We start from the raw sequence: 57,671 nt of genomic DNA, 5'->3' as shown, positions 1-57,671 counted from the left end.
GGAGCCGGAGCTCGTCGAGGTCAGGGGTCGCGCGGGATCAGGCGCCGCGGTACGCCTGCTTGTAGACGCGCTCGGTGCCGTCGGGCGCGGTGACCTCGATGGTCGCCGTGCCGGCCTTGATGGGCTTGAAGACGGTCACGGTCTTCACCGTGAACGACTGGCCGGGCTTGACCGTCTTCTTCGTCTTGCTGCCGTACGCCGTCGTGATCTCGATCGAGACCGTCTCGTCGCCGTTGTTCACCGCCGACACCGTCAGCGTCCGCACGACGGCGAGGCGCTTGGTGGAGGCGGTGGTCGCGACGTCGATGACCGTGACGGGCTCGGGCTCCGGGTCCGTCCGGGTCTCGGGCAGGTCGAGGCCGACGACGACCGGGTCGTGGTCGCTGGAGCGGTACGCCGAGGTGTCGTAGAAGATCGTCGCGTTGTAGTCGTAGCGGCTGTACTCCAGTGCCACGGACTCGCCGCTGTTGATGTTCCAGGTGTCGACACCGGTGACCGTCCTGTCGGCCGCGGGCGAGGCGAAGACGTGGTCGAGCGAGCCGACCGCGCCGTCGAACGAGTACGAGTACTTGCCGTCCTTCGCGCCCTGGTCGATGTAGCCGGCGTCGGTGATCACCTTCACCGGGTCCTCCTTCGAGTAGGCGTTGAAGTCGCCCAGCAGGTAGACGAGCTCGGTGGCCTTCTCGGTGCGGAGGCGGTCGGCGAAGGCGACGAGTGCGGTCGCCTGCTTCACGCGCGAGGCGTTCGAGGCGCCCTGGCCGTCGCCCTGGTCGGCGTCGGCGCCGGATCCGGAGCCCTTCGACTTGAAGTGGTTCACGATCGCGACGAACTCGCTGGCGCTGTCGCCGAGAAGGCGGAACTCCTGGGCGAGGGGCTTGCGGGCGTTCGAGAAGTTCACCGTGTCGTTGAGCACGACGGACTCGCCGACCGGCTCGATGACGGCCTTCTTGTAGATGAAGGCGGTGCGGATGACGTCCTCGTCCGCGAGCGCGGGGAGCGCTGCGGGGGAGGGGACGTAGGCCCAGACCTCGGAGCCGGCCGCCGTGTTCAGCGCGGCGGTCAGGAGGGCGAGGGCCTCGTCGCGCGGCTTGCCGAACTTGGCCGAGTTCTCGATCTCCTCGAGCGAGACGACGCCCGCGCCGAGGGTGTTGATCGCGGTCACGATCTTGGCCTGCTGGCGCTCGAGGTCATCGGCGTTCGCCGCTCCGCGGGCGTCGCAGCCGCTGTTGACCGTGACGGGGTCGCCGTCGCGGTCGGTGTAGAAGGTGCAGCCGGTGATCGAGTCGCCGGTGGTGGAGAAGTAGTTGAGCACGTTGAAGGACGCGATCGAGAGGTCGCCGCCGACGGCCTCGGGCTTCGCGGTCCGGGTGTTCGCGAAGGTCGCGGGCTGCACGTCGCCGGCGTTCTCGACGGTCAGCTGCGTGGTGGGCTGGAAGGCCCAGCCGCCGTTGCGGTAGTCGAGGACGACGGGGCGGGTGAAGGTCGCCGGAGCACCCACGCGGATCGGCGCGGTGGTGGTGAGGTAGGGCAGCGGGATCGCCTTGTTCGCGGCGGCGCCGAGGAAGTTGATCGAGGCGCCGTCGTCGAGGGTGATCGCGCGGGCGGCGTTGTCGGCGACGACGGCCGCGAGCTCCGGCGAGCCGGGGCGGGCGACCTCGGTCGGCGTGAGCAGCGGGGACGTGCCGGCGGCGAGGCCGACCGAGCCGAAGCTGTTCAGGTCGAAGGTGTCGGTGACCGTGTAGGCGCCCTGCGGAGCGATCAGCATGCTCTCGAGCACCTCGCGCTCGGCGGCGGTGCGGGGGAGCGCGACAGCGGCCGGGACCGGCGCTGCGGCGGCGCCGTCGAGCTTCACGACGGTCGCGGCCGAGGTCGGGGTGAGCTCGGTCAGGCCGTTGTACTCGCTCACCTCGCCGGTGATGCGCAGGTGGTCGCCGATCGCGACCGACCCGACGGAGGCGGAGGAGAAGACGAAGACGGCGTCGGAGGCCGTGCGCGAGCTCTCGCCGCCGGTGCCGGGGGTCTGGACGACGTAGCCGCTGTAGCCGCCGGACGGGTAGCGCGCGGTGACGACGCCGGAGGTGGTGACGGTGCTGCCGACGAGCGGCGACGCGTCGCCGGTGCCCTGGATCTCCGCGATGGAGACGGCCGGGATCTCGGCCGGAGGGGTCGTCGGGGGAGTGGTCGGCGGGGTCGTCGTCGGCGGCGAGGTGGGCTCGGGCTCGGATCCTCCGCCCGCGGCCTGCGGGGTCGGTGCGCCGAGCGCGAAGTCGGCCGAGTTGACGTCGGTGTCGCCGGTGGCGGTGTCCGCGCGGGCGATCGTCTGGGTGAGGGAGGGCACCGTGGCGACGGACGACTCGAAGGTGTTCGAGGTGCCGTAGCCGACGAGGTCGATCACCGCGTCCGGCTGGGCGGCGGCGCCGGTGGGCGGCGCCACGAGCGCCGAGGTCCCGTCGACGAGGAAGAGGGTGCCGCCCGCGGCGGCCATGTTGAGGCCGTTCGCGCTCTGGTCGGGCGTCGGCAGGGCCGCGCCGTTGGTGCCGTTGCTGGCGCCGGCGAGCAGGAAGTGGCCGCCGGCGGGCACCGAGCCGGTGAGCGGCACGGTCGTGGTGGGGTTCGCGGTGCCGGTCGCCGAGCGGTACTGGATCGAGAGGCCGCCGAGGGCGATCTCGGCGGCGGTGGGGTTGTAGAGCTCCACGTAGCGGTTGCTGAACGCGGCACCGGCGGAGCCTCCGCGGGCGAAGACCTCGCTGATGACGAGCTCGTCGCCCGAGGGCGCGGCCGCGGCGGAGGTCGCGACCAGCGGAGCGGCCGCCAGGGCCAGTCCGGTCAGGGCCGCCAGGCCGAGCCCGCGCCTCCGGCGGCGGTCGGGCGGGGTGGGAGAGTCGGGCATGGTGGTCCTCTCGATCGCCGCTCGGAAGAGCGGTCGCAGCGTCGTCGCCGCGCGGCGCGGCCAGCGCACCCCCGGAAGGGGCACGCATGGTCACGCTATGCAGTGCGGGTGCCCGGCCTGTGAACCGGACGTTTCATGAACGTAAACTCATCCACCGACATCGGGGCGCGCGGGTGCCGCTCGCGGCGCGTTCGCGGCTTCGCGGGCCACACTCGTCGGATGATCTCCTTCGAGCTGGCCCGTGCCCTGCGCACGGCGGGCGTGCGCTGGACGCCCCGCACCGGTGACCGCTTCCGCATCGAGCGGGAGGGCTTCGACGGCGACGTCTTCACCGTCAGCGACATGACCATCGAGGCGCACGAGTACCCGAGCGGGACCGTCCTCGGCTTCAACGGCACCACGGAATGGGCGCTCGACTCCGTCTCCCTGGAGGACTCGCTCTGGCTGCCGCGGGAGGACCAGCTGCGCGAGCTCCTCCGCGGGACCTTCCGCTCCCTCCGTCGCCTCGCCGAGCCGGAGACGCGGTTCGCCGTCGAGGTCGAGCTCGGCGGCCGGGTGCGGACCTTCGAGGACGCGGCGGCCGAGAACGCCTACGCGGAGGCGCTGCTCGCGCTGGTCAGCTCGGTCGCGGTCGACCTCGACGACGTGGACGAGCTGGACGCGGCCGACGAGCCCGACCGGGCGGCCGAGCGGGCCTGAGGCTCCGTCCGACCCCGACCCTCCGCATCCGGCGGGGCTAGGACGCCGCCTTCTCCGCCGCCGCGGTCTTCTTCGGGGTCCGCTTCTTCGCAGGCGCGTCGGCGCCCTTCTCCGGGTCGGCTCTCTTCGCCGCGGGCTTCTTCTTCGCGGCGGTCGTCGCCGGAGCCTTCGCCGCCTTCTTCGGGGCAGGCTTCGTCGCGGCCTTCTTCTCGGCAGAGGCCTCCTCCGCCGGCGCGCCCTTCGCCCCGCGGCTGCGCTCGACCGAGCGCTTCAGCGCCTCCATCAGGTCGAGCACCTCGCCGCCGCCCTCCTCCTCCTGCGCCTCGCCGAAGGTCGCGGCGGTGTCGAGGGCGTCGCCCTGCTCGATCTTGGCGTCGATCAGCGTGCGCAGCTCCTCCTGGTACGCGTCGTGGAACTTCGCGGCGTCGAAGTCCTCGGAGTAGGAGTCGACCAGGTGCGCCGACATCTCGAGCTCGCGCGCCGCGATCCGGGTGCTGCCCTCCAGCGACGGGAACTCGACCTCCCGCACCTCGTCCGCCCAGAGCAGGGTCTGCAGCATCAGGAGCTTGCCGCGCACGCGCAGCGCGGCGAGGCGGGTCTTCTGCCGCAGCGCGAACTCGACGATCGCGGTGCGGTCCGTCTGCTCGAGGGTGCGGCGCAGCAGGACGTAGGCCTTGGGGGAGGAGGAGTCGGGCTCCAGGATGTAGGCGCGGTCGAACATGATCGGGTCGACCTGCTCGCTGGGCACGAACTGCACGACGTCGATCTCGCGGTCGCGCTCCTCCGGCAGCGCCTTGAGCTCGTCCTTGGACAGGACCACGGTGCGCTCGCCGTCGTCGTAGGCCTTGTCGATGTGGTCGAAGGTGACGACCTCGCCGCAGATCTCGCACTTGCGCTGATACCGGATCCGTCCGCCGTCCTTGTCGTGGACCTGGTGCAGCGGGATGTCGTGGTCCTCGGTCGCGCTGTAGATCTTCACCGGCACGTTGACCAGGCCGAAGGTGATCGCGCCCTTCCAGATGGCTCGCATGCGCCCAGTGAACACCGTGTCCCCCGGCCGCCGGAAGTCCTGTCGGACGTGAGGGAGCCCCCGACCGTCGAAGGGACCCGCCGCAGCTCGACGGTCCGGGGTTCCCTCAGGGCGGAACGACGGAGCCGCCCGGTCGTCGCGGAGCGACGGCCGGACGGCTCCGGGGCGGTGGCGGCTAGCCGCGCTCGGCGCTCCGGCGGCGCAGCGCGGCGAGCAGGAGCCCGCCGACGCCGCCCGCGATCAGCAGTCCGCCGAGGCCCAGCGGCAGGCCGATGTCGGCGCCCGTCGAGGCCAGGGGCGGGCGGCCGCCGGGGTGCGGGGCCACGGCGGTCGGCGTGCTGCTCGGAGTGGGAGCGGCCGTCGGTGCGGTGGTGGGCGCGGTCGTCGGGGCGACGGTCGGCTGCGCGGTCGGAGCGACGGTCGGCTCGGCGGTCGGGGCCACGGTGGGCTCCGGCGTCGGGGTCGGCGTGGTCGGGTCCTTCTCGGCGTCGATCGCGGAGGTGTCCGCGGCGAACGAGGCGGTCACGAAGGCGATGGCCTTCGACGTGATGCCGAGCGCCTCCTGGTTGATGTTGTCGATGTCATCGGCGGCGGAGTGGTAGTTCGGGTCGTGCGTGATGCCGGCGGTGCCGCCGAACAGCGCGACCTCCTCCTCCGTCTTGACGTCGTCGGCGCCGGTGAAGACGCCCGAGGACGGGATGCCGACCGAGATGAAGCCGTCGTAGTCGCTGCGTCCGTCGAACGCGGTGTCGATCCAGGGCTGGTCGATCGAGTCGAAGTAGTCGGTGAACGCCTTCTCGGTCGCGATCGAGCCGGCGGGCACGTCCACGGGGGCCTCGTAGGTGGACTGGTCCGCGTCGTAGACGGAGATCACGTAGTTCGGCGAGGCGACCATGTCGAAGTTCATGTAGGTCGCGATCTTCGAGGCGTCCTCCTCCGTCAGGGAGTCGACGTAGGTGTAGGAGCCGACCAGGCCCACCTCCTCGGCGCCCCACCAGGCGAAGCGGACCGCGTTGGTCGTGTCGCCCGCGGCGGCCAGCTGCACGGCCGTCTCGAGCAGCGTCGCGGATCCGGAGCCGTTGTCGTTGATGCCGGGGCCGGCGGGCACGCTGTCGAGGTGCGCGCCGAGCATGACCACGTTGTCGTGGTCGCCGCCCGGGGTCTCCGTGACGATGTTGAAGGTCTCCACCTCGGTCGTCGTCTGGTCGATGAGGACCGAGACGCTCGCGGGGAGCGACGCCAGCAGCGCCTGACCCTCGGCCTGCGTGACGCCGACGCCGGGGACGGCGGCCTCGTCCTGTCCGCCGAACGTCCCGTTGAGGGCGTCGCTCGGCGCGTTGTCGTAGATGATGATCGCGGCGGCGCCGGCGGCACCGGCGGCGACCGACTTCTCGAGGAAGCTGCAGGAGCCGCGGCTGACGAGCGCGACCTTCCCGGTGGCGTCGAGGCCGGTCCAGGCGTCCGTGGTGCAGCCCAGCGGATCGACGGGGGCGATGAGCTCGCCGGTCACGCCGCCCTCGGGCGTCGACGGAGTGAACTCCATCGGGGTGCCGACGGCGCCGGTCCCGGTGGTCAGCGTGAACGCGTCGATCGTCTGCGTCGCGGTGGTGAAGTCCTGGCGCTGCGTCGTGTAGCCGGCGCCCGCGAGGACCTTCTCCACGTACTCGCCGCTCAGCTCGTAGCCCGGGGTGCCGATCGCGCGGGTGCCGCCGTTGGCGTCCGCGATCGACTGGAGCGCCTCCAGGTGGGTCATGATGCCGTCGACCGTGACGGTGTCGGCGAAGTCGACCGGCTCGACGGCGCTCGCCGTCGGCGCGAAGGCGAAGCCGGCGACGAGGGCGCCCGCTCCGATCATCGCGCTCGAGCCGATCAGCGAGCGGCGTCGGCGGCCGCTCGGGGTGTTCGTGGTGGTTCGCGCCACTGGGGCTCCCTCTCCTCGAGAACGGGCCGCCGCGTCGGCGGCCCCGACGCGCACCTCCCGAAGACTGGGAGGGGATCGCGTCCTCTGCGAGGGTATTCACAGGAAACGGTGCGGCCCAGTCCCCCCTGCCAGATTTCATCCGCACGAAACACGGACCGGGTCGGCGAGCGGATCAGGCCGTCGCCGGGCTCTCGGCCCACTCGCGGAGCATCGCGAGCGTCTCCTCCGGACGGTCGCGGTGGGGGCTGTGACCTGCGCCGGCCACGACCGCGTACCGGATGCGCGGATTCGCGCGCAGCACCAGGGCGGCGAGGGAGGGAGGGAGCAGCGTCTCGACCTGCGGGTCACCGGCCAGCACGAGGACCGGCGGGCGGAGGCCCGGCAGGTCCGCCAGCAGGTCCCACGGGTCGTTGTCGTCGATCGTCGCGGCGACCGCGGCCGGATCGGCGGCCCGCACCGCGGCGAGCTTCTCGGCCCGGTCCCGCTCGTCCCAGAGCGGCTGCGCGACAGCGAGCTCCTCGGCCGAGACCGCGAGACCGGCGAGCTCGCCCGCGCGGACGGCGGCCCGCTGCTCCGGGGCGAGCCGGAGCACCGGGTCCAGCAGCGCCAGGCGCCCCGCCCAGCCGGAGTCGCGGGCGGCGGCGCGCACCGCGACCGCTCCGCCGAGCGAGTGCCCGACGACGAGGTCGAACGGTCCCCGCGCGAGGGCGTCGTCGGCGTAGGCGTCGTGGCGGGCGGAGCCGCCGCGCGGCCCGTCGCCGTGTCCGCGCAGGTCGGGAGCGGAGACGCTCCAGCCCGCCGCGGTCAGCTCGCGGCTCAGCCGCCACCAGGTGCGGCCCGAACCGCCCAGGCCGTGCAGGAGCAGGACCCTGCCCGCCGTCATCGCCGGAGCCTCAGTCGAAGCGCGGGTCGCGCCCGGTGCGCTCACCGGTCGCGAGCCCGGCGATCGCGGCGAGGTCCTCGTCGTCGAGGGCGAAGCCGAAGACGTCCAGGTTCTCGCGGATCCGCTCCGGCGTCACCGACTTCGGGATCACGACGACGCCGAGCTGCACGTGCCAGCGCAGCACCGCCTGCGCCGGCGAGACGCCGTGCTTCGCGGCGACGCGGGCCAGGGCCGGCTCGTCGAGGAGGCGCCCGCGGGCCAGCGGCGACCACGCCTCGGTGACGATCCCGTGGGCGGCGTCGAAGGTGCGCAGCTCCTCCTGGGGCAGCCGCGGGTGCAGCTCGACCTGGTTGATCGCCGGCACCACTCCCGTCTCGTCGAGCAGGCGCTGCACGTGCTCCTCGGCGAAGTTCGAGACGCCGATCGAGCGGGCCCGCCCCTCGCTCTGCAGGCGCTCGAGGGCGCGGTAGGTGTCGACGTAGCGGTCGCGCGAGGGGATCGGCCAGTGCACGAGGTAGAGGTCGACGTAGTCGGTGCCGAGCAGCTCGAGGCTCCGGTCGAAGGCGGCGAGCGTCTCGTCGAAGCCGTGGTCGTCGTTCCAGACCTTGGTCGTCACGAAGACCTGCTCGCGGGGGAGGCCGCTCGCGCGGATCCCCTCGCCGACTCCGCGCTCGTTGCCGTAGAGGGTGGCGGTGTCGACGTGCCGGTAGCCGGCCTCCAGGGCGACGGCGACCGTGCGGGCCGCCTCCTCGTCGCCGATCTTGTAGACGCCGAGCCCGAGCTGGGGGATCGCGCGGCCGTCGTTGAGGGGGATCAGGGGGACGCTCATGCCTCCCATGCTGGCATGCGCCTCAGACGCTCCAGTCGAGCTCGCCGTGCGGTCCCACGTGCACGTCGTCCTCGATCAGCGCCGCGAGACCGGCCACCCCGAAGAGGAGGCGCCGCTCGGCGCGCTCCGCGTCGCTGCGCTCGTCGATGCCGCGCACGGCGAAGTGCACGTCGTGGCCCGCCTGCAGGCCCTCGACGGCGAGCCGGCCTCGGAGCGCGCGCACGGGGCGCCGGCCGATGCCGAGTCCGCGCCAGAGGGAGCCCGTCTCGAGGACCACCGCCGTCTCGGAGGCGACGACCCCGTGCTGCTCGCGGTGCGCGGTGAGCTGCCACCCGTAGCCGAGGTGGTGCAGGCGGGTCGAGTGCGGGCCGCGCCAGGCGTGCGAGGACTCCTCGCGGCGGAAGTAGACGGGACTCGGGCGGAAGGACCCCTGCCAGAGCGCGGCGGCGAGCTCGGTGCACCACTCCGGGGTCTCCGGATCGGACCAGGGGTCGAGGAGGTCGGTCCGGGCGGCGGCGCGCCGGTGCTCGCGCACCAGCTCCTCCGCGTCCTCCCGCAGTCCCATGCCGCCCCCTCGCCGTCGTGGGCCTTCACCCTAGGGTGCCCGACAGGCGCCGGACAACCGGGGTGGCGGCCTAGGAGGGCAGGGTGACCGGCTCGGTGTCGGGGAGCGGGCTGGCGTCGCGCCCGCGGAGATCCGGGTGGTACCGGCGGCCGAGCAGGGGCACCAGGAAGCCGACCAGGGCGAAGGCGGCGGCGACGACGATGGCGGCGGTCGGCCCGGCCTGGTCGATCTGCACGCCGGCGATCGCGGAGCCCAGCGCCGCGCCGATCAGCTGACCGGTGCCGACCCAGCCGTAGGCCTCCGCCGTGTCCGAGAAGCGCACGCTCGAGGCGGTGATCGCGAACAGAGCCGCGAGAGCGGGGGCGATGCCGATGCCGGCGAGGAACAGCGTGACGCACAGCCACCAGAAGTCGGTCGAGACCGCCGCCAGACCCATGCCGACCGTGACGATCAGCATCCGCCGCGCGGTCGCCCACCGGCTGATCGGGATGTGGCCGAGGGCGAGGCCGCCGACCAGGGAGCCCGCCGCGAACACGGCGAGCACGACGCCCGACTCGACTCCGCCCTCGCCGAACACCGCGACGACGCCCGCCTCGACCGCCGAGCAGGCGCCGATCAGGAGGAAGCCGACGACCGTGGCCAGCAGCACCGGGGGCTTCGTGAGCACCACGCCGAGGCGGCGCTTCGAGCGCGGGATGCGGACGCGGCCCACCTCGGGCGAGGCGATGAACCAGATCCCGCCGCCGATCAGGAACGCGCCGGCGGTCAGGATGCCCGCGACCGTCGACACCTGGATCGACACGAGCGTCGCCAGCACCGGGCCGAGCACCCAGATGATCTCCTGCGCGGAGGCGTCGAGCGAGAAGAGCGGGGTCAGCTGCGAGCTGGTGACCATCTTGGGGTAGATGGTCCGCACGGCCGGCTGCACCGGCGGCATGCTCAGGCCGGCGATGAATCCGATCACGACGAACTGCCACACCTCGAGCGGGAGCACGGCCATCGCGATGATCGCGCCCGCGCAGACCACGAGGGTGATCGTCAGCACGCGGCGCATCCCGAGCCGCCCCATCAGGCGGCTGGTCAGCGGCCCGGCGATGGCCTGCCCGATCGACATCGAGCCGAGCACCAGGCCGGCGGCGGCGTAGGAGTGGTGCACCCGCTCCACGTGCAGGAGGAACGCCAGCGAGAGCATCCCGAACGGGAAGCGCGCGGTCAGCTGCGCGAGGATGATGCGCCCCACCCCGGGGGTCTTCAGGAGATCGGTGTAGCTGCCCACCGGACGACACTAGCGCTCCGGAGGAGACTGCGGTTCGTCGAGGGAGACCGCTGCCCGAGGGTCCCTCGACGGGTCGCGGTTCCCTCGGCGGAGGGGCGCGTCAGCCGGCCAGCACCTTGCGGATCCGCTGCAGCGACACGCTCTCGGCGGTGCCGAGCGACTGCGCGAAGAAGCTCACCCGCAGCTCCTCGATCATCCAGCGGGCGCGCGCGATCCGCTCCGGGGCGTGCGCGGGCAGCGGCACGACGCCGCCTGCCGAGCGGTAGAGCTCCTGGGCCGCCTGCACCTCGTTCAGCCAGACGCGGTCGCGCCCGACGTTCTCGGCGATCTTTCCGAAGCGCTCGGTGATCCCGCCGAGGTAGCGCGGGAGGTGCCGCAGCCGCTCCACTCCGGTCGCCGAGACGAAGCCCGGGTAGACCAGGCCCGAGAGCTGCTCCCGCGCATCCGTGAGGGCGGGCAGGAGCGCCATGCTCGTCGAGGCCTTGAGCGCCTTCTCGACGCCCCGGGCGGTGGTGAGGATCGTCGTGACCGTCTTCACGGTCTCGAACATCGCGTCCATGACGCTCGCCGAGACCCGGTCGCGCACGGCGTCGAACTCGGCGCGGAGGAAGAGCATCCCGTCGGGCTTCATCCGCCAGAGGACCGCGTCGACGCAGGCGAGCAGGCAGTCGGTGAAGAGCGCGGTCGTGTTCTGGTACGGGCTCTGCGCGAGCACGAGCTTCTCGTTCGAGGTGAGGTGCTGCTGCACGTAGGCGACGGGGCTCGGCGTCGCGAGCAGGAGGAGGCGGCGGACGCCTCTCGGGTGCTCGCGCGCCTGGTCCTCGGCCGTGGCGAGCAGGCGGATCGAGACCGAGTCGCCGTCGTCGATCAGGGCGGGGTAGGCGCGGATGGTGTTCCCGCCCTGCCGAGTGTCGGTGACGCGGGGCAGCTCCGGCATGTCCCAGGTCTTCAGGCCCCGGCGCTCGAGCGCGTCGGGGACCCGGGCCTCGACCACGCGGGCGACCTCGTCGCGGACCCGGCCGCGCAGGCGCTCGGCCAGCGGGGCGAGCTCCTTGCCGGCGGCGACCGTGCGCCCCCGCTCGTCGGCGACGGCGAAGGTGACCCGCAGGTGCGAGGGGATGCGCTCGAGGTCGAAGTCCTCGGGCTGCACCACCACGCCGGCCTCGCGGCGGATCGCTCCGGCCAGGGTCGCCGCGAACGACTCCGTCGGCGGCTTCGGCACGTCGTGCGACAGGGACGCGGTGAGCTTGCGCGCCCAGTCGTTCGCGGGCACCACGTTCCGGCGCAGGTGCTTGGGCAGCGCCTTGATCATCGCGGTGACCAGCTCGGCCCGGAGCCCCGGCACCAGCCAGTCGAAGCCGAGGGGCGTCACGCGGGGCAGGAGGGCGAGCGGCACGTGCACCGTCACTCCGTCCTCCTCCGTCCCCGGCTCGAACCGGTACGAGAGGCGGAAGCGCTGGTCGGCCTGGCGCCACTGCGTGGGGAACGCGGTCTCGTCGATCTGCTCCGCGTCCTCGGGGAGGAGCGTCTCCTGCGTCATCGTCAGCAGGTCGGGCTCGTCGTGCTGGGTCGTCCGCCACCAGGAGTCGAACGAGCGCACCGAGGTGATGTCGCGGGGGAGCCGGCGGTCGTAGAAGTCGAACACGGCCTCGTCGTCGACGAGCAGGTCGCGGCGGCGCGTGCGCTCCTCCAGCCGCTCGAGCTCGGCCCGCAGGGCCCGGTTCTTGCGGTCGAAGGCGTGGCGCGACTCCCACTCGCCCTCGACGAGGGCGTGCCGGATGAACAGCTCGCGGGCGTACGAGGCGTCGATCCGCGAGAACTGGACGCGGCGGCGGGCGATGATCGGCACGCCGTAGAGCGTGACCTTCTCGTAGGCGACGGCCGCGCCCTGCGACTTCTCCCAGTGCGGCTCGCTGAACTGCCGCTTGACGAGGTCGCCCGCGATCGCCTCGGCCCAGGCCGGATCGATCGCGGCGTTCGAGCGGGCGAAGAGGCGGCTGGTCTCGACCAGCTCGGCGCTCATCACCGCGTCGGGGAGCTTCTTGGCCAGGGCACTGCCGGGGAAGATCGAGAACTTCGCGTTGCGGGCGCCGATGTACTGCACGTTCTGGCGCTCGCGGCTCTTCGCCGCGCGCTGCGCCTGCTGCGAGGTGGTGTCCTTGATGCCCAGGTGCGAGAGCAGGCCGGCCAGGAGGCTCCGGTGGATCCCGTCGGGGTCGACCTTCGGCTCGCCCAGCTCGAGCTTGAGGGGGCGCGCGAGCTGGCGCAGCTGGCGGAACACGTCCTGCCACTCGCGCACGCGCAGGTAGTTGAGGTACTCGGCCTTGCACAGGCGCCGGAAGGCGCTCGAGGAGAGCTCCTCCTGCTTCTCCTCCACGTAGTTCCAGAGGTTCAGCAGGGTGAGGAAGTCGCTGGTGGGATCGACGAAGCGCGCGTGCTGCTGGTCGGCCTGCGCGCGGCGCTCGAGAGGGCGCTCGCGGACGTCCTGGATCGTGAGGCCCGCGACGATCGCCATCACCTCGCGGCTGACGCCGTGGCGGCGCGACTCGATCACCATCCGGCCGAAGCGCGGATCGATGGGGAGCCGCGCGAGGTCGCGCCCGATGCGCGTGAGCTGCGGCGCGGCCTCCGCCCCCTTGCGCGGGACGCCGCTCGAGTGCGCGCTCGGCGGCGTGCCGCGCACCGGAGCGGCGTCTCGCGGCGCGGCGGAGGCGGCGGAGGGGGAGCCGGGGACGCGGAGGGCGCCGAGCTCCGTGAGCAGGTCGAGGCCGTCCTTGATGCCGCGGGAGTCGGGCGGAGTGAGGAACGGGAACGACGCGATGTCGCCCAGTCCGAGCGAGATCATCTGCAGGATGACCGCGGCCAGGCCCGTGCGCAGGATCTCGGGATCGGTGTACTCGGGGCGGCGGAGGTAGTCCTCCTCGGAGTAGAGGCGGATCGCGATGCCCGCGCTGGTGCGGCCCGAGCGGCCGGAGCGCTGGTTCGCGGAGGCCTGCGACACCGCCTCGATCGGCAGCCGCTGCACCTTCGAGCGCGCGCTGTAGCGCGAGATGCGGGCCGTGCCGCCGTCGATCACGTAGCGGATCCCGGGGACGGTGAGACTCGTCTCCGCCACGTTGGTCGCGAGCACGACACGACGGCGGACGCCGGGGGTGCGCCCCTTCTCGAAGACGCGGTGCTGATCGGCCGCCGACAGGCGCCCGTAGAGGGGGAGCACCTCGGTGCCCGGCAGATTCCGGCCCCGGATGGCGTCCTCGGCGTCGCGGATCTCGTTCTCGCCCGAGAGGAACACCAGGACGTCGCCCGGATCCTCGCGCGCCAGCTCGGCCAGGGCGTCGGCGATGCCGGTCATCAGGTCGCGGCTGCCGCTCGTCGCGTCGGGGACGTCGGTGTCGTCGTCCTCCTCCGGCTCCTCGGCGACCAGCGGGCGGTAGCGGATCTCGACCGGGTAGGTGCGGCCGGAGACCTCGATGATCGGCGCGGGCTCGCCGGCGGCGTCGGCGAAGTGGGCCGCGAAGCTCTGCGGGTCGATCGTCGCCGAGGTGATGATCACCTTCAGGTCGGGGCGCTGCGGCAGCAGGCGGTGCAGGTAGCCCAGGAGGAAGTCGATGTTGAGGCTGCGCTCGTGCGCCTCGTCGATGATGATCGTGTCGTACCGGCTGAGCATCCGGTCGTGGTTCATCTCATTGAGCAGGATGCCGTCGGTCATCAGCTTGATCCGCGTCGAGGCGGACGCCTTGTCGGTGAACCGGACCTGGTAGCCGACCAGCCCGCCGACCTCGTCGTCGAGCTCCTCCGCGATGCGCTCGGCGATGGTGCGCGCGGCGATGCGCCGGGGCTGCGTGTGCGCGATGCTCTCGCGACCGAGCTCCAGGCAGATCTTCGGCAGCTGGGTCGTCTTGCCCGATCCGGTCGCGCCGGCGACGATGACCACCTGGTGGTCGCGGATCGCGGCGGCGATGTCCTCGCGCCGCGCCGACACGGGGAGTTCGGGCGGGTAGCGGATGCTGAGCACGTCTGACATGAGCCCTCCATCCTACGCCGCGTGCGACAATGCCCTGTCTCGTGAATCATCGCGGGCCACCCTGCCCGGTCGGGCGCTCCGGCGCCGGTCGACCGCGGCGCACGATCCCGTGGAGCACCCCGATGAATCCGCAGTCCCTGCTGGTCGTGCTGAACATCGTGCTGCTGCTCTTCGCGATCCGGGGCGTGCTGTCGAACCCGAGGCTCTCGAAGGTCGCGAAGGTCTCCTGGGTGGCGTTCATCGTGATCGCGCCGTTCATCGGCAGCCTCGCCTACCTGGCGGTGGGCCGTCGCGGCGGGAGCGGCGGAAGCGGCACGGTCGTGCGCGGCACGGAGCGGCCGTCGGGCTGGTTCTTCGAGCGCTGAGCGGTCGGGTGGCCCTACGGCGGGGGAGACCCGCGGACGTCGGCGCTCCGCGGACCTCCTGACCCTCCGACCCGCGGCAACCCCCTCACCGCAGGCTCCGCCCGCGTCTAGCGTGGAGCGCATGGCCGATCGTCTGCGCTCCAGTGTCAGCCCCTACCTCCGCTCGCACGCGGATAATCCGGTCGACTGGTTCCCCTGGGGCGAGGAGGCGTTCGCCGAGGCGGTGCGCCGCGACGTCCCGGTGATGGTGTCCATCGGCTACTCCACCTGCCACTGGTGCCACGTGATGGCGCGGGAGTCGTTCTCGGATCCGGTGCTCGCCGCGCGGCTGAACGCGGACTTCGTCGCGGTGAAGGTCGACCGCGAGGAGCACCCGGACGTCGACACGGCCTACCTGACGGCCGCGAGCGCGTTCACCCGGCAGCTCGGCTGGCCGCTGACGGCCTTCGCCACCCCCGCCGGCGAGACCTTCTTCGCCGGCACCTACTTCCCGCCGCGCGCCGTCGGCGGCGTGCCCGCCTTCTCCGACGTCCTCGACGCGGTCTCGGAGGCGTGGCGGCTGCGGCGCGACGAGGTGCAGGCGACGGCGGGCGGCCTCGCCGCGGCCCTGCGCGAGGCGACCGCGGCGCTGCCCGCCGATGCCGCACTGCCCGGCGACGCCGAGCTCGACGGCGCCGTCCGCGCACTCGCGGACGAGGAGGACCGGGTGCACGGCGGCTTCGGCGGCGCCCCGAAGTTCCCGGTGGCCCCCGTGCTCGGGTTCCTGGCCTCGCGGCCCTCGGGAGCGGCGCTCGCCGAGCGCACGCTGCTCGCGCTGGCCGCGTCCCCTCTCCGCGACCGCGACGGGGGCTTCTTCCGCTACGCGACGCAGGCCGACTGGAGCGATCCGCACTACGAGCGGATGCTGTACGACAACGCGCAGCTGCTGGACGTCGCGGCCGTCCTGCTCGGGCACGACGGCGCCCGGGTGGAGGAGCTGACCGGGATCGCGGAGGGCGTCGCCGCGTTCCTCCTGACCACTCTCGAGCGGCCGGGCGGCGGCTTCGCATCGGCGCAGGACTCGGAGAGCATCGTCGACGGCCAGCGCTCGGAGGGCGGCTACTACCTCGCCGAGGACCGGTCCCGCCTCGCGCCTCCCGCTCTCGACGAGAAGGTCGTCACCGGCTGGAACGGCCTGGCGATCCGCGCGCTCGCCCGCGCCGGACGCGTGTTCGGACGGGAGGAGTGGATCGACGCCGCCCGGCGCGCGGCGGACGCGGTGCTGCAGCGGCACCTCGTCGACGGCCGCGTCACGGTGCGCGCCTCCCTCGACGGTGCCGTCTCCGCGGCCCGCCCGGCGCTGGAGGACCTCGGGATGCTGGCCGGCGGGCTCCTCGAGCTCGCCCTGGCGGAGGGCCGCCCGCGCTACGCGGTCGCGGCGCGCACCCTGATCGACGGCGCGCTCGACGCGGCCGACGGCCCGCTGCCGTTCGCGCTGCCCGGGGGAGGAGACCCGGCGCTGACCGCGCGGGGACTCCTGCTCGCGGCCGACCCCTCCGAGGGCGCCTACCCCTCCGGCCTGTCGGCGACTGCGGACGCGGCGCACGAGCTGTACCTGCTCACCGGATCGCAGCGCTACCGGGAGGCGGCCGAGGCGGTCGTCGCCTCGATCGCTCCGGGCGCGGTCCGCCGGCCGATGGGCTTCGGCGCCGTGCTCGGGCTCGCTTCGCGGCTGGCTCGCCCGGTGCGGCAGCTGGTCGTCGTGGGCCCCGGAGCGGCGGAGGCGGTGCAGGGCGCCCGGTCCGCCGGGATCGGCGTGCTGGTCGGCGTCTCCGACCAGGGCGCCCGGGACTGGGCGGACGCGGGTTTCGAGCTGTTCGAGGGGCGGATCTCGCGGGAGGGGCTGCCGACCGCCTACTCCTGCGAGGCCTTCGTCTGCGCCCTGCCGACGACCCGCCTCCCGGAGGAGCTGCTCACGCGGCCGTGACCACCAGCGGCGCCGCGGGGTCGGCGGCCCACTCGTTGAGCGAGCCGTCGTAGACGACCGCCGTGTGGACTCCGAGCACCGCCAGTGCGAGTGCATCGGCCGTCGCGGCGATCCCGCCTCCGCAGTAGAGGACGATCCGCTCGGCCTGGAGAGCGTCTCCGAACAGCGACCGCAGCCGCTCCGGCGGCAGGAGCGTGTTGTCGGCGCGGTCGACGAGCCGCCCGGCGGGGACGCTCCGCGAGCCCGGCAGGTGTCCGAGGCGGGGGCGGCGCCCCTCCTCCCCGGTGAACTCCTTCGGCGGGACCGCGCAGACCAGCGCCCCGGGAGCCTCGCCGCGCACGACCCTCTCGACGCCGGCCTTGTCGATCCAGAGCGGCCGCTCCTCGCGCACGCTGATGCCTCCGCTCACCGCGGGCTCGACGTGCCCCGTCTCGATCGGGCGCTCCTCCCGCCGCCAGGCCGGGAGCCCGCCGTCGAGCACCGCGACGGCGTCGTGCCCGGCCGAGCGCAGCAGCCACCACACGCGCGAGGCCCACTGGCCGACCGCGGAGTCGTACACGACGACCACCGAGTCGTCGTCGATGCCGAGCGCGGCGGTCGCGGCGGCGAAGCGCTCCGGGTCGAGCCGCGTGAAGGGCAGGGGAGCCGCCGGATCCGACAGCTGCTCGAGCAGGTCGCCGAACACGGCGCCGGGGACATGCCCCTCGAGGAGGTACTGCTCGTCGCCGCTGAGGTAGCCGGGCCGCCCGTCGAAGCCGGGCACGAGCAGCACGCTGGCGTCGACGACGACGAGGTGCTCGCGGCCGAGCTGGTCGGCGAGCCACTGGGTCGAGACGATCGGCCGGGCGAGGTACGGGGCGGAGGAGGTGCTCACCCGCCCCACGGTAGGCGCGACCGCCGACAGGCGCGCCCCCGTGCGTCACGCACGGTCACGGACGCCGCCGGGCGCTCAGCACTCGATGACGTTGACCGCGAGGCCGCCCTCGCTCGTCTCCTTGTACTTCGACGACATGTCGATGCCGGTCTGGCGCATCGTCTCGATGACCGCGTCGAGCGAGACGCGGTGGTCGCCGTCGCCGTGCAGCGCGAGGCGGGCCGCGCTCACGGCGGTGGAGGAGGCGATCGCGTTCCGCTCGATGCAGGGGATCTGCACGAGCCCGCCGACCGGGTCGCAGGTCAGTCCGAGGTGGTGCTCCATCGCGATCTCGGCCGCGTTCTCGACCTGGCGCGGACTGCCGCCGAGCACCGCGCAGAGCGCTCCGGCGGCCATCGCGCAGGCCGAGCCGACCTCGCCCTGGCAGCCCGCCTCCGCACCGGAGATCGAGGCGTTCGTCTTGCAGAGCGAGCCGATCGCGGTGGCGGTGAGGAGGAAGCGGCGCAGCCCCGCGCGGTCGGCGCCCGGGACGAAGCGGAGGTAGTAGTGCCCGACGGCGGGGATGATGCCCGCCGCTCCGTTCGTCGGAGCCGTCACGACGCGCCCGCCTGCGGCGTTCTCCTCGTTCACCGCGAGGGCGAAGGCGTGGAGCCACTCCACCGAGGTCGCGCGGGCGCGGTCGAGCGGATCCTCCTCGAAGGCCTCGAGCCGCTCGCGGAGCACCGAGGCCCGGCGGCGGACGCCCAGGCCGCCCGGCAGCACGCCGTCGGTCGCCAGGCCGTGCTCGACGCAGGCGGCCATGGCGTCCCAGATCGCGTCGAGGCGGGCGTCGATGTCGACCCCGGGGTGCAGAGCGCGCTCGTTCGCGGCGGCGATCTCGGCGATGCCGGAGCGGGTCCGATCGCAGGTCGCCAGCAGGTCGAGCCCGGAGACGAAGGGGTAGGGGTGCGGGGCCAGCGCAGCCAGCTCGGCACGCTCGCCCGCGCGCCGGATGAAGCCGCCGCCGATCGAGTAGTAGGTCTCCTCCCACACCGGCAGCGCGTCGTCGCCGACCCAGACGCTGAAGGTGAGGGCGTTCGGGTGCTCCGGCAGCCTCGTGCGCGGCTCGAAGACGACGTCGTCGCGCGTCATCGCGAGGCGCTGCTCGCCGGCCAGCAGGATCGTCCCCTCCGCGTCGAGGCGCTGCCATGCCCCGCGCACCAGCGCCGGGTCGCACGTCTCGGGGTCCAGGCCGGCGAGACCGGCGACCACCGCGTCGGGGGTGCCGTGGCCGATCCCGGTGGAGCCGAGCGAGCCGTAGAGGGTGCATCCCACCCGGCTCACGCGGCCGAGGAGCCCGGCGGCGCGGATCCGCTCGGCGAGGGCGAGGGCGGCGCGCATCGGTCCGACGGTGTGCGAGCTGGACGGGCCGATCCCCACGCTGAACAGGTCGAGGACGGAGACGTAGGCGCTCATCCACCGAGACTACGCCGGGGCCGGCGGAGTGCGCCGCCCGAGCCGCGCCCGCGACGAAGAGCCACGGAGATCCGGCGTCGACGAGGGTCTGCGGCGGGTCAGCGCAGCGTCTTGCGCGCCGAGATCTGGCCGGTGTCGAAGCCGAGCAGGTGCAGGCCGCCGTGGAAGCGGGCGTGCTCGACCTTGATGCAGCGGTCCATCACGACGGTCAGGCCCTTCGACTCGCCGTACTCGGCCGCCTCCTGGTTCCAGATCCCCAGCTGCACCCAGACCGTGGGCGCGCCGACGGCGAGGACGTCGTCGATCACGGCGGGGATGTCGCTCGCCTTGCGGAACACGTCGACGATGTCGGGCACGACCGGGAGCTCGGCGAGACTGCGGTAGACCGGCTGCCCCAGGATCTCGGTGGCGTTCGGGTTCACGAAGTAGAGCTCGTAGTCGCTCGACTGCTGCAGGTAGGTGGCGACGAAGTAGGAGGAGCGGGCCGGGTTCGGCGAGGCGCCGACGATCGCCACGGTCTTCGCGCGGCGGAGGATGTCGAGTCGCCTGCGGGCGTCGGGGCCCACCCAGGTGCGCTGCGAGCGCAGCATCTTCGCCAGCGGCGAGTTCGCCGGGACCGAGCAGCTCAGCCCGTTGGACAGCTGGACGACCGTGTCGGCGGTGTCGGTGGTGCTCATGCTCAGACCTCCACGGCCGGGGTGTGCAGGGTGGTGGTCGTGTCCTCGGGGAGCGCGGTCGGAGCGTCGGGGGTGCCGTGCTCCTCGACCGCGCGGGCGAGCGCCTGGTCGAGATCGTAGATGATGTCGTCCGCGTCCTCGATGCCGACGGAGAGGCGGACGAGTCCGGGGAGGACGCCCGCATGGAGGAGCTGGTCCTCGGTGAGCTGGGCGTGGGTGGTCGAGGCGGGGTGGATCACCAGCGTCTTCGCGTCGCCGATGTTGGCGAGGTGGCTGGCGAGGTCGACCGATTCGATGAAGGTCTGGCCGACGGCGCGGCCGCCCTTGACCACGAAGCTGAAGACCGAGCCCGGTCCCTTCGGCAGGTACTTCTGCGCGCGGTCGTGGTGCGGGTGCGCGGGCAGCCCGGCCCAGTAGACCGCCTCGATGCGGGGGTCGGCGTCGAGCCACTCGGCGACGCGGCGCGCGTTGTCGACGTGCGCCTGGATCCGGTACGGCAGCGTCTCGACGCCCTGGGCGAGCAGGAACGCGGAGTGCGGAGCGAGGACCGGCCCGATGTCGCGCAGCTGCTCCGCGCGCAGGCGCGTGAGGAAGCCGTACTCCCCGAAGTTGCCGTCCCACGACAGGTCTCCGTAGGAGGCGACCGGGTCGTGCAGCAGCGGGAACTTCTCGGGGGAGTAGTGGAAGCGCCCCGACTCGACGACGACGCCGCCGAGCGTGGTGCCGTGTCCGCCGAGGAACTTGGTGGCCGAGTGGATGACGATGTCGGCGCCCCACTCGATCGGGCGGACGAGGTAGGGCGTGGCGACCGTGGAGTCGATGATCAGCGGGATGCCGGCGGCGTGCGCGACCGCGGCGAGGCCCTCGATGTCGGCGATCTCGCCGGAGGGGTTCGCGATCGTCTCGGCGTAGAGCACCTTGGTCTTCTCGGTGATCGCCGCCGCGTAGTCGGCCGGGTCGCTCGAGCGGACGAAGGTGGTGTCCACTCCGAAACGGCGGAGCGTGACGTCGAGCTGGGTGATCGATCCGCCGTAGAGGTTGGCGGAGGACACCACGTGGTCGCCCGCGCCGACGAGCGCCGCGAAGGTGATGAACTGCGCCGAGAGCCCGGAGGCCGTGGCGACGGCGCCGAGGCCGCCCTCGAGGCTCGCGACGCGCTCCTCGAAGGAGGCGACCGTGGGGTTCGACAGGCGCGAGTAGACGTTGCCGTACTTCTGCAGCGCGAAGCGGGCCGCGGCGTCGGAGGTGTCGTCGAAGACGAAGGCGCTGGTCTGGTAGATCGGCAGAGCGCGGGCGCCCGTCACCGCGTCGGGGATGTTGCCCGCGTGGATCGCACGCGTCTTGAAGCCGTACTCACGATCTGCCATGCGATCGACGCTAGCGGGAGCCGCCGACACCGCCGCGCCGGAGCGACGCATCGCGTAACAGAGCGGTCCCGCAGTGCAGAGCGACCGTGCGCGACAGAGCGGTCGAGCGGATCGGAGCGCCGATCAGAGCGCCAGCTGCACCGCGGCCAGTCCCATCGCCGCGATCGCCGCCCACGACACCAGGGCGACGAGGAGAGCACGCCACCCCGTCGTCACGAGCGCGCGCACCCGGACGGCGCTGCCGAGCGCGAAGAGGGCCGCGGCGAGGAGCCAGGTCTGCGCGGTGTCGGCGGCGGCGAGCAGTCCCTCCGGCAGGGGGAGGAGCGTGCGCAGCAGCACCGCGGCGAGGAACCCGACCACGAACAGCGGCACGATCGCCGGGCGCGTCCCGCCGGTCCCGCCTCGGCGCCTCGTGACCGCCGCCGCCACCGCGACCATCGGCGCCAGCATGACCACTCGGGTGAGCTTCACCACGACCGCCACGGCCAGCGCCGACGCTCCGGCCACCTGGGCCGTCGCCACGACCTGGCCCACGTCGTGGACCGAGGCGCCGACCCAGTGCCCGAACTGCACGTCGGAGAGCCCGAGCGGCTGCTGCAGGGCGGGGAGCACTGCGATCGCGAGCGTGCCGCAGAGCGTCACCAGCGCGACCGGCGTCGCCTGCTCCTGCTCCTTCGCCCGGGTCGCTCCGGCCATCGCGCCGATCGCCGAGGCCCCGCAGATCGAGAAGCCCGCCGCGAGCAGCAGCGGCTCCTGCCCGGGCAGCCGGAGCGCCCGGCCCAGCGCCCAGGTCAGGCCGAAGGTGGCCAGGACGATCCCGACGACGACCAGGATCGCGCCCCAGCCCAGCGCTGCGATGTCGATCAGAGAGAGCTTCAGCCCGAGCAGGACGATGCCGGCGCGCATCAGCGAGCGGGACGAGAACTTCAGGCCCGGCGCCAGCGCCCCGCTCAGCAGGGGGCGCGCCGCGGGCAGCTGCGCCACGAGGATCCCGAGCGCGACCGCCGCGGTCAGCATCGGCACTGCCGGCACCGTCGCGTGCAGCAGGGCCGCGATCACCGCCGCGACGGCGCAGGCCGCGACTCCCGGGCCCAGCCGCCGGATCATACCCACGAGGGCAGCCACATGTGGGCCTGCCAGAAGGTGAAGGACGTCTGCGCGCCGATCCAGAGCGGCAGGAAGTAGGCCGTCAGCGCGGCCGCCGCCACCGCGAAGACGAGCACCACGAGGACGCCGCGGGTGCGCCGCCTCCGCTCGTCGCCCGGACTCCCGATCACGATCCCGGCCGTCAGCGCCAGTGCCAGCATCATGTAGGGCTCGAAGACGACGCAGTAGAACTGGAACACCGTGCGGTCGAGGTAGAGCAGCCACGGCAGGTAGCCCGCGACGATCCCCATCAGCACGTAGCCGGCGCGCCACTCCCGGTACCGCGCGAGCCGGTAGAGGAGGTACACCAGCGCCAGGACCCCGGCGTACCAGATGAGCGGATTGGCGACCGAGGTGATCGCCTCGTCGCAGCGTGCGGCGGTGCAGCCGTCGACGCCCGTCGCCTGGTCGACGAAGTACATGCTGGTCGGTCGGAGCATGAGCAGCCAGGTGAGCGGGTTCGCCTCGTAGGGGTGCGAGGCCCGCAGGTTGATCGAGTAGTCGTACATCTGCACGTGGTAGTGCCAGAGGCTCTGCGCCCAGTCCGGCACCCACGCCAGAGCCCCGGTCCAGGCGTTGCCGGGGGCCTCCGACGCCCACTGCCGGGCCCATCCGCCGGAGGTGCGCAGCCAGCCCGTCCAGGTGACGAGGTAGGCGATCAGGGCGATCGGCACGACCAGGAGGAAGGTGACCGGACCCTGCTTGAGGATCGCGCCGCTGCCCCAGAACGGCACGCCCGCGCGGCGCCGCATCAGCGCGTCGACGACCACCGCGTACACGCCGTACGCCGCGAGGAAGTAGACGCCCGTCCACTTCACGCCCGCGGCCAGGCCGAAGAGCACGCCGGCCGCGAGCAGCCAGGGCCGCCACCACAGGACCGGCCCCCAGCTCGGCAGCGCTCCCGCCGCCACCTTCCGCGCCAGCTGCAGGTCGGCCCAGCGCCGGTCCAGCAGCACCGCCGCGACCCCGCAGAGCGCGACGAACATCAGGATCCCGTCCAGGAGCGACACCCGCGACATCACGATCGCGTGGCCGTCGAGCGCGAGCATCAGCCCCGCGAAGGAGGAGAGGAGGGTGGAGCGGAACAGGAGGCGGCCGATCACGATCACCAGCGCGACGGCGAGGATCCCCACGACGGCGGTCGCGACGCGCCAGCCGACGCTGTCGTCCGCGCCGAACACGCCCATCCCGAGCCCGATGATCCACTTGCCCAGCGGCGGATGCACCACGAAGGACGGCGCCCCCGTGAAGGTGTCCACGTCGCCGGCCGCGAAGCCGGGGTCCGGGTTCTCGGGCCAGGCGCCCTCGAACCCGAGGTTCCAGAGGGTCCAGGCGTCCTTCACGTAGAAGGTCTCGTCGAACACGAGCGAGCGCGGGTGGCCGAGGTTCCACAGCCGCAGCACCGCGGCCAGGGCGACCACCAGCAGCGGCAGTCCGAGCTCGTACAGCCGGCGGCGCGCGGGGGAGGCGACGAGCCGGGCGCGCAGGTCGTCGAACCAGGAGCCGCGCGGCACGTCCGGGAGCGGGGTGCGCTCCCGCGGTGCGGACGCCTCGGCGGGCTCCACCGGGACCGAGCGCGCCGATCCCGCCGCGTCCAGGAGCAGGTCGTCGAAGTCGCGCTGCGGTCGGTCCGTCACCCGGCCATGCTAACGGGGCGCCTCCTCCCGGGACGGCGGCGATCCGCGGCGGGAGGCCCCGGACCCGGCCTGGGAGACTGGCGGCATGATCATCCTCGCCGGCACTCCCATCGGAAACCTCGGCGACGCCTCCCGCCGGCTCGTGGAGGCGCTGGGCTCCGCCCGCCACGTCGCCGCCGAGGACACGCGCGTGACCATCCAGCTGATGCGCGCCCTGGGCGTCGAGAACCGGCCCGCCCTCTACGCCCTGCACGACCACAACGAGCGCGAGCGCGCCGCCGAGCTGGTGGAGCTGGCCCGCGAGGAGGACCTGCTCGTGCTGAGCGACGCGGGCATGCCCACGGTCTCGGACCCGGGCTACCACCTGGTCGAGGCGGCGGTGGCGGCGGGAGTCGCGGTCACCGCGCTGCCCGGTCCCTCGGCGGTGCTCATGGCGCTCGCCGTGTCCGGGCTCCCGACGGACCGCTTCAGCTTCGAGGGGTTCCTGCCCCGCCGGCACGGCGAGCGGGTCTCGACCTTCCGGGCGCTCGTCGACGAGCGGCGCACCATGGTCTTCTTCGAGTCCCCGCACCGGATCGGCGACGCGCTCGCCGACCTGGTCGAGGCGATCGGCCCGGAGCGGCGCGTCGTCGTCTGCCGCGAGCTCACCAAGATGTTCGAGGAGGTCCGGCGCGGCACGGCGGCCGAGCTGGCCGAGTGGGCGGCCGACGGCCTGCGCGGCGAGATCTGCCTGGTCGTCGAGGGAGCCCCCGCGAGGGAGGCGTCGCTCGAGGACGCGCTGGCCGACGTGCTGGCCCGCGTCGAGGCCGGATCGCGGCTCAAGGAGGCGTCGGCCGAGGTCGCCGAGATCACGGGGCTCTCGCGCCGCGCTCTCTACGAGGCGGCGCTCGCCTCCCGCCGCGGCTGAGAGCTCCCTCCCAGACGGCGCCCGCGGCCGGTCGTCCACGGCCTCCGTCACACGCCGGGAGCGGTGCCGCGCGGTGAATAGGATGGTCGCCATGTCCGACGGCGCCTCCTTCTACCTCACGACCCCGATCTTCTACGTGAACGACGTCCCGCACATCGGGCACGCGTACACCGAGGTCGCCGCCGACGTGCTCACCCGCTGGCACCGCCAGGCGGGCGACGACACCTGGCTGCTGACCGGCACCGACGAGCACGGCCAGAAGATCCTCCGCACCGCCACCGCCAACGGCACGACCCCCCAGGAGTGGGCCGACCGCCTCGTGAGGACCGCCTGGCAGCCGCTGCTCGAGACCATCGACATCGCCAACGACGACTTCATCCGCACCACGGACGCGCGGCACGAGGTCAACGTCCAGAAGTTCCTGCAGAAGCTGTACGACGAGGACGCGATCTACACCGGCGAGTACGAGGGCTACTACTGCGTGGGCTGCGAGGAGTACAAGCAGCTGTCCGACCTCGAGGAGGGCACCGGCGACTACGCCGGCCAGTACGTCTGCAAGATCCACTCGAAGCCGGTCGAGCTGCTGAAGGAGAAGAACTACTTCTTCAAGATGAGCGAGTACACCGAGCGGCTGCTCGCGCTCTACGAGGAGCGTCCCGACTTCGTCCAGCCCGAGTCGGCGCGCAACGAGGTCGTGAGCTTCGTCCGCCAGGGCCTGGCCGACCTGTCGATCTCCCGCTCCAGCTTCGACTGGGGCGTGAAGGTCCCGTGGGACGACTCGCACGTGGTCTACGTCTGGTTCGACGCGCTGCTCAACTACATCACCGCGGTCGGCTACGGTCAGGACGAGGCGGAGTTCGAGCGCCGCTGGCCCGCGACCCACATCGTCGGCAAGGACATCCTGCGCTTCCACGCGGTGATCTGGCCCGCCATGCTCATGGCCGCGGGCCTCGAGGTCCCCCGGCAGGTGTTCGGCCACGGCTGGCTGCTGGTCGGCGGCGAGAAGATGTCGAAGTCGAAGCTCACCGGCATCGCGCCCGAGCAGATCACCGACACCTTCGGCTCCGACGCCTTCCGCTACTACTTCCTCCGGGCCATCACCTTCGGCCAGGACGGCTCGTTCTCGTGGGAGGACCTGTCTGCGCGCTACCAGTCCGAGCTCGCGAACGGCTTCGGCAACCTCGCCTCGCGGGTCGTCGCGATGCTGCACCGCTACTACGACGGCGTCGTGCCCGCGCCGGGGGAGCCGACTGAGGCGGAGGAGCGCGTGCAGCGCATCGTCGCCGAGGCCGCCGCGTCGGCCGACCGGTCGATCGACGCGCTCGCGATCCACGACGCGATCACCGCCGTGTGGAGCATCGTCGAGGAGCTCAACGGCTACATCACCGAGCAGGAGCCGTGGGCGCTGGCCAAGCGCGAGGAGCGCGAGCGCCTCGGCACGGTGCTCTACACCGCGACGGAGGGGCTCCGCGCCCTGGCCGTGCTGCTCTCGCCGGTCGTGCCGCGCGCGACGGCGTCCCTCTGGGAGGCGCTCGGCGTGATGGAGTCGCTGGGCGCCCTCACCGCGCAGCCGATCCGCGAGGCGGGCCGGTGGGGAGTCCTCCCCGTCGGCACCACCGTCGGCACGCTCGCCGCGCTCTTCCCGCGCATCGAGGCTCCCGCGTCCTGACGGCCGCGCCTCGACCCGTGGACCGAGCAGCCGAGCGGCCCGGAGTCGCCGGCGGAGGATCCGCAGGGGAGTGCACGATGACCGCGATCCGAACGCGAGGGGCCGGGTGCGAACGGCCCGCCGCTCCGTGGGGGCGCAGATGACGCGCGAGGTCCTCGACGCTCTCGGGCAGGCGGCCGAGCTCACCCGGCGCCACGTCGGGCACCCCGAGCGCACCGCCGCGCTCGCCCTGCGCCTGCACCGGGTGACCACGCCGACCGAGCTCGTCTACACCCGGTTCCCGCCGACCCTCAGCCTGGTGCTGGCCGGCCGGAAGCGCTCGGTGGTCGGCGACTCCGACGAGCGGTGGGGCGCCGGCCGCTTCCTGATCACCCCCGTCGATCTGCCGGTGGTCGCGGCCGTCGTGGAGACCGGCGACCGCGGCGACTTCCTGTCGGCCAACTGGCGTCTCGACCCGCTCGTGGTGGCCGAGATCGCGGCGCTCGCCCCCCGGACGGCCCCGCGGGCTCCCGCCCCGCGGATCGGCACGGTCACGGAGGAGATGGCCGACTCGCTGCGCCGACTCTTCCGTCTGCTCGACGCCCCCGCCGATATCCCGGTGCTCGCCCCCGCGATCACGCGCGAGCTCGTGCTGCGGCTGCTGCAGACGGACCAGGCGCCCCGGCTGCTGGCCGCGTCCAGCACCGTCCGCTCGGAGGCCGTCTCCCGTGCGGTCGAGGCGATGAGCGCGTCGCTCTCGCGCGGCTGGACCCTCGGCGCGCTCGCCGCGGAGGCGGGCACCAGCGTGCCCACACTCACCCGCCGCTTCCGCGAGCTGACCGGGATGTCGCCGCTGGGCTACCTGCGGCGGCTCCGCCTCGGGGAGGCCAGGAGGCTGCTCCTGGTCCGGGGCGACACCGCCGCGCAGGCCGCGGCCGCGGTCGGCTACGCGAGCGCGTCGCACTTCGGGCGCGACTACCGCCGCGCCTACGAGACGACCCCCGCGGCCGACGCCGCGCTCCACCCCGGGCCGCTCGTCCAGATCCACTGAGCGGCGGGCGCTGTCGCGGGGACTCCGAGCGGCGCGTGCCGCGGCGTCAGACGCGGGCGCCGACGATGCCTCCGTCGACGTCGAGCGTCGTGCCGTGGACGTACGAGGCCTCGTCCGAGACGAGCCAGCGCACGGCCAGGGCGATCTCGTCCGGACGTCCGGGCCGGCCGGCGGGGGCGGACGCGGTCATCTGCTCCAGGATCGCCGCGGCGTGCTCGTTGCCGGGCGTGAGAGTCGCGCCGGGCGCGACGGCGACCACGCGCACGCCGCTCGGGCCGTACTCGGCCGCCCACGCCCGCGTGAGGTGCTCCAGCGCCGCCTTGGTCGCGGGGTAGAGCGCGGTCCCCGGCGTTCCCACCCGTCCCATCCACGAGGTGATGTTGACGACCACTCCGCTCCCGCGCTCGGCCATGGCCGGGGCGATCGCCGCGACGAGCTGGTGCGGCACGCGGATGTTCGTGGTGAGGAGGGACTCGACATCGGCGTCGCTGAGGTCGGCGGTCGGCCCCACCGGGAACACTCCGGCGTTGTTGACGAGGACGTCGATCCGCCCGTCGAGGAGGGTCAGCGCCCGCTCGGCGACGGCGCGGGTCTCCTCCGGCGTGCCCGCGAGGTCGGCGACGAGCGCGGAGGCGGTGCCCCCGTCGGCGCGGATGCCGCGGACGACGGACCCGACCCGCTCGGGGTCGCGTCCGTGCACGAGGACGTGAGCGCCGGCCCCGGCGAGCCGGCGGGCGATGGCTGCGCCGATCCCGCTCGAGGATCCGGTGACGAGGGCATGGCGCCCGGCGAGGGAGCCGGGTGCGGAGTGGGCGAGGAGCTCGGTGTCTGTCATGGCTCCAGCCTCCCGGCGGCGCGGGAGGCGGGCTGTCCCGATCCGATCGGGTGCTGACCCGATCCGATCGGGTGCTGACCCGATCCGCTCAGGGCGCCTCGGCGGCCGCTCTCGGCCCTCGTCCGCCCGGGACTCCGGCCCCCGCGAGCCCTCCCGGTAGCCTGGAGCGCATGACCGACAGCCAGCACGTCCGCTCCCGCGAGGCCTCGTCCGGCCGCGACCTGACGTACCCGCCGCTGCCCGAGGCGCTCGTCGTCCCCGTCTACGACAACCACACGCACCTCGAGATCGCCGACGGCCTCGAGCCGCTCGACCACCGCGAGCAGCTCGACCGGGCCTCCACCGTCGGGGTCCGCGGCGTCGTCCAGGTCGGCACGGACGTCGAGACGAGCCGCTGGTCGGCCGAGCAGGCGGCGAGCGAGCCGCGCATGCTGGCCGCCGTCGCGATCCACCCCAACGAGGCGCCCGAGCTGGAGCAGCGCGGCGAGCTCGACGCCGCCCTCGCCGTGATCGCCGAGCTGGCGGAGCAGCCGCGGGTGCGCGCCATCGGCGAGACAGGGCTCGACTTCTTCCGCACCGGCGAGAGCGGCCGCGCCGCGCAGTTCCGCTCCTTCGAGGAGCACATCCGCATCGCGAAGGAGCACGACCTCGCGCTGCAGATCCACGACCGCGACGCGCACCGCGAGGTCATCGAGACCCTGCGCCGCGTCGGCGCCCCCGAGCGCACCGTCTTCCACTGCTTCTCCGGGGACGCGGAGATGGCGCGGATGTGCACGGACGAGGGCTGGTACCTCTCCTTCGCCGGCACCGTGACGTTCAAGAACGCCGAGCCGCTGCGGGAGGCGCTCGTCGCGACTCCGCGGCACCTCATCCTGGTCGAGACCGACGCGCCGTACCTCACTCCGTCGCCCTTCCGCGGCCGCCCGAACGCGCCCTACCTCCTCCCGCACACCCTGCGCTCGATGGCCGCGACCCTCGAGACCGACGTCGGCCACCTCGCCGCGACGATCGCGTCGAACACGGAGGCCGTGTACGGCGAGTGGGGCGGCGAGGTCGGCTCCGAGCCGACGGAGCCGGTCGGACCCCTCGCATGAGCGGCCGCCACGCCGCCGAGCCGACGGGCGCTGCGATCCCGCGCCTGCTGGGCCCGGCCGAGATCCGCGACCTCGCGGGCCTCCTCGACGTCACGCCGACCAAGAAGCTCGGCCAGAACTTCGTGCACGACGCCAACACGGTCCGCCGCATCGTCAAGCTCGCTCGGGTGCGCCCGGGGGAGACCGTCGTCGAGATCGGCCCCGGCCTCGGATCGCTGACCCTCGGCCTGCTCGAGGCGGGCGCGCAGGTCGTGGCCGTCGAGATCGACGGGCGCCTCGCCGAGCAGCTGCCGCGCACCGTCGAGCTGATGGCGCCGGGCGCCGATCTCGCGGTCGTGCACGCCGACGCGATGAAGGTGCACGACCTGCCGGGGGATCCGGTCCGGCTCGTCGCCAACCTCCCGTACAACATCTCGGTGCCGGTGCTCCTGCACTTCCTCGAGCACTTCGCCAGCATCCGGTCCGGAGTGGTGATGGTGCAGTCCGAGGTCGGGCACCGGCTCGCCGCCGGTCCCGGCTCCAAGGTCTACGGCGGCCCGAGCGTCAAGGCGGCGTGGTTCGGCTCCTGGACGACGGGCGGCGCGGTCTCGCGTCAGATCTTCTGGCCGGTGCCGAACGTCGACAGCGTGCTCGTCGCGTTCGACCGCGGCGAGGAGCCGGGCGACGAGACCCTGCGCCGCGCCGTCTTCGCGGTCGTCGACGCGGCGTTCGCGCAGCGGAGGAAGATGCTCCGCCAGTCGCTCGCGACCCTCTTCGGCGACAGCGCCGCGGCGATCGTCGCGCTCGAGCGGGCCGGCGTCCCGCAGACCGCGCGCGGCGAGGAGCTGGACGTCGCCGCTTTCGTCCGCCTGGGCCGCGAGCTCGATCCGGCGCGGGTCCCCGTGCGCGGCGCGGCGTTGCCCGACGGGTCGCTGGCGGAGACCGACGGGGACGACGCGGACGGCGACGGGGAGCCCGCCCCGGGTGCGGACGAGGGCGCCTCCGCCACCCTGTAGCGTGGATGCATGGCCCACCGCGCGACGTCGAACCGGGTCCACGCGCGGGCGCCAGGCAAGATCAACGTGTTCCTCAAGGTCGGCGCCGTGCGCGACGACGGGTACCACGAGCTGGCCACCGCGTTCCAGTCGCTCTCCCTCTACGAGGACGTGTTCGCGGAGGAGGCGGCCGACTTCTCGGTCTCCTTCTCGGGCTCGATCGACACCTCCCGCCTGGCCGTCGACGGCTCCAACCTCGCGATCAAGGCGGCTCGGGCGCTCGCCCGGGCGACCGGCTACCGCGGCGGCGTGCACCTCGAGATCGAGAAGAACGTCCCCATCGCCGGCGGCATGGGCGGCGGCTCGGCCGACGCGGCGGCGACCCTGCTCGCCTGCGACGCGCTCTGGGGCACGGCCTGCACGAGGGAGCAGCTGCTGGGCATCGCCGCGAGCCTCGGCGCCGACGTCCCCTTCTCCTTCACCGGCGGCACCGCGATCGGAGTCGGCCGAGGCGACGAGCTGAGCCCGGCGCTCGCCAAGGGCCGCTTCGAGTGGGTGCTGGTCCTCTCGGAGGAGGGCCTGTCGACCCCCGAGGTCTACAGCGAGCTCGACCGGCACCGCGAGCGCCACCTGCACGACTTCCGCCCGATCTCGGCGACCCCCGCCATCGATCCCAACGTGCTGCAGGCCCTCCGCGCCGGCGACGCCGCCATGCTCGCCGACGCGATGCACAACGACCTGCAGGCGCCGGCGCTGCACCTGCAGCCCGGGCTCGCCCGCATCCTCGAGCTCGGCGAGGGCCGCGGAGCGCTCGGCGGCCTCGTCTCGGGGTCCGGCCCGACCGTCGCGTTCCTCGCTCCGGACGCCGATGCGGCGGCCGACCTGCAGCGCGAGCTGAGCTCCGCGCGGCTGAGCGCCGTGCGGGTGTCCGGCCCGGTCCACGGGGCTCGCCTGCTCTCGACCTAGTCGCGGAGGCGGTGCCTCCGGAGCGGGGCTCGCGAGCCTCGCGCCCGGCGCCCTCCACAGACGGTCCGCAGAGAAGTTCCGACCTCGTGGCTTAGAGTGCCGCTCATGTCCCGCCGAGCCACCCTCTTCGCGATCCTCTCCGGGATCGTGGCCGCCGTCGTCGCCCTCGCGGCCGCCGAGGTCGTCGCGGTCTTCACCGGAGCGGGCGGCAGTCCGCTGGTCGCGGTCGGCGGCTTCGTCATCGACATCGTGCCCCCGGGCGTGAAGGACACGGTCATCGCGCTCTTCGGCACCGGCGACAAGCTCGTGCTGCTGGTCTCGATCGGCCTCGCGATCGCGCTGCTGGCCGTCGGCGCGGGAGTCCTCGAGTACCGCCGCCCGCCGTTCGGCGTGCTGCTGCTGGCCGTCGTCGCGGGCGCCGGTGCGCTCGCCGCCGTCAGCCGCGAGGGCGCGTCCGGGATCGACGCGGCGCCGAGCGTCGTGGGCATGGTGGCCGGTGCCGCGGTGCTCCGCTCGGCCTCCGTCCGCCTCCGCGGCTGGCAGGAGGAGCGCGAGAGCGACTCCCCGGACCGCCGGTCGTTCCTCCGCCTGGTCGGGATCGCCGGAGTCGCCGCGGTCGCCGCCGGCATCGGCGCCCGCTTCCTCACGTCCGCCTCCGCCGCCGTTACGGCCGTGCGCGAGGCCGTGTCCCTGCCGGCTCCCGCCTCGGCCGCCGCGCCCGTCCCGGCGGGCGCCGTGCTCGACGACATCGACGGCATCAGCTCCTACGTCACTCCCAACTCCTCGTTCTACCGGATCGACACCGCGCTCTCGGTGCCGTCGGTCGAGCCCGCCGACTGGTCGCTGAAGATCACCGGCATGGTGGAGGAGGAGATCGAGATCACCTGGGACGAGCTGCTGGCACTGCCGCTCGAGGAGCATCTGGTCACCCTGTCCTGCGTGTCCAACGAGGTCGGCGGCGACCTGATCGGCACCGCCCTCTGGCTGGGCTACCCGATCCGCGAGCTGCTGGCCCGGGCCCGGCCGACCGCCGGCGCCGACATGGTGCTCTCGCGGAGCATCGACGGCTTCACCGCCTCCAGCCCGCTCGACGTGCTGCAGGACGAGGACCGCGCGAGCCTGCTCGCCGTCGGGATGAACGGCGAGCCGCTCCCGGTCGAGCACGGCTTCCCCGTCCGGATGGTCGTCCCCGGCCTGTACGGCTACGTCTCGGCGACGAAGTGGGTCGTCGAGCTGAAGGTCACGACCTTCGCGGAGGACCTGGCCTACTGGTCGACGCGCGGCTGGACCGAGCGCGGGCCGATCAAGATCGAGTCGCGGATCGATGTGCCGCGCCAGGGCCAGCCCGTCGAGGCGGGGACGGTCGCCGTGGCGGGAGTCGCCTGGGCGCCGCACACCGGCATCGCGAAGGTGGAGGTGCAGATCGACGGCGGCGCCTGGCAGGAGGCGCGCCTCGCCGAGCAGGTCACCGCGGACACCTGGATCCAGTGGGTCCTCGAGTGGGACGCGACGGTCGGCGACCACGTCGTGACCGTGCGCGCCACCGACGCGGACGGCACGGTGCAGACCACGGTCGAGCGCCCTCCCGCCCCCGACGGCGCCACGGGACTGCACCGCCGCTCGGTGTCCGTCTCGGAGCCGGCACCCGCGGGCTGAGGTCCGGGGGCCGCGACCCGGCCGCACTGTGATCGACCCGCGGCGGACCGCTCAGGCGGCACCGCCTAGGCTGGATCCCTATGGCACATCTGCTGGGCGCCGAGGCGCTGCGACTCGAGTACCCCACACGCGTGATCTTCGACGACGTCTCTCTGGGGATCGAGGAGGGCGACCGCATCGGGATCGTCGGACGCAACGGCGACGGCAAGTCGACCCTCCTGCGCCTGCTCGCGCAGCGCATCGAGCCGGACAGCGGCCGCGTCACGCACCGCCGCGGCGTCACGCTCGGGATGCTCGACCAGGCCGACACGGTCGACGAGGACCTCACCGTCGCCCAGGCCGTCGTCGGCGGGCTCCAGGAGCACGAGTGGGCGGGCGATGCGCGCACCCGAGACGTGATCGCGGGCCTGCTGCGCGACGTCCCCTGGGACGGAGTGGTCGGCTCCCTCTCGGGCGGCCAGCGGCGCCGGGTCGCCCTCGCGAAGCTGCTCGTCGGCGACTGGGACGTCGTCTTCCTCGACGAGCCCACCAACCACCTCGACGTCGAGGGCATCGCCTGGCTCGCCGAGCACCTCAAGCGCCGCTGGGCGGCGTCGTCGGGCGGGCTCGCGGTCGTCACCCACGACCGGTGGTTCCTCGACGAGATCTGCACCGCCACCTGGGAGGTGCACGACCGCCTCGTCGAGCCGTTCGAGGGCGGGTACGCGGCGTACATCCTGCAGCGCGTCGAGCGCGACCGGATGGCGTCGACCATGGAGGCCAAGCGCCAGAACCTGATGAAGAAGGAGCTCGCCTGGCTCCGGCGCGGCGCCCCCGCCCGCACGGCGAAGCCCAAGTTCCGGATCGACGCCGCGAACCAGCTGATCGAGGACGAGCCCCCGGTGCGCGACTCGGTCTCGCTCTCGCAGCTCGCCGTCTCGCGCCTGGGCAAGGACGTCGTCGACCTGCTCGACGTCACCGTCCGCTACGGCGAGCGGACCGTCCTCAACCGCATCGAGTGGCGGATCGCGCCCGGCGAGCGCACCGGCATCCTGGGCGTGAACGGTGCCGGCAAGTCGACCCTCCTGGGCCTGGTCGCGGGCAGCGTGGAGCCGACGAGCGGCCGGGTGAAGCGCGGCACCACCGTGCGCGTCGCGATCCTCGACCAGCAGCTGCGCGAGCTGACCGGGGTCCAGCACCGGCCCGTCCGGGAGATCATCGCGGAGCAGCGCACCAGCTACTCCATCGGCGGCAAGGAGATGACCCCGGGCCAGCTGCTCGAGCGGCTCGGCTTCTCGAGCGCGCAGCTCTCGACGCCGGTGAAGGATCTCTCGGGCGGTCAGCGCCGGAGGCTCCAGCTCCTGCTCATCCTGCTCAGCGAGCCCAACGTGCTGATCCTCGACGAGCCGACCAACGACCTCGACACCGACATGCTCGCGGCGATCGAGGACCTGCTCGACTCCTGGCCGGGCACCCTCCTCGTCGTCTCGCACGACCGGTACCTGCTCGAGCGCGTCACCGACCAGCAGTACGCCGTGATGGACGGCGCGTTCCGCCACCTGCCCGGCGGCGTCGAGCAGTACCTCGACCTGCGCCGCGCGCTCGAGAAGGGTGCGCCCGCGGCGGCGTCGTCGGGCTCCTCCTCCGCCGCGCCGGCGTCGAGCGGACTCGCGGGGGCCGAGCGCCGCACCGCCGAGAAGGAGGTGTCGGCGATCGACCGGCGCCTGCACAAGCTCACGCAGCTGACGAAGACCGTCCACGAGAAGATGGCGACGCACGACCAGGACGACTACGATGGCATCCTGGCGCTCAACGCCTCGCTCCGCGCCTACGAGGACGAGACGGCCGAGCTCGAGCTGCGCTGGCTGGAGCTCTCGGAGCAGCTCGAGGGCTGACGCCGCTCTCCTCCGCGGCACCGGCAGCTGTCCCGTACCGCCTGGGCGGGCCGCCGTCGCGGGCCCGTACCGACCGGCTCAGCCGAAGTCGAGGGAGAGCTTCCGGAGGAGCTGCGCCAGCCGCTCCTGCTGGGCGTGGGTGAGCGCGCCGAGCAGCTCCTGCTCCGCGTCGACCAGGCGGGTGATCGCCGCGTCGACCCGGGCGAGCCCCGACGGCGTCATCTGCACCAGCACGCCGCGCCCGTCGTTCGGGTCGTCGAGGCGCTCGACGAGGTCGCGCTCGACCAGCCGGTCGATGCGGTTGGTCATGGTCCCGCTGGTGACCATGGTCGCCTGGAGGAGCTGCTTGGGGCTCATCCGGTAGGGCGCGCCCGCGCGCCGCAGGGCCGAGAGCACGTCGAACTCCCACGTCTCGAGCTCGGACCGGCCGAAGGCGCTGCCGCGCGCGCGCTCGAGCTGCTTGGCCAGCCGGCGCATCCGCGAGAAGACCTGGAGCGGCGTGAAGTCGAGATCGGGCCGCTCCCGGACCCAGGCGTCGACGATCCCGTCGACCTCGTCATTCGCACTCACCCGTCCATTGTGGCGGCTGCGCGGCTCGGGCGACGCCGGGAGGCGGGCGGGCCCGGGAGGCGGACGGGCCGGGAGGCGGACGGCCGGGAGGCGGGGGCCTCCCGGGCCGCCGTCGCCCGCCCGAGCGGCGGCCGCCCGCGCCCGAGGCGGAGCCGGGGGCGCGGGGATGGCAGGATGGACGGCGCGCGATCGCGCGGTCCGCCATGGTGTAACGGCAGCACGGCAGCCTTTGGAGCTGTCCGGTCCAGGTTCGAATCCTGGTGGCGGAGCGGCACCAGGACGGTGCGCTCACGGAGGAGAACGCGAAGAACATGGCAGACAGCACGCTCGCCGTCGTGATCCTGGCGGCAGGCCAGGGCACCCGCATGAAGTCCCGCACCCCGAAGGTCCTGCACCGCCTCGCCGGGAGGCCGCTGCTCGGGCACGTGCTCGACACGGCCGCCTCGCTCGACGCGGCGCACGTCGTCACCGTGGTGCGCCACGAGCGCGACCGGGTCGCCGAGGCCGTCCTCGAGCACACGCCCTCCGCGCTGGTGGTGGACCAGGACGAGACGCCCGGCACCGGCCGCGCGGTCGAGCAGGGCCTCGCGGCGCTCCCGGAGTCCTTCGCCGGCACGGTCGTCGTGCTGAGCGCCGACGTCCCGCTGCTGGACGCGCCGACCCTCCGCCGCCTGGTCGACGAGCACCTCGCCGCGGCGAACGCGCTCACCATGCTCTCCTGCGTGCTCGAGGACCCGACCGGCTTCGGCCGGATCGTCCGCGGCGGCGACGGCGCCTTCGCCTCCATCGTGGAGCAGAAGGACGCCAGCCCCGACGAGCTCGACCTCACCGAGATCAACGCCGGCGTCTACGCCTTCGACGCCGCCGCGCTCCGCTCGGTCATCGGCGCGATCGGCACCGAGAACGCTCAGCGGGAGAAGTACCTCACCGACGCCGCCGCCGCGCTCAAGGCCGCCGGCCGCGCGATCGAGGCCGTCCCTGTGCAGGACCGCTGGCTCGTGGCCGGGATCAACGACCGCGCCCAGCTCGCCGACGCGGCGCTCGAGCTCAACGCGCGCATCGTGCGCCGCTGGCAGCTCGAGGGCGTCACGATCCAGGACCCGGCGACCACCTGGATCGACGTGGACGCGGTCCTCGCCCCGGACGTCGAGATCCTCCCGGGCACGCAGATCAAGGGCCCGACCGTCATCGCCACCGGCGCGGTCATCGGCCCGGACACCACGCTCGACTCCTGCGAGGTCGGCGAGGACGCGGTCGTGAAGCGCTCCGACGCGACGCTCGCCGTGATCGGCGCGAAGGCCCAGGTCGGCCCGTTCTCGTTCCTCCGCCCCGGCACCGTGCTCGGCGCCCGCGGCAAGATCGGCACCTACGTCGAGACCAAGAACGCCGTGATCGGCGAGGGATCGAAGGTCCCGCACCTCTCCTACGTCGGCGACGCGGTCATCGGCGAGGAGTCGAACATCGGCGCCGGCTCGATCTTCGCCAACTACGACGGGGTGAGCAAGGCGTCCTCCGTGGTGGGCTCGCATGTGCGTGCGGGGTCGCACAACGTCTTCGTCGCCCCCGTTAGAATCGGTGACGGAGCGTACACGGGCGCCGGCACGGTCATCCGCAAGGACATCCCCGCCGGAGCCCTCGGGATCACCGTCGCTCCGCAGCGCAACATGGCCGGGTGGGTGCAGACCCACCGTCCGGGCACCGCAGCGGCCGACGCCGCCGAGGCGGCCCTGGCGTCGGATCCCACCGGATCCGACCAGGCGCCCACCGGAGGAAGCGGAGCACAGTGACCGGCATCACCGCCAGCAACAAGAAGAGCCTGGTCCTCGTCTCGGGGAGGGCGCATCCGGCACTGGCGGAGGCGGTCGCCGCCGAGCTCGGGACCGAGCTCGTCACGACCGAGGGGCGCACCTTCGCCAACGGCGAGCTCTACGTCCGCTACGGCGAGTCGGTCCGCGGAGGCGACGTGTTCGTCCTCCAGTCGCACACGTCCCCGATCAACGAGTGGCTGATGGAGCAGCTGATCATGGTCGACGCGCTCAAGCGCGCCTCCGCCAAGCGGATCACCGTGGTCGCCCCGTTCTACCCCTACGCGCGCCAGGACAAGAAGGGCCGCGGCCGCGAGCCGATCTCGGCCCGCCTCGTCGCGGACCTCTTCAAGGCGGCGGGAGCCGACCGGATCATGTCGGTCGACCTGCACGCGGCGCAGATCCAGGGCTTCTTCGACGGCCCCGTCGACCACCTCTTCGCGATGCCGGTGCTGCTCGAGCACTTCCGCGAGAAGCTCGACCCCTCGACCCTCACCATCGTCTCGCCCGACATGGGCCGCGTCCGCGTCGCCGACATCTGGAGCGACAAGCTCGGCGTCCCGCTGGCGATCATCCACAAGCGCCGCGACCCGAAGGTCGCCAACCAGGTCTCCGTCCACGAGATCGTCGGCGAGGTGAAGGGCCGCGTCTGCCTCCTCGTCGACGACCTCATCGACACCGGGCGCACCATCGCGAAGGCGGCCGAGGCGCTGAAGAAGGCGGGCGCGATCGGCGTGGTCGTCGCGGCCACCCACGCCGTCTTCTCGGACCCGGCGGTCGAGCTCCTGAGCTCCGAGTTCATCGACTCGGTCGTCGTCACCGACACTCTGCCGCTGCCGCCGGAGAAGACCTGGGACCGCCTGACGATCCTGCCCATCGCTCCGCTGCTGGCCCGCGCCATCCACGAGGTCTTCGACGACGGCTCGGTGACGTCGATGTTCGACGGCGACGCCTAGGACCCCGCGCCCCGGGTGCGCCCTGCACGGTGCACCCGGGTCCCGCCCCGGCTCCACCGCCTAGGGTGAGGCCGTGCCCCAGCGTTCGGATGCGACCCTCGCCCTGGCGGCGGTCTTCCTGGTCTGGTCGCCGGCCGCCGCCGCAGCGGGCTGGTGGCTGCTCCTCGGGCTCGCTGTCGTTGCGGCCGCCGCGGCCCTGAGCGCCGTCGCCGATGCCGGGCGCACCGTCCACGACGGCCCCTCCTCCGAGTGGCTCGGGATCGTCGGGCGCGCCTTCGCCTCGGCCGCGCTGGCCCTGACCGCGGCCCAGTCGGTCCTCGGGGGAGCGGCCCGGCCCCTGGCCGTCCTGCTGCTCGTGGCCGTCGCGCTCTTCGGTCTGCGCGGCGGGCGCCTCCCCGCTCGCCCGGTCCTGCTCCTCGTCGGTGCGGTCGTCGTCCTGCTGGCCGCCGCCGCCGTGATCGTGCTGGTGTCCCCTCCGGACCCCGCGCCGCTCGACCCGCTGCGCGACGGAGGGCCGCTGGGAGCCGGCACCGCCGCGGCCCTGCTCCTGATCCTCCTGCCGACCTCCCGCTCCGGCGCGGTGACGGCTCTCCGCCCCGCCCTGCTGCGCATCGGGATCGCCACGGCGGCCGCCGCCGCGCTCGGCACCGGTCTGCTCCTGGCGGCCGGTCCCGAGGTCCTCGCGTCCTCGGAGACCCCCCTGAGCGCTGTCACCCGGGGCACGCCCGCGTCCGGGCTCGTCGGGGCCGCCGCGGTGATCGCGGTCCTGCTCGCGCTCCTCGACCTCGGGAGGAGGGATGCGCGCGCCCTCGTCCGTCTCGCCGGCGCGGGGGAGATCCCGGCAGTGCTCGCCACCAGGAACCGCAGGACCGGCGTGCCGGCGGCGGCCCAGCTCGTCCTCTGCCTGGTCGCCGTGCTCGCGGTCGTGATCCTCGACGCCGACGCGCTGCTCGCCTTCGCCGTGGCCGCCCTGCTGGTGGCGACCATCGTGCGGCGCCTCGACCACGGAGCGGCCGGGGCGAGCGGGCCCGCCCTCGCGTCGGCCGCGGTCTCGCTGCTGCTCCTGCTCGCCCTCCCGGCGGCCACGGCGGCCGCCGCAGCGGTGCTCCTGGCGGCGCTCCTGATCGCGCGCGCGTTCCGGACCTGAGGGGTCAGCCGGCCCGGGCGTCGAGCGCCCGCTCGGGGAGCCGGACGCCATCGCCCGGCTCCGCTGACGACGGGGGAGCTCCCTCCCCGACGCGGAAGGCGCCCCCGCCCGAGGATCCGAGGATCCTGCAGGCGGGGGCGCCTTCCCGTGCGACGCGGGTCAGTGCGTGGAGGGGTCCTGCTCGACCTCGGTGCGGTCGCCCGACCACAGCGTGTGGAAGGTGCCCTCCCTGTCGACGCGCTTGTAGGTGTGCGCTCCGAAGAAGTCGCGCTGGCCCTGCACGAGAGCGGCCGGGAGGCGCTTGGAGGCGAGCGAGTCGTAGTACGACAGCGCGGCGCCGAAACCGGGGATCGGCACGCCCGAGAGCGCGGCGGTCGAGACGATGCGGCGCCAGGCGGCCTCGCCGTTGGCGACGGCCTCGGCGAAGTACGGGTCCTCGAGGAGGGTCGTGATGCCGGCGTTCTCGTCGTAGGCGTCGACGATGCGGTTGAGGAACTGGGCGCGGATGATGCAGCCCGCGCGCCAGATCTTGGCGACCGCTCCCTTGTCGATCTCCCAGCCGTATTTCTCGGCCCCGGCGATGATCGCGTCGAAGCCCTGCGAGTAGGCGACGACCTTGGAGGCGTAGAGCGCGGCGCGCACGTCGTCCTCGAAGCCCTCGTACTTCTCGACCGGGGTCGGGCGCGAGGTGACGCGGGCCTGCACGGCCTCGCGCTGCTCGGGGTGGGAGGACACGGCACGGGCGAAGACGGCCTCGGCGATGCCGCCGACGGGGACGCCGAGGTCGAGCGCGTTCTGCACGGTCCAGACGCCGGTGCCCTTCGAGCCTGCCTGGTCGAGGACGACGTCGATGAAGGGGTTGCCGGTGTCGGCGTCGACCTGGCGGAGCACCTCGGCGGTGATCTCGATGAGGTACGACTCGAGGTCGCCCTTGTTCCAGGCGTCGAAGACCTCGGCGATGGCGGCGGGCTCGTGTCCGCCGACGGTGCGGAGCAGGTCGTACGCCTCGGCGATGAGCTGCATGTCGGCGTACTCGATGCCGTTGTGGATCATCTTGACGAAGTGGCCGGCGCCGTCGGTGCCGATGTGGGTGACGCAGGGCTCGCCCTCGGCGACCGCGGCGATCGACGAGAGGATCGGGCCGAGGGTCCTGTAGGACTCGACCGAGCCGCCGGGCATGATCGACGGGCCCTTGAGCGCGCCCTCCTCGCCGCCGGAGATGCCGGTGCCGACGAAGTGGATGCCGGTCTCGCGGACGGCCTTCTCGCGGCGGATGGTGTCGGTGAAGAGCGCGTTGCCGCCGTCGACGATGATGTCGCCGGGCTCGAAGACCTTCGTCAGCTGCTCGATCACGGCGTCGGTGCCTCGGCCGGCCTGGACCATGATGATCGCGGTGCGCGGGGTGGCGAGCGAGGCGGCGAAGTCCTCGATGGTCTCGGACGCGACGAAGCCCGCCTCCGGGTGCTCCGTGATGAGGGTCTCGGTGCGGCCGTAGGAGCGGTTGAACACCGCGACCGTGTTGCCCTCGCGGCTGGCGAGGTTGCGGGCGAGGTTCGAGCCCATCACCGCCAGACCGACGACTCCGATGTTGGCTGTGGCGGTGGGCTTGTCAGACACGGTTCTCCTCGACGTTCGCGTTCAGGGGCGAGCCCAGGCTAGCCCCGGGTCGCTCCGGGGAGCCCGGGTCCGAGCCGTCTCCCGGCTGCACATCGGTCGTGCGGCGCGCGCACGGTCTTGCGCGCGCCGCGACGACCGCGACCGGAGCCGGTCAGGCGCCGTGGCCGAGGGGGACGCGCTCCGACGGGATCGGCGGCGGCGGGGGAGTGCCGTCGCCGAACGGGCGGCCGCCGAGCTCCTCGCGGCGCGAGGGGACGAGCCAGCCGGAGAGATCCGGGCCCTTGGGGACGACGCCGGTCGGATTGATGTCCCGCTGCACCTCGTAGTAATGCGACTTGATGTGGGTGAAGTCGATCGTGTCGCCGAACCCCGGAGTGGCGAACAGGTCGCGGGCGTAGCCCCAGAGCGCGGGCATCGCCGACAGCAGGTTCCGGTTGGCCTTGAAGTGGCTGTAGTAGACGGCGTCGAAGCGGGCGAGCGTCGTGAAGAGCCGCACGTCCGCCTCGGTGATGGTGTCGCCGACCAGGTAGCGGCGGGTGCTCAGCCGCTCCTCCAGCCAGTCCAGCCGCGCCCAGAGGCGGTCGTAGGCCCGGTCGTAGGAGCGCTGCGATCCGGCGAAGCCGCACTTGTAGACGCCGTTGTTCACGTCGTGGAAGACCAGCTCGGCGATCTCGTCGATCTCCTCGCGGTGCTCCTCGGGGTAGAGGTCGGGGGCGCCGTCGCGGTGGAACGCGGTCCACTCGGTGGAGAAGTCGAGCGTCATCACCGGGTAGTCGTTGGTGACGACCTGGCCGCTCGGGATGTCCACGAGGGCCGGGACGGTGATCCCGCGCGGGTAGTCGGGGAAGCGGGCGAAGAACGCGTCCTGGAGGCGGGGGATGCCCAGCACCGGGTCGACGCCGCCCGGATCGAGGTCGAAGGTCCAGCTGCGCTTGTCGTGCGTGGGCCCGCAGATGCCCATCGAGAGGGCGTCCTCGAGACCGAGCAGGCGCCGCACGATCACGGCGCGGTTCGCCCACGGGCAGGCGCGGGAGACCACGAGGCGGTAGCGTCCCGTCTCCACCGGGTACCCGTCGCGACCGTCGGCGGTGATCCGCGTCGGGATGTAGTTCGTGTCGCGGTGGAAGCCGTTCTTCTCGACGTAGGAGCCGAAGTCGTCGCTCGTCATACCCGCACGGTAGGCGGTCCGCCTGGACGTCCGGCTCCGAGTCCGGCGGCGCGACCGCCTGCTGGCGGGCGGCCGCGATGCCGGGTAGGATCGGCAGCTGAACTTCGGCGAGGGATGCACGTGCATCCGTGATCGACGCGGTGGAAGCAGGCGAGGCCCCCACGGGGCGCCACGGACTTCTCCTCACGCTGACATGCGTTCGAGTCGACAAACCGTCCGTGGCCGCAGGCCACGACCCGATCCGGTGGCGTGCGCGCCGCCCAAGGAGAACATCATGGCTGAACTGACCAACAAGGTCGTCGTCGAGGTCCGCACCTCGTTCGGCAAGGGCGCCGCCCGCAAGATCCGCGCGCAGGACAAGATCCCCGCGGTCCTCTACGGCCACGGCACCGAGCCCCAGCACCTCACCCTCCCGGGCCACCAGGTGCTCCTGCTCACCCGCAAGGCGAACGCGATCCTCGAGCTCGACATCGAGGGCGCCGCGCAGACCACGCTGGTGAAGGACATCCAGCGCGACCCGGTGCGCCAGATCATCGAGCACATCGACCTCGTCGTCATCAACAAGGGCGAGAAGGTCGAGGTGGACATCCCCGTGCACGTCGAGGGCGACGCCGCTCCCGGCACCCTCGTCTCGATCGAGTCGAACACCCTCTCGCTCGAGGTCGACGCCACGCGCATCCCGCAGAACATCGTCGTCTCCGTCGAGGGCCTCGAGGCCGGCACGCAGATCACCGCCGCCGACGTCACGCTCCCCGAGGGCGCCACGCTGGTCACCGACGCCGAGGTGCTCATCGTCAACGTCACCGCCGAGGTCGAGCAGGACCTGGGCGAGGACGACGAGACCCCGGCCTCGGGCGACGTCGTCGCCGAGACCGCGGAGTAGTCCGCACCACCCCGGGAACGGGCCCGCTCGCAGCCGCGGCGGGCCCGTTCCGCGTCCGGCGGGGACCCCCCCCGCCGCCCCCGAGGAAGAGGAACGACATGGGTGACACCTGGCTGGTCGTCGGACTGGGCAACCCGGGCGCGCAGTACGCGCGCAACCGGCACAACGTCGGCCAGATGGTGCTCGACGAGCTCGCGACGCGGATCGGCGGCTCGTTCCGCCGGCACAACCGCGCCAACGCCGTGGTCGCCGAGGGCTTCCTCCGCCCGGGCGGACCGAAGCTCGTGCTGGGCAAGCCCAACAGCTTCATGAACCTCTCCGGCGGGCCGACGGCGCAGCTGCTCGACTTCTACTCGGTCGACCCGGCGCACCTGATCGTCGTGCACGACGAGCTCGACATCCCCTTCGACACCCTGCGCCTCAAGCAGGGCGGCGGTCACGGAGGGCACAACGGCATCCGCGACATCCTCGCGGCGACCGGAGGAGCCGAGTTCCTGCGCGTGCGGGTCGGCATCGGCCGCCCGCCGGGCCGCCAGCAGGCCGCCGACTTCGTGCTGAAGGACTTCGCCGGCCCGGAGCGCGAGGCGCTCCCGATCCTGGTCTCGGACGCCGCCGACGCCGTCGAGCTCATCGCCGACTCCGGCCTCTCCGCCGCCCAGCTGAAGTTCCACACCAGCGCCTGACCCGCCCTCCACCGAGGGAACCCTGGACGGCGAGGGAGACCGCAGCCCCGGGCTCCCTCGACGGTTCGGGGTTCCCTCGGCGGTCGGCCCGCGGGGCGGCCGTAAACTGGACCCGTGCCCCTCAACGAGATCATCTCGGCGCTGTCGCGCGCCTCCACGTTCGACGATGCTCTCGCGTACGCGGTGCGGGACGCCGACTTCTCGGTGGCCGACGGCCTCCGGGTCCCCCTGCTCGCGGGGCTGATCGAGAGGCGCGCGGAGGCGGGACGCCCGCAGGCGGCGCTGGTGGTCACGGCCACGGGCCGCGACTCCGAGAACGTGCGCGCCTCCCTCGGCTGCATGCTGCCGGACGCGGACGTCGTCGAGTTCCCGGCCTGGGAGACGCTGCCGCACGAGCGCCTCAGCCCGAGCGCCGAGATCGTGGGGCGGCGCCTGGACGCGCTGCGGCGGATGAAGCAGTGGTCGGGCGAGCGGCCCCTCGTGGTGGTCGCCTCCGTGCGCGCGGCGCTGCAGCCGGTCGCCGACAACCTCGCCGACATCGAGCCGATCCGACTCGTGAAGGGCGCCCGCGGTTACGACCTCGGCCGCATCTCGGCCGAGCTGGTCGACCTGGCCTACGCCCGGGTCGACATGGTCACGCGCCGCGGCGAGTTCGCCGTGCGCGGTGGCATCCTCGACGTCTTCCCCGCGGTGGCCGAGCATCCGAGCCGAGTGGACTTCTTCGGCGACGAGGTCGACTCCATCCGCGGCTTCTCCGTGGCCGATCAGCGCTCGCTCCCGGGCGAGGCCGACTCGGTGGTCCTCCCGCCGAGCCGCGAGCTGCTGCTGGTGCCCGCGGTGAGGCAGCGGGCCCGCGAGATGCTGCACGAGTTCCCGAGCCTGTCGGCGATGCTCGCGAAGATCGCCGAGGGCATCCCGGTCGAGGGGATGGAGTCGCTCGCCCCCGCGCTGCTGGAGCGGCTGGTCCCGATCTCGCACTACCTTCCCTACGGTGCGGCCGTCGCGGTCCTCGCCCCCGAGCGCGTGGCGACGCGGGCGATCAGCCTCGCCGAGACGAACCGCGAGTTCCTGCAGGCGGCCTGGAGCGCGGCGACCGCCGGCGCCGAGGCCCCCATCGACCTCGCCTCGGGCGAGTTCATCTCGCTCGGCACGCTCCGCGACTCCGTGAAGCTCAGCGCCCCGGGCGCCGACGCTCCCGACCACCCCTGGTGGACGATGAGCACGTTCCGCCAGGGCCCCGCCGCGGGCGAGGCCGAGGTGCTGCCGGAGGAGCTCGGGATCGACGAGATCCTCGCCGTCCGCGTCGAGGGCGAGCCGGTCCCCGGATTCGGAGCGAGCGTCGAGGGCGCCCTCGCCCACGTCCGCGCGCGCCTGGCCGACGGCTGGACCGTGGTCCTGACCGCGCCCGGCACCGGCACGGTCGAGCGCACCGACCAGGTCCTCGCCGAGCACGAGGTCGCCGCCCGCATCGTCGCCGACCTCCCCGCCGGGCTCGAGACGGGCCTGGCCTACGTGGTCCAGGCCTCCGTCGACCACGGCTTCGAGGTGGAGGAGGCGAAGCTCGCCCTGCTCACCGACACGGAGTTCTACGGCCGCACCGTCGGCTACGACTCCCGCGCGGTGAAGAAGCTCGCGTCGCGCCGCAAGAACGTCGTCGACCCGCTGCAGCTCACCCCCGGCGACTTCGTGGTGCACGCCACCCACGGCATCGGCCGGTTCGTGGAGCTCTCTCAGCGCGAGGTCTCCAGCGGGGGCCGCAACGCGATCAAGACGCGCCGCGAGTACCTGGTGCTCGAGTACGCCCCCAGCAAGCGCGGCTTCCCCGGCGACAAGCTGCTCGTCCCCACGGACCAGCTCGACCTGCTCTCCCGCTACGTCGGCGGCGAGGCTCCGGCGCTGAGCAAGATGGGCGGGAGCGACTGGGCGCAGGCCAAGAGCAAGGCCCGCCGCGCGGTCCGCGACATCGCGGTCGAGCTCGTGAAGCTCTACTCCGCCCGGATGGCCTCCCGCGGGCACGCGTTCCCGCCGGACACCCCCTGGCAGCGCGAGCTGGAGGAGGCGTTCCCGTTCGCCGAGACCCCCGACCAGCTCACCGTCATCGACGAGGTCAAGGCCGACATGGAGCGGCCGATCCCGATGGACCGCCTGCTCTCGGGCGACGTCGGCTTCGGCAAGACCGAGGTCGCCGTGCGCGCCGCGTTCAAGGCGATCCAGGACGGGAAGCAGGTCGCGATGCTCGTGCCGACCACGCTGCTCGTCCGCCAGCACCTCGAGACGTTCCAGGAGCGCTTCGCCGGCTTCCCCGTTCACCTGCGGGCGCTCAGCCGGTTCCAGAGCGCGAAGGAGTCGAAGGAGACGATCGAGGGCCTGGCCGACGGCACCGTCGACATGGTCATCGCGACCCACCGGCTCCTCAGCGACAACATCGTCTTCAAGGACCTCGGCCTGCTCGTGATCGACGAGGAGCAGCGCTTCGGCGTCGAGCACAAGGACAAGCTCAAGGCGCTGAAGAAGAACGTCGACATCCTCTCGATGAGCGCCACGCCCATCCCGCGGACGCTCGAGATGGCGGTGACCGGCATCCGCGAGATGTCGACCCTCGCGACCCCGCCGGAGGAGCGCCACCCGATCCTCACCTTCGTCGGCCCCTACTCCGAGAAGCAGGTGTCGGCCGCGATCCGCCGGGAGCTCCTGCGCGAGGGCCAGGTGTTCTTCGTGCACAACCGCGTCTCGACGATCAACCGCGTCGCCTCGCAGCTCGCCGAGCTGGTTCCCGAGGCGCGGATCGCGGTCGCGCACGGCAAGCTCAGCGAGTCGCAGCTCGAGCGGATCATCGTCGACTTCTGGGAGCGCAAGTTCGACGTCCTGGTGTCGACGACGATCGTCGAGACCGGCCTCGACATCCCGAACGCCAACACGCTGATCGTCGACCGCGCCGACAAGTACGGTCTCTCGCAGCTGCACCAGCTGCGCGGGCGGGTCGGCCGCGGCCGCGAGCGCGCCTACGCCTACCTCCTCTACGACGAGACGAAGCCGCTGAGCGAGACCGCGCACGACCGGCTGCAGACGCTGGCCGCCAACTCGGACCTCGGCGGCGGCATGCAGATCGCGCTGAAGGACCTCGAGATCCGCGGTGCGGGCAACCTCCTCGGCGGCGAGCAGTCCGGGCACATCCAGGGCGTGGGCTTCGACCTCTACCTGCGGATGATCGGCGAGGCCGTCGACACCTTCCGCGGCGAGGTCGCCGAGGGGCAGACGGAGCTGCGGCTCGAGCTGCCCGTCGACGCGCGCATCCCGGAGGAGTACGTCGACAGCGAGCGGCTGCGCCTGGAGGCGTACCAGAAGCTGTCGGCCGCGTCGTCGCCGACGGCGAAGGAGGGGAGCATCGACCTCGTGGTCGAGGAGCTGACCGACCGCTACGGCGAGCTGCCCGAGGCGGTCGAGAACCTCATCCTGGTGTCGAGGCTGCGGATGCGCGCACAGAAGGCGGGCCTGAGCGATGTGGTCGCGATGGGCTCGAACGTCCGCGTGGCTCCCGCTCATCTGCCCGACTCGATCCAGGTGCGCCTGCGCCGGATGTACCCGACCGCGAAGTACCTGCAGCAGGCCGACGCGGTCGTCGTGCCGATGCCCGTGCTCGACGGCGTTCCGCTCGGCGACCGGGCGCTCATCCAGTGGGTGGCGTCGCTCCTGGACTCGCTGTTCCCGGAGCCGGTCACCGTCTGAGGTCCTCGGGGCGGCGCTCCCCGGTGGCGCGCCGCCCCGCTCCGGCGGCCGTCGCCGCTGCGGGAGGGCCCGCTGGCAGGATGGAGGGCATGCCGCTCCTCGCCGCCCGACGCCCCCGCGAGCCGGAGCCGCTCGCCGGCCCGCTGGTCGCCGTCCGCGGGGTCGCGGTCCGCGCCTCGGGGGTCGAGCTGCTCGCCCCGTGCGCCCTCGAGGCGGAGGCGGGGGAGCGCGTCGCGGTGACGGGCCGCAACGGCACCGGCAAGACCACGCTCCTGCGGGTGATCGCCGGCCTCACCGCTCCGAGCGAGGGAGTCGTGGCGGTGGCCGGGCGCGCCCCGGAGGAGCGCTCCGCCGCCCACCGCCGCGCCGTCGCCGCCCTGATCGGCACCCCGCCCTTCGAGCGGGACCTGACCCTCGAGGAGCACCTCGCGATGGTGGCCGTCTCGTGGGGCGCGCCGGTCGCCGACGCCCGCCGCGAGGCCGCGGCTGGTCTCGACGCGCTCGCGCTCGCTCCGCTCGCCCGCCGCTTCCCGCACGAGCTCTCCTCCGGGCAGACGCAGCTGTTCTCCCTCGCGCTCGTGCTGGCCCGGCCCTCGGCGGTGCTGCTGCTCGACGAGCCGGAGCAGCGGCTCGACGTCGAGCGGGTGCCGCTGGTGGCGGAAGTCCTGCGGCGCGCAGCCGCGTCCCGGGCACTCGTCGTCGCGACCCACAGCCCTGTGCTGATCCAGGGTCTGGGCGCGCGGGTCGTCGAGCTGGAGCGGGCGTGACGCGCGCGGAGAGGGCTCGCGTCGCCGAGGTGCGGGCTCTGCACCGGCACCGCGCCGCGGCTCCGCCGAGTCCGCGCACCTACGCGGGCTACCTCGCCGCGATGACCGTCCTCGTCGTCGTCCTCCCCGTCGCCCGGGCCCTCGCGCTCCTCGCTGCCGAGGCGGGAGCCGTGCCGGAGCCGCTGATCGCCCTCGCCGCGGGTTTCGCCCTGCCCGCCGCCGTGCTCCTGGGCCGGGTGCGCGGACCCGCGGTGGGCGAGCCGCACACCACGGCCGTGCTGCTCGCGACCGATCTGCGCCGCTGGTCGGTGCTCCGCCGACCCGTGGTCCGGGCGTCGGCCGGTCTCGTGGCGTGCTGCTCCGCCGTCGCGTCGCTCCTCGCCCTCGCCGCCTCCGCGCCGCTCCTCGCGGCCGTCGCCGGCGGCGCCGCGTTCGCCGGCCTCCTCGCCGTCGCCTGGCTCGCCGGTCAGTGCCTCCCCTCGCGCCTCCCCGCGCTCGCGGCGGGCCTCCTCGCCTCCCTCGCGGTCCTCGGGGCCCTCCTGCCCGGTGCGCCCACGCCGGGCGGCCTCCTCGCCTCAGCCGTGAGCGGAGCGGAGGAGGTGCGCGCCGCGACCGTGCTGCTCGCGTCGGCCGCGGTCCTCCTGGCCGCGGCGCCCCGGCTGCTCGACGCCGCGCGCGGGCCTCGCCTCCTCGCCCAGGCCCGGCAGTGGTCGGCGACCGCCCGGCTCGGAGCGACGGGCGATCTCGCCGAGTCGCTCGACGGGTACCGCGCCCTTCCGGCGATCGGGCGGGGGCTCCGAGCGGTCCGCCTCTCCCCGCTCGCCCTCGCGGTGCCGGTGCGCGACGCGATCGGCGCGCTGCGCACTCCCGGCCGCTCGGCGGTCGCGGTCGTCGCGCTGGCCGCCGCCGGCGCCGCCGCCGTGCTCGCCGCGGTCGTGCCGTCCTCCATCCTCGCGCTCCCGGCCGCCGCGGCGGGCGTGCTCGCCTACCTCGGCGCCGGCGTCTGGAGCGACGGCTTCCGCCACGCCGCCGCGACCGCGGGACAGCCGGCGCTCCTCGCCCCCGGCCCGTTCGAGCTGCTCCTCCTGCACGCCGTCCTCCCGCTGGTGCTCGCGGTCGGAGTCGCGGTGCTCGGCGCCCTCGCCGCCTCGCTGCTGCTCCCGGGCGCGGCGGTGCCGGTGGCCGCCGCGACCGCCGTCGCCGCCGTCGCCGCGCGGGCGATGGACGCGACCCGGGGTCCGCTGCCGCCGCAGCTGCTCAGCCCGGTGCCGCTCCCGATCGGGGACGGCGCGGGAGTCGCGGTGGTCCTCTGGAACCTGGCGGGTGCACTGGTCAGCGCCTCGACCGCGGTGTCCGTCGCGGCGTCGCCCGGGCTCCTCGCCGCGGTGCCGCTCGTCGCCGGCGGCTGCCTCCTCGTCGCGCGGCGGCGTCTCGCGCGGGCCTGAGGCTCCCGGGCGCCCGCGCCGCCCGGATGTCCGCGGCGGCGGCCGGACCGGATGCGAGGATGGCGGGGTGACCGCGCATCCCCGGCTCGACGAGCTCATCCGCACCGTCCACGTCCTCCGCGCCCCGGGCGGCTGCCCGTGGGACGCCGAGCAGACCCACGAGTCGCTCGTGCGCTACCTGATCGAGGAGTCGCACGAGCTCGTCGACGCCATCGAGGCGGGGGACCGGGCCGACCTGATCGAGGAGCTCGGCGACGTCCTCTACCAGGTGCTCTTCCACGCCGACCTGGCGGCCGAGAGCGCCGAGCCCTTCACCATCGAGGACGTCGCGGCGCACATGAACGCCAAGATGATCGGCCGCCACCCGCACGTCTTCGGCGACGCCACGGCCGAGACGGCCGACGACGTCATCGCGGTGTGGGACGAGCTCAAGCGCACCGAGAAGCCGCACCGCACCAGCGTGCTCGACGGGATCCCGCAGGGCATGCCCGCCCTCGCGCTCGCCGACAAGGTGATCGGCAAGGCGACCTCGCTGGGCGTCGTGGACGCCGGCCAGGGCCCTCTGCCCATCGAGTCGGAGGAGGACCTCGGCCCGCTGCTGCTGGCCATCGTCGCCTCCGCCCGCGCCCAGGGGCTCGACGCCGAGCGCGCGCTCCGCACGGCGACGCGCGACCTGCAGGACGAGATCCGCGCGGTGGAGCAGGAGCGGCGCGCGGACTGAGGCGTCCGCCGGCCCGCCCCGGCCGATCTGGGAGAATCGCCGTCATGGCCTCCCCGATCACCCCGCCCCGCGGCATGCGCGACTTCCTCCCCGCCGACAAGGCGAAGCGCGAGCACGCGCTCGGCGTCATCCGCCGCGTGTACGCCTCCCACGGGTTCGACGAGATCGAGACGCCCGTGGTCGAGGACTTCGACCGCCTCCACTCCGGGCTCGGCGGCGACAACGAGAAGCTCGCCTTCAGCGTCCTGCGCCGCGGGCTCACCCGCGACGACCTGGCGGCGGTCGACGACGCGTCCGCCCTCGCCGACCTCGGCCTGCGCTTCGACCTCACGGTGCCTCTCGCCCGCTTCTACGCCTCGCACCGCGCCGAGCTGCCGGCCGTCTTCCGCTCGGTGCAGATCGCGCCGGTGTGGCGCGCCGAGCGCCCGCAGAAGGGGCGGTACCGCCAGTTCGTGCAGTGCGACATCGACATCATCGGCGAGCCCGGGCAGCTGGCCGAGGTCGAGCTCATCACGGCGACCGCGGCGGCGCTCGACGCCCTGGGCCTCGAGGACTGCACCATCCGGATCAACGACCGCCGCATCCTCACCGGAATCCTCGAGCACTGCGGCTTCGCCCCCGAGCGCTTCGGCCCGGCGCTGATCTCGATCGACAAGCTCGACAAGATCGGCGCCGCCGGGGTCGTCGCCGAGCTCGAGGCCGACGGGCCGGACGCGGCCGCGGTCCTCGGGGGCTACCTCGCGCGGATCGAGCAGGCGGTCGCCGCCGGGGGAGTGGCGCTCGAGCAGTCCGCGATCCTCGACGTGCTGCCCGAGGGCATCGACCCGGAGGCGGTGCTCGCGCTCGAGACGCTGGCCCGGTCGCTGCGCTCGCTGCCCGCCGGCGTCTCGCTCCGCTTCGACCCGACGCTCGTGCGGGGCATGGGCTACTACACCGGCACGATCTTCGAGATCGCGCACCCGTCCTCGGGCTCCTCGGTCGGCGGAGGCGGGCGGTACGACGGGATGATCGGCCGCTTCCTCGGTCAGGACGTGCCGGCCTGCGGCTTCTCGATCGGCTTCGAGCGGATCGTCGAACTGATCGGCGGTGCCGTCGTCGAGCGCCCCGACGCCGTCGTCCTCGTCCACGAGCGCGACGCGGCGCCCGAGCTGCTGCTCGCGCTCAAGCAGGAGCTGATCGCCCGGGGCTCGCGCGTGCGCCTCGAGCGCCGGGCGAAGAACCTCACCCCGCTGCTGGACCGCGCGGCCGCCGCGGGCTTCACCCGCTTCGCTCTCGTTCCGCGCGATGCCGCCTCCGCCGCCGACCTCTCCTTCAAGGACCTCGGCTGAGCCGCGCCGGCGGCGCCGGGTGAGCGACGCCGGCTGCCTGCGCTGAGCCGCGCCCGTGGGAGGGGCCGGGCCGTCCTGTGAGGCCTGAACAGGGTCTCAGACGATCCGTCAGAGGATCATGCCGATCTGGTCGGATCCTTGTCGGATCCGTGAGAGCCTTAATACCCGCGAAATCTGCGGACACACCCGAGAAATCTCCCCCGGATAGCGTCGAGGCACCCGATCGGCGCGGCTTGGCGCGCCTGCACGGGCACCCCGTCGCGACCCCGCGCACCGCACCGCAGCAGCCCTGACGATCCCCACCCGAGGAGTCCCCTTGACCCTGTCGCCCCTCCGCTCCCTCCCGGCCTTCGACCGCCGCAGCCTCCTCCGCCTGGCGGGTGTCGCCGGCCTCGCGATCGGCGGCGCCTCCGTCCTCGCCTCCTGCGCCTCCGACTCCTCCGGCGCGTCCGCCGCGGACGGCGGCGACCTCGGCACCCTCAAGGTCCAGCTCTCCTGGATCAAGAACGAGGAGTTCGCGGGCGAGTTCTTCGCCGACTCGAAGGGCTACTTCACCGAGGCCGGCCTGGCAGGAGTGACGCTCACCCCCGGCCCCTCGACGGGCGTGGCCGAGCTCCTCTCGGGCAGCGCGGACGTCGCGCTCAGCGACGCCGTCTCGATCGGCACCGCGATCGCCCAGCAGGAGGCCCCGCTCAAGATCATCGGCGCGACCTACCAGAAGAACCCCTTCACGGTCCTCTCGATCAAGACCGCCGGCAACATCGCCACTCCGGCCGACCTCGCCGGGAAGAAGATCGGCGTCCAGGCCTCGAACACCTCCCTGTTCCAGGCGCTGCTCGCCGCGAACGGCCTCTCCGAGTCCGACCTCACGGTCGTCCCCGTCGAGTACGACCCCTCCGTGCTCGTCAACGGCACCGTCGACGGCTTCATCGCCTACCTGACGAACGAGGCCATCACGGTCGCGGCCGAGGGCTACGAGGTCGTCAACCTGCCCTTCGCCGACAACGGCCTCCCCTTCGTCGCCGAGACCTTCTCGGTGTCGGAGCAGGCGATCGCCGAGAAGCGCGACGCTCTGAAGGCGTTCCTCGTCGCCGAGATCAAGGGCTGGACCGACGCGGTCAACGACCCGGAGGCGGGCGCGATGCTCGCCGTCGAGAACTACGGCAAGGACCTCGGCCTCAACGAGGAGTCCTCCAAGAAGGGCGCCACCATCCAGGCCGAGGAGCTGGTCGTCTCGGACGAGACGGTCTCGAACGGCCTCTTCACCATCTCCGAGACGCTGCAGTCCGAGACCATCGCGTCCCTCGCGGGCGCCGGGATCGACGTCACGGCCGAGGACCTCTTCGATCTGACCCTCCTCGACGAGGTCTACGAGGAGAACCCCGAGCTGATGAAGTACGCGGCCTGATCCTGATCCACGAAGGGCACCACTCGTGACCGACACGACCGACGCCGGCACCCTGTGCGACCAGGGTGCCGGCGGCACCGGCATCCAGATCCACGGCCTGTCGAAGACGTTCCGGATGGGCTCGCGCAGCGTCGCGGCGCTGCAGGACACCGATCTCCACACCGACCAGGGCAGCTTCCTCGCCCTGCTCGGCCCGTCGGGGTGCGGCAAGTCGACCATCCTGCGGATCCTCGCGGGGCTGGAGGAGCCGACGTCCGGCTCCATCCGGGTCGACGGCCGCACTCCCCAGGAGCTGCGCCGCGACAACAAGCTCGGCATCGCCTTCCAGGACCACGCGCTCCTGCCGTGGCGCAGCGTCATGGCGAACATCCGCCTGCCGTTCGAGATCGCGGGCAAGAGTGTCGACCAGTCCTACATCGACGAGCTGATCGACCTCGTCGGCCTCCGCGGCTTCGAGAAGGCCAAGCCGGCCCAGCTCTCGGGCGGCATGCGCCAGCGCGTGTCGATCGCGCGGTGCCTGATCCTCAAGCCCGAGGTCCTGCTGCTCGACGAGCCGTTCGGCGCCCTCGACGACATGACGCGGCAGAAGCTCAACCTCGAGCTGCTGCGGATCTGGACCGAGAAGCCCGCCACGACGCTCCTCGTCACGCACGGCATCTCGGAGGCGATCTTCCTCTCGGACCGCGTCGCGGTGATGAGCCCGCGCCCGGGACGGGTGAAGGAGATCATCGACATCGACCTCCCCCGCCCGCGCACCCCCGAGATGCAGCGCACCCCCGAGTTCCACGCCTACGTCGACCAGGCCTCCGAGCTGCTGTTCGGCGACGGCGGCGCGGCCGCGGACGACCGCGTCTAGGAGGCATTGTGGCCACCACGCTCCCCGCGGCCCCGCGCCGCACCCTGTCCCTGCCTCCGTGGCTCACCGGGCTGATCGGCGTCGCCGCGATCGTCGCCGTCTGGTGGATCGTGGCGCTCGTCACCGCGCCCACCGGCGCCGCGACCTACGCGCCCGTCCCCACTCCCGTGCAGGTCGTGCAGACCGCGATGGAGGACGGCGCCGGCTTCTACTGGCGCAACTTCTCCGTCACGATCGGCGAGGCGGCCGTCGGCTACTTCTGGGGCAACCTCCTTGCGCTCGTGCTCTCGGCGCTCGTGCTGGTCCTGCCCTGGCTGGAGGGGGTCGTCTCGCAGCTCGCGGTCATCACCTACTGCGTGCCGATCGTCGCCATCGGAGCGATCGTGCTGCTGATCCTCGGCGGTGCGGACGCTCCCGGGAAGGCGAGCGCGACGGCGATCTTCCTGGCCGGCCTCTCGGTGTTCTTCACCACGGTCGTCGGCAGCCTGCTCGGGCTGAAGGCGGCCGACAAGGCGGCGCTCGACGTCGTCACGGTCTACGGGGGCTCGCGGTTCACCCAGCTGCGCAAGGTCCGTCTGATCGCGGCGCTGCCCAACATCCTGTCGGCGCTGCAGATCGCGGTGCCCGCGGCCTTCCTCGGCGCGATCCTCGGCGAGTACTTCGGCAAGATCGAGACGGGCGTGGGCCCGATCCTGGTCGCGGCGCAGGTCTCGCTGAACTCGCCCCGCGTCTGGGCGCTCTTCCTCCTCTGCGCGGGCGTCGCGCTCCTCGGCTACGGCATCGTCGGACTGATCGGGCGCCTCATCGCGCCCTGGTCCTCCGGAAAGCGGGCATGACCATGACGACCACCGTCCCCGACCGCACGGAGCAGTCCACGGCCACGTCGATCCTCGCGGTCGACGAGCTGCGCCGCCAGCTGCGCACGGCCGCCCTCGGCGCGACTCTCAAGAGCCTGCGCAAGAGCCTGCTCGTCGCCCTGTCGACGATCGTGATCGTGCTGGCGATCTGGATCGGCGTGGTCCTCTTCAGCGGGGTCTCGCCCTACGTGGTCAAGGGCCCGTGGGACGTCTGGCAGCACCTGGTGACCGATGCGAAGGCCGCGGAGCACCGCGCCGAGCTGGGCGGCCTCTTCGCCGTGACCATGGGCGACGCACTGATCGGCTTCGCGGCCGGCCTGGTCGTGGCGATCCTCGGCGCGATCCTGTTCCGCCTGTCGAAGGGCATCGAGCACGCGCTGATGCCGTTCGCGATGCTGCTGCGCTCGGTGCCGCTGATCGCGATGGCGCCGCTGATCATCCTGGTCTTCGGGACCGGCTCGATCGCCTCGGTCGCGGTCATCGGCGGGATCGTCGTCCTGTTCCCCGCGCTGGTGACGATCGCCTTCGGCCTCAACAACGCCTCCCCGCAGATGCTCGACGTGGTCGCGGTCTACGGCGGCAGCACTCTCACCGCGATCCGCAAGGTGGCCATCCCCGGCTCGCTGCCCTCGCTCTTCGCCGCGATCCGCATCTCGGTGCCCGGAGCGATCACGGGCGCGCTGCTCGCCGAGTGGCTCTCCACCGGTGCGGGCATCGGCGGGGCGATCAACGCCTGGTCCGCCCAGGCCCGGTTCGCGGACGTCTGGTCGGCGGTCGTGCTCGTGACCGGCGTCTCGCTCGTGCTCTACATGCTCGTGCAGGTGCTCGAGACCTTCGTCCTCTCCCGGATGTCCCTCTCCCTCACCTGACCCCGTCGCTTTCCCCCTTCCGCGGGACGCCACTCGAGTGCGGCTCGCCCGGTGGGTCGCATACCCGGGTGGCGTCTCGCGGGAAGGGGAGGGCAGGGGGAGCGGAGCGACGGGGCCCGGTCAGACGGTGACGATCGCGTCGACGCGGTGGCCGGCCAGCACCTCGCGGCCGCCGAGCCCGTCGAGCTCCATGACCACCGCGATCCCCTCGAGGCTCCACCCGGCGCGCTCGATCAGGCGGCGGCTCGCGTCGAGCGTGCCCCCGGTCGCCAGCACGTCGTCGACCAGCAGCAGGCGCGCGCCGCGGGGCGCCGCGTCCTCGTGCACCTCCAGCATCGTCTCGCCGTACTCGAGGGTCGCCTGCTCGCGCAGCACGGCCCGCGGCAGCTTGCCGGGCTTGCGGATGGTCACGACGCCGAGGCCGGCCGAGTAGGCGGCCGCCGCGGCGAGCAGGAAGCCGCGCGCCTCCACGCCCGCGATCGCGTCGATCCGTCCGCGGTAGGGCTCGATCAGCGCGTCGGCCACCGCCCGCAGGGCCTCGCCGTCGCCGAAGACCGGCGTGAGGTCGCGGAACAGGATGCCCGGGCTCGGGAAGTCCGGGACGACGGCGGTGAGACGGTCGACGTGGTCGGCGGCGGTCGTGGTCACGGGGAACCTCCGGGTCGGCGGGTGCGCCCGGGCCGTCCGGCGATCGGGCCCTGGGAGTCTACGACCGGCCGCGGTCTCCTGCGCTTCGGAGGCGGTCAGTAGACTCCTTCCCGACCGCTCCCGTCTCCGGGAGCCCACCCGTCAAGAGGAGATAGTTGTGGCCCTTATCGAGGCAGTCGTCGCCCGAGAAATTCTGGACTCCCGTGGCAACCCCACGGTCGAGGTCGAGGTCCTGCTCGAGGACGGCGCGTCCTCGCGAGCGGCCGTCCCGTCCGGCGCCTCCACGGGCGCGTTCGAGGCGTACGAGCTCCGCGACGGCGACTCCGACCGCTACCTCGGCAAGGGCGTGCAGAAGGCCGTCGACGCCGTCATCGACGAGATCGGCCCGGCCATCGAGGGCTTCGACGCCACCGACCAGCGCCTCGTCGACGCCGAGCTGATCGAGCTCGACGGCACCGAGAACAAGTCCCGCCTGGGCGCGAACGCGATCCTCGGCGTCAGCCTCGCCGTGGCCAAGGCCGCCGCGCAGTCGTCGGACCTCGACCTGTTCCGCTACGTCGGCGGCCCGAACGCGCACACCCTGCCCGTGCCGCTGATGAACATCATCAACGGAGGCGCGCACGCCGACACCGGCGTCGACATCCAGGAGTTCATGGCCGTCCCGCTGGGCGCCGAGTCCTTCTCCGAGGGCCTGCGCTGGGGCGTCGAGATCTACCACGCGCTCAAGGCGCAGCTGAAGAAGGCCGGCTTCGCCACCGGCCTCGGCGACGAGGGCGGCTTCGCCCCCGACCTGCCCACCAACCGCGAGGCGCTCGACTTCATCCTCAAGGCCGTCGAGGCCGCCGGCTTCACCCCCGGCAAGGACATCGGGCTCGCGCTCGACGTCGCCTCCTCGGAGTTCTACGAGGACGGCGCCTACACGTTCGAGGGCAAGAAGCTCTCGGCCGAGGAGCTCTCCTCCTACTACGCCGACCTCGTCGCCAACTACCCGCTGGTCTCGATCGAGGACCCGCTGGACGAGGACGACTGGGCCGGCTGGACCCACCTCACCGCGGCCATCGGCGACAAGGTGCAGCTCGTCGGAGACGACCTGTACGTCACCAACCCGGTGCGCCTCGCCCGCGGCATCGCCGAGAAGGCCGGCAACTCGATCCTGGTCAAGGTGAACCAGATCGGCACGCTCACCGAGACGCTCGACGCCGTGGCCCTGGCCCAGCGCAACGGCATGACCGCGATCCTCTCGCACCGCTCCGGCGAGACCGAGGACACCACCATCGCCGACCTCGCGGTCGCGGTGGACGGCGGCCAGATCAAGACCGGCGCCCCGGCCCGCTCGGACCGCGTCGCGAAGTACAACCAGCTGCTGCGCATCGAGGAGATCCTGGGAGGTGCGGCGACCTACGCGGGTCGCTCCGCCTTCCCGCGCTTCTCCGCGTAGTCTCGGCACGCCGGACCGGCCCCGGAGCCCAGCACCTCGGTGCGGGCGCCGGGGCCGCTCCACTTCCCCCGCCGCGATCGAGGACAGCAGGGATCCGGCCCAGTCGCTCGGGGTCTCCTGCACCGTGTCGCTCGCGGGCTGCTGCGCCTGCTGGGCGAGCGTCACGTCGT

Annotated in this window: 45 protein-coding genes and 1 tRNA gene; 27 read left to right on the top strand and 19 right to left on the bottom strand. The window is 73.2% G+C overall.

The features are described 5' to 3' along the window. Positions 1-37 precede the first annotated feature (37 nt). On the bottom strand, positions 38-2,890 hold the full coding sequence (locus C5C33_RS02580; protein WP_104260369.1) for an ExeM/NucH family extracellular endonuclease: 2,853 nt from the start codon (positions 2,888-2,890) through the stop codon (positions 38-40). Positions 2,891-3,109: 219 nt separating this feature from the next. Here C5C33_RS02580 and C5C33_RS02575 point away from each other — a divergent pair, with 219 nt between their 5' ends. Next, on the top strand, positions 3,110-3,589 hold the full coding sequence (locus C5C33_RS02575) for a pilus assembly protein CpaE (protein ID WP_258069163.1): 480 nt from the start codon (positions 3,110-3,112) through the stop codon (positions 3,587-3,589). 37 nt (positions 3,590-3,626) lie between these two features. Here C5C33_RS02575 and C5C33_RS02570 read toward each other — a convergent pair whose 3' ends face one another. The 7 genes from C5C33_RS02570 to hrpA form a co-directional block, all read right to left on the bottom strand. Further along, positions 3,627-4,619: a Ku protein gene (locus tag C5C33_RS02570; RefSeq protein WP_104260332.1), complete on the bottom strand. Its 993-nt coding sequence runs from the start codon at positions 4,617-4,619 to the stop codon at positions 3,627-3,629. A gap of 175 nt (positions 4,620-4,794) precedes the next feature. Continuing rightward, positions 4,795-6,540, bottom strand: a complete 1,746-nt coding sequence (locus C5C33_RS02565) for a M28 family peptidase (protein ID WP_104260331.1) — start codon at positions 6,538-6,540, stop codon at positions 4,795-4,797. A gap of 172 nt (positions 6,541-6,712) precedes the next feature. Next, positions 6,713-7,423 (bottom strand): alpha/beta fold hydrolase, encoded by a 711-nt coding sequence (locus tag C5C33_RS02560; RefSeq protein ID WP_104260330.1) that lies wholly within the window; start codon positions 7,421-7,423, stop codon positions 6,713-6,715. Between the two features lie 10 nt (positions 7,424-7,433). Beyond that, on the bottom strand, positions 7,434-8,252 hold the full coding sequence (locus tag C5C33_RS02555) for an aldo/keto reductase (protein ID WP_104260329.1): 819 nt from the start codon (positions 8,250-8,252) through the stop codon (positions 7,434-7,436). Between the two features lie 22 nt (positions 8,253-8,274). Further along, entirely contained in the window at positions 8,275-8,817 is a 543-nt protein-coding gene (locus tag C5C33_RS02550) for a hypothetical protein (protein ID WP_104260328.1), read from the bottom strand. Between the two features lie 70 nt (positions 8,818-8,887). Then, complete coding sequence (locus tag C5C33_RS02545; RefSeq protein ID WP_104260327.1) at positions 8,888-10,093, bottom strand: MFS transporter; 1,206 nt, start codon at positions 10,091-10,093, stop codon at positions 8,888-8,890. Between the two features lie 100 nt (positions 10,094-10,193). Further along, positions 10,194-14,117, bottom strand: a complete 3,924-nt coding sequence (gene hrpA, locus C5C33_RS02540) for an ATP-dependent RNA helicase HrpA (protein ID WP_104260326.1) — start codon at positions 14,115-14,117, stop codon at positions 10,194-10,196. Between the two features lie 122 nt (positions 14,118-14,239). Here hrpA and C5C33_RS02535 point away from each other — a divergent pair, with 122 nt between their 5' ends. Together C5C33_RS02535 and C5C33_RS02530 are read left to right on the top strand one after the other, a co-directional pair. Further along, positions 14,240-14,482, top strand: a complete 243-nt coding sequence (locus C5C33_RS02535; protein ID WP_159939582.1) for a PLDc N-terminal domain-containing protein — start codon at positions 14,240-14,242, stop codon at positions 14,480-14,482. A 121-nt stretch (positions 14,483-14,603) separates the two neighbouring features. Then, entirely contained in the window at positions 14,604-16,448 is a 1,845-nt protein-coding gene (locus C5C33_RS02530; protein ID WP_104260324.1) for a thioredoxin domain-containing protein, read from the top strand. Here the strand turns inward: C5C33_RS02530 and C5C33_RS02525 are convergent. From C5C33_RS02525 to C5C33_RS02500, 6 genes are all read right to left on the bottom strand, one after another. Further along, entirely contained in the window at positions 16,435-17,322 is an 888-nt protein-coding gene (locus C5C33_RS02525) for a sulfurtransferase (RefSeq protein WP_146076544.1), read from the bottom strand. The genes C5C33_RS02530 and C5C33_RS02525 overlap by 14 nt on opposite strands. A 75-nt stretch (positions 17,323-17,397) precedes the next feature. Beyond that, complete coding sequence (locus C5C33_RS02520) at positions 17,398-18,777, bottom strand: L-serine ammonia-lyase (protein ID WP_104260322.1); 1,380 nt, start codon at positions 18,775-18,777, stop codon at positions 17,398-17,400. Between the two features lie 98 nt (positions 18,778-18,875). After that, positions 18,876-19,454, bottom strand: a complete 579-nt coding sequence (locus tag C5C33_RS02515; protein WP_104237688.1) for a CoA-binding protein — start codon at positions 19,452-19,454, stop codon at positions 18,876-18,878. Between the two features lie 2 nt (positions 19,455-19,456). After that, entirely contained in the window at positions 19,457-20,821 is a 1,365-nt protein-coding gene (locus tag C5C33_RS02510) for an O-acetylhomoserine aminocarboxypropyltransferase/cysteine synthase family protein (protein ID WP_104260321.1), read from the bottom strand. A 123-nt stretch (positions 20,822-20,944) separates the two neighbouring features. Further along, positions 20,945-21,928, bottom strand: coding sequence for a YeiH family protein (locus C5C33_RS02505; RefSeq protein WP_104226922.1), 984 nt, complete (start codon positions 21,926-21,928; stop codon positions 20,945-20,947). Further along, positions 21,925-23,604 (bottom strand): dolichyl-phosphate-mannose--protein mannosyltransferase, encoded by a 1,680-nt coding sequence (locus tag C5C33_RS02500; protein ID WP_258069162.1) that lies wholly within the window; start codon positions 23,602-23,604, stop codon positions 21,925-21,927. Before C5C33_RS02500 ends, C5C33_RS02505 begins: the two co-directional genes overlap by 4 nt. An 85-nt stretch (positions 23,605-23,689) precedes the next feature. Here C5C33_RS02500 and rsmI point away from each other — a divergent pair, with 85 nt between their 5' ends. The 3 genes from rsmI (at position 23,690) to C5C33_RS02485 (ending at position 27,210) form a co-directional block, all read left to right on the top strand. Next, positions 23,690-24,511 carry a 16S rRNA (cytidine(1402)-2'-O)-methyltransferase gene (gene rsmI, locus C5C33_RS02495; RefSeq protein WP_104260320.1) on the top strand — a complete coding sequence of 274 codons (822 nt, stop codon included), beginning with the start codon at positions 23,690-23,692 and terminating at the stop codon, positions 24,509-24,511. A 91-nt stretch (positions 24,512-24,602) separates the two neighbouring features. Next, positions 24,603-26,180 (top strand): methionine--tRNA ligase, encoded by a 1,578-nt coding sequence (gene metG / locus C5C33_RS02490; protein ID WP_104260319.1) that lies wholly within the window; start codon positions 24,603-24,605, stop codon positions 26,178-26,180. A gap of 139 nt (positions 26,181-26,319) precedes the next feature. Further along, entirely contained in the window at positions 26,320-27,210 is an 891-nt protein-coding gene (locus tag C5C33_RS02485) for an AraC family transcriptional regulator (RefSeq protein WP_104260367.1), read from the top strand. 46 nt (positions 27,211-27,256) lie between these two features. Here C5C33_RS02485 and C5C33_RS02480 read toward each other — a convergent pair whose 3' ends face one another. Next, positions 27,257-28,045, bottom strand: coding sequence for an SDR family NAD(P)-dependent oxidoreductase (locus tag C5C33_RS02480; RefSeq protein ID WP_104222330.1), 789 nt, complete (start codon positions 28,043-28,045; stop codon positions 27,257-27,259). Positions 28,046-28,215: 170 nt separating this feature from the next. Between C5C33_RS02480 and C5C33_RS02475 the strand changes: the two genes are divergently transcribed. The 5 genes from C5C33_RS02475 to C5C33_RS02455 all read left to right on the top strand — a co-directional run bounded on the left by C5C33_RS02475 (position 28,216) and on the right by C5C33_RS02455 (position 34,609). Further along, positions 28,216-29,139, top strand: coding sequence for a TatD family hydrolase (locus C5C33_RS02475; protein WP_104222332.1), 924 nt, complete (start codon positions 28,216-28,218; stop codon positions 29,137-29,139). Further along, the gene (gene rsmA / locus C5C33_RS02470) at positions 29,136-30,134 is read left to right on the top strand and encodes a 16S rRNA (adenine(1518)-N(6)/adenine(1519)-N(6))-dimethyltransferase RsmA (RefSeq protein ID WP_181136175.1); all 999 of its coding nucleotides are present in this window, start codon (positions 29,136-29,138) and stop codon (positions 30,132-30,134) included. The genes C5C33_RS02475 and rsmA overlap by 4 nt, the downstream gene beginning before the upstream one ends. A gap of 9 nt (positions 30,135-30,143) precedes the next feature. Further along, complete coding sequence (locus tag C5C33_RS02465) at positions 30,144-31,079, top strand: 4-(cytidine 5'-diphospho)-2-C-methyl-D-erythritol kinase (RefSeq protein WP_104222334.1); 936 nt, start codon at positions 30,144-30,146, stop codon at positions 31,077-31,079. A 105-nt stretch (positions 31,080-31,184) separates the two neighbouring features. After that, a complete protein-coding gene (locus tag C5C33_RS02460; protein WP_104247360.1) occupies positions 31,185-32,735 on the top strand; it encodes a molybdopterin-dependent oxidoreductase in 1,551 nt (516 codons plus the stop codon). A gap of 80 nt (positions 32,736-32,815) precedes the next feature. After that, complete coding sequence (locus C5C33_RS02455) at positions 32,816-34,609, top strand: ABC-F family ATP-binding cassette domain-containing protein (RefSeq protein ID WP_104233689.1); 1,794 nt, start codon at positions 32,816-32,818, stop codon at positions 34,607-34,609. A gap of 78 nt (positions 34,610-34,687) precedes the next feature. On the opposite strand, the gene C5C33_RS02450 is transcribed toward C5C33_RS02455, so the two are convergent. Next, positions 34,688-35,179, bottom strand: coding sequence for a MarR family winged helix-turn-helix transcriptional regulator (locus tag C5C33_RS02450; protein WP_104222340.1), 492 nt, complete (start codon positions 35,177-35,179; stop codon positions 34,688-34,690). A 197-nt stretch (positions 35,180-35,376) separates the two neighbouring features. Between C5C33_RS02450 and C5C33_RS02445 the strand changes: the two genes are divergently transcribed. The 4 genes from C5C33_RS02445 to C5C33_RS02430 all read left to right on the top strand — a co-directional run bounded on the left by C5C33_RS02445 (position 35,377) and on the right by C5C33_RS02430 (position 39,087). Next, positions 35,377-35,448, top strand: a tRNA-Gln gene (locus tag C5C33_RS02445). A gap of 42 nt (positions 35,449-35,490) precedes the next feature. Beyond that, on the top strand, positions 35,491-36,966 hold the full coding sequence (gene glmU / locus C5C33_RS02440; RefSeq protein WP_104260365.1) for a bifunctional UDP-N-acetylglucosamine diphosphorylase/glucosamine-1-phosphate N-acetyltransferase GlmU: 1,476 nt from the start codon (positions 35,491-35,493) through the stop codon (positions 36,964-36,966). Then, entirely contained in the window at positions 36,963-37,940 is a 978-nt protein-coding gene (locus tag C5C33_RS02435) for a ribose-phosphate diphosphokinase (RefSeq protein ID WP_104222342.1), read from the top strand. The genes glmU and C5C33_RS02435 overlap by 4 nt, the downstream gene beginning before the upstream one ends. A gap of 73 nt (positions 37,941-38,013) precedes the next feature. Beyond that, positions 38,014-39,087, top strand: coding sequence for a hypothetical protein (locus tag C5C33_RS02430; RefSeq protein WP_104260318.1), 1,074 nt, complete (start codon positions 38,014-38,016; stop codon positions 39,085-39,087). A 159-nt stretch (positions 39,088-39,246) separates the two neighbouring features. Here C5C33_RS02430 and gndA read toward each other — a convergent pair whose 3' ends face one another. Together gndA and C5C33_RS02420 are read right to left on the bottom strand one after the other, a co-directional pair. Further along, positions 39,247-40,704 (bottom strand): NADP-dependent phosphogluconate dehydrogenase, encoded by a 1,458-nt coding sequence (gene gndA / locus C5C33_RS02425; protein WP_104226928.1) that lies wholly within the window; start codon positions 40,702-40,704, stop codon positions 39,247-39,249. Between the two features lie 151 nt (positions 40,705-40,855). Beyond that, positions 40,856-41,872: a glutathione S-transferase family protein gene (locus C5C33_RS02420; protein ID WP_104260317.1), complete on the bottom strand. Its 1,017-nt coding sequence runs from the start codon at positions 41,870-41,872 to the stop codon at positions 40,856-40,858. A 274-nt stretch (positions 41,873-42,146) separates the two neighbouring features. Between C5C33_RS02420 and C5C33_RS02415 the strand changes: the two genes are divergently transcribed. From C5C33_RS02415 to C5C33_RS02365, 11 genes are all read left to right on the top strand, one after another. Further along, the gene (locus C5C33_RS02415; RefSeq protein ID WP_104238997.1) at positions 42,147-42,755 is read left to right on the top strand and encodes a 50S ribosomal protein L25/general stress protein Ctc; all 609 of its coding nucleotides are present in this window, start codon (positions 42,147-42,149) and stop codon (positions 42,753-42,755) included. Positions 42,756-42,853: 98 nt separating this feature from the next. Continuing rightward, complete coding sequence (gene pth / locus C5C33_RS02410; RefSeq protein WP_104233681.1) at positions 42,854-43,438, top strand: aminoacyl-tRNA hydrolase; 585 nt, start codon at positions 42,854-42,856, stop codon at positions 43,436-43,438. 114 nt (positions 43,439-43,552) lie between these two features. Further along, positions 43,553-47,164, top strand: a complete 3,612-nt coding sequence (mfd, locus tag C5C33_RS02405; RefSeq protein WP_104260316.1) for a transcription-repair coupling factor — start codon at positions 43,553-43,555, stop codon at positions 47,162-47,164. Positions 47,165-47,253: 89 nt separating this feature from the next. Continuing rightward, positions 47,254-47,931, top strand: coding sequence for an ATP-binding cassette domain-containing protein (locus tag C5C33_RS02400; protein WP_104260315.1), 678 nt, complete (start codon positions 47,254-47,256; stop codon positions 47,929-47,931). After that, positions 47,928-49,376, top strand: coding sequence for a hypothetical protein (locus tag C5C33_RS02395; RefSeq protein ID WP_104260314.1), 1,449 nt, complete (start codon positions 47,928-47,930; stop codon positions 49,374-49,376). Before C5C33_RS02400 ends, C5C33_RS02395 begins: the two co-directional genes overlap by 4 nt. A gap of 67 nt (positions 49,377-49,443) precedes the next feature. After that, on the top strand, positions 49,444-50,097 hold the full coding sequence (locus tag C5C33_RS02390; protein ID WP_104222356.1) for a MazG family protein: 654 nt from the start codon (positions 49,444-49,446) through the stop codon (positions 50,095-50,097). Between the two features lie 44 nt (positions 50,098-50,141). Continuing rightward, on the top strand, positions 50,142-51,425 hold the full coding sequence (hisS, locus tag C5C33_RS02385) for a histidine--tRNA ligase (protein ID WP_104260313.1): 1,284 nt from the start codon (positions 50,142-50,144) through the stop codon (positions 51,423-51,425). A 316-nt stretch (positions 51,426-51,741) separates the two neighbouring features. Then, positions 51,742-52,833: an ABC transporter substrate-binding protein gene (locus C5C33_RS02380; RefSeq protein WP_258059873.1), complete on the top strand. Its 1,092-nt coding sequence runs from the start codon at positions 51,742-51,744 to the stop codon at positions 52,831-52,833. A 115-nt stretch (positions 52,834-52,948) separates the two neighbouring features. Further along, a complete protein-coding gene (locus tag C5C33_RS02375; RefSeq protein ID WP_104222373.1) occupies positions 52,949-53,689 on the top strand; it encodes an ABC transporter ATP-binding protein in 741 nt (246 codons plus the stop codon). Between the two features lie 8 nt (positions 53,690-53,697). After that, positions 53,698-54,525 (top strand): ABC transporter permease, encoded by an 828-nt coding sequence (locus C5C33_RS02370; protein ID WP_258059477.1) that lies wholly within the window; start codon positions 53,698-53,700, stop codon positions 54,523-54,525. Next, positions 54,522-55,415 (top strand): ABC transporter permease, encoded by an 894-nt coding sequence (locus C5C33_RS02365; RefSeq protein WP_104222359.1) that lies wholly within the window; start codon positions 54,522-54,524, stop codon positions 55,413-55,415. The genes C5C33_RS02370 and C5C33_RS02365 overlap by 4 nt, the downstream gene beginning before the upstream one ends. Positions 55,416-55,535: 120 nt before the next feature. Here the strand turns inward: C5C33_RS02365 and C5C33_RS02360 are convergent, their stop codons facing one another. Then, on the bottom strand, positions 55,536-56,063 hold the full coding sequence (locus C5C33_RS02360; RefSeq protein ID WP_104260312.1) for an adenine phosphoribosyltransferase: 528 nt from the start codon (positions 56,061-56,063) through the stop codon (positions 55,536-55,538). 157 nt (positions 56,064-56,220) lie between these two features. Between C5C33_RS02360 and eno the strand changes: the two genes are divergently transcribed. Continuing rightward, positions 56,221-57,501, top strand: a complete 1,281-nt coding sequence (gene eno / locus C5C33_RS02355; protein ID WP_104222361.1) for a phosphopyruvate hydratase — start codon at positions 56,221-56,223, stop codon at positions 57,499-57,501. Positions 57,502-57,671 lie beyond the last annotated feature (170 nt).

This window comes from Rathayibacter sp. AY1H3 (assembly GCF_002932015.1).
The sequence above is the reverse complement of the archived record's forward strand: the minus strand, read 5'-3'. Positions and strand labels throughout refer to the sequence as shown.

Bases quoted from the DNA above. Each gene is read 5' to 3' on its own strand.
- C5C33_RS02570 (WP_104260332.1), bottom strand. From the start codon at position 4,619: ATGCGAGCCATCTGGAAGGGCGCGATCACCTTCGGCCTGGTCAACGTG.
- C5C33_RS02505 (WP_104226922.1), bottom strand. From the start codon at position 21,928: ATGATCCGGCGGCTGGGCCCGGGAGTCGCGGCCTGCGCCGTCGCGGCG.
- C5C33_RS02415 (WP_104238997.1), top strand. From the start codon at position 42,147: ATGGCTGAACTGACCAACAAGGTCGTCGTCGAGGTCCGCACCTCGTTC.
- C5C33_RS02480 (WP_104222330.1), bottom strand. From the start codon at position 28,045: ATGACAGACACCGAGCTCCTCGCCCACTCCGCACCCGGCTCCCTCGCC.
- C5C33_RS02530 (WP_104260324.1), top strand. From the start codon at position 14,604: ATGGCCGATCGTCTGCGCTCCAGTGTCAGCCCCTACCTCCGCTCGCAC.
- C5C33_RS02510 (WP_104260321.1), bottom strand. From the start codon at position 20,821: ATGGCAGATCGTGAGTACGGCTTCAAGACGCGTGCGATCCACGCGGGC.
- C5C33_RS02560 (WP_104260330.1), bottom strand. From the start codon at position 7,423: ATGACGGCGGGCAGGGTCCTGCTCCTGCACGGCCTGGGCGGTTCGGGC.
- rsmA (WP_181136175.1), top strand. From the start codon at position 29,136: ATGAGCGGCCGCCACGCCGCCGAGCCGACGGGCGCTGCGATCCCGCGC.
- C5C33_RS02460 (WP_104247360.1), top strand. From the start codon at position 31,185: ATGTCCCGCCGAGCCACCCTCTTCGCGATCCTCTCCGGGATCGTGGCC.
- C5C33_RS02455 (WP_104233689.1), top strand. From the start codon at position 32,816: ATGGCACATCTGCTGGGCGCCGAGGCGCTGCGACTCGAGTACCCCACA.
- rsmI (WP_104260320.1), top strand. From the start codon at position 23,690: ATGATCATCCTCGCCGGCACTCCCATCGGAAACCTCGGCGACGCCTCC.
- C5C33_RS02575 (WP_258069163.1), top strand. From the start codon at position 3,110: ATGATCTCCTTCGAGCTGGCCCGTGCCCTGCGCACGGCGGGCGTGCGC.
- C5C33_RS02535 (WP_159939582.1), top strand. From the start codon at position 14,240: ATGAATCCGCAGTCCCTGCTGGTCGTGCTGAACATCGTGCTGCTGCTC.
- C5C33_RS02555 (WP_104260329.1), bottom strand. From the start codon at position 8,252: ATGAGCGTCCCCCTGATCCCCCTCAACGACGGCCGCGCGATCCCCCAG.
- C5C33_RS02465 (WP_104222334.1), top strand. From the start codon at position 30,144: ATGGCCCACCGCGCGACGTCGAACCGGGTCCACGCGCGGGCGCCAGGC.
- hrpA (WP_104260326.1), bottom strand. From the start codon at position 14,117: ATGTCAGACGTGCTCAGCATCCGCTACCCGCCCGAACTCCCCGTGTCG.
- C5C33_RS02515 (WP_104237688.1), bottom strand. From the start codon at position 19,454: ATGAGCACCACCGACACCGCCGACACGGTCGTCCAGCTGTCCAACGGG.
- metG (WP_104260319.1), top strand. From the start codon at position 24,603: ATGTCCGACGGCGCCTCCTTCTACCTCACGACCCCGATCTTCTACGTG.
- pth (WP_104233681.1), top strand. From the start codon at position 42,854: ATGGGTGACACCTGGCTGGTCGTCGGACTGGGCAACCCGGGCGCGCAG.
- C5C33_RS02475 (WP_104222332.1), top strand. From the start codon at position 28,216: ATGACCGACAGCCAGCACGTCCGCTCCCGCGAGGCCTCGTCCGGCCGC.
- C5C33_RS02550 (WP_104260328.1), bottom strand. From the start codon at position 8,817: ATGGGACTGCGGGAGGACGCGGAGGAGCTGGTGCGCGAGCACCGGCGC.
- C5C33_RS02400 (WP_104260315.1), top strand. From the start codon at position 47,254: ATGCCGCTCCTCGCCGCCCGACGCCCCCGCGAGCCGGAGCCGCTCGCC.
- glmU (WP_104260365.1), top strand. From the start codon at position 35,491: ATGGCAGACAGCACGCTCGCCGTCGTGATCCTGGCGGCAGGCCAGGGC.
- C5C33_RS02485 (WP_104260367.1), top strand. From the start codon at position 26,320: ATGACGCGCGAGGTCCTCGACGCTCTCGGGCAGGCGGCCGAGCTCACC.
- hisS (WP_104260313.1), top strand. From the start codon at position 50,142: ATGGCCTCCCCGATCACCCCGCCCCGCGGCATGCGCGACTTCCTCCCC.
- C5C33_RS02420 (WP_104260317.1), bottom strand. From the start codon at position 41,872: ATGACGAGCGACGACTTCGGCTCCTACGTCGAGAAGAACGGCTTCCAC.
- C5C33_RS02580 (WP_104260369.1), bottom strand. From the start codon at position 2,890: ATGCCCGACTCTCCCACCCCGCCCGACCGCCGCCGGAGGCGCGGGCTC.
- C5C33_RS02520 (WP_104260322.1), bottom strand. From the start codon at position 18,777: ATGAGCGCCTACGTCTCCGTCCTCGACCTGTTCAGCGTGGGGATCGGC.
- C5C33_RS02375 (WP_104222373.1), top strand. From the start codon at position 52,949: ATGGGCTCGCGCAGCGTCGCGGCGCTGCAGGACACCGATCTCCACACC.
- C5C33_RS02365 (WP_104222359.1), top strand. From the start codon at position 54,522: ATGACCATGACGACCACCGTCCCCGACCGCACGGAGCAGTCCACGGCC.